The organism is Pseudomonas sp. NFPP02, from assembly GCF_900119355.1.
GTDB lineage: Bacteria > Pseudomonadota > Gammaproteobacteria > Pseudomonadales > Pseudomonadaceae > Aquipseudomonas > Aquipseudomonas paracarnis.
In genome coordinates this window covers 1-57,671 of the sequence record NZ_FPJI01000020.1, presented here as the reverse complement: position 1 = coordinate 57,671, position 57,671 = coordinate 1, and the positions used below count along the sequence as shown (strand labels likewise).

The following is a 57,671-nucleotide window of genomic DNA, read 5'->3' as shown; positions in this document are numbered from 1 at the left end:
CAAACCGGTACCAGCGATGTGGTCGGTTCCATGGGCAACAGCTATCGCCAGGCCCAGGGCAGCGTCGAACAGGTCGGCCAGGCCGTCACCGCCTTGCGCCAGATTGGCGATGCGGTCACGGTGATCAGCGACATGAACCTGCAAATCGCCAGCGCCGCGGAAGAGCAAAGCGCCGTGGCCGAAGAGATCAACAGCAACGTGGCGACCATTCGCGATGTGACCGAATCGTTGTCGGAGCAGGCCAATGAATCGGCGCGGGTCAGCCAGGCGTTGAACAGCCTGGCGAACCAGCAGCAGGGGTTGATGGATCAGTTTCGGGTCTGAATGTAGCTAGGCTTTTCTGTGGGGGTCGGGCTTGCCCCAATGCCAGTCCGTTAAGGGCTTTTTGTAGGAGCGAGCTTGCTCGCGAAAAACTCACAGGCGCGGCGTTCATTCAGGATGCCCGCGTTATCGTTGACGTTTTTCGCGAGCAAGCTCGCTCCTACAGTAGGCGATGCAAACACCTCGGTATTTCAGGTAAACCGAGTCGATGCTATCGCAGGCAAGCCAGCTCCCACATTTTGAGCAGCGGTGTGCCAGTGTCAGCGGCGTGGCAACTGGATCAATACCTTGAGCCCACCCAGCTCACTCTCCTGCAGTTGCAACACCCCACCCCACACCTCAACAATGTCGCGCACGATCCCCAAACCCAGGCCATGGCCAACCCTTTGCTCATCCAGGCGTGCGCCACGGCTAAACACTTGGTCGCGCTGAGCCTCAGGGATGCCGGGGCCGTCGTCTTCCACCGCCAGCCGATAGCCCTGGGGCGTCTTGCTGACGCTCAGGCGTACCTCGGCGTCCGCCCATTTACAGGCGTTGTCCAACAGATTGCCCAGCAGTTCCAGCAGGTCTTCACGGTCCCAGGGCAGTTGCAGGCCCGGCGCCACCTGATAGCTGAGGTCCAGGTGTTCGCCGTGGATCATGCGCAGGGTGGCCAGTAAACCGGGCAGCTCTTGTTCACAGTCAAACAACGCGCCCGGCAAGGCATCGCCCGCCAGGCGCGCACGGTTGAGTTCACGGTTGAGGCGCTGCTGCACCTGCTCCAATTGCTCGCGCAGCAACTGGCTCAGTTGCGGATGATCCTTGAGGGCGTCACTGGAGGCGGCGCTCAACAACACTGCCAGCGGGGTTTTCAGCGCATGCCCCAGGTTGCCAAGGGCGTTGCGGGAGCGCTTGAGGCTGTCTTCGGTGTGCGCCAACAGGTGGTTGATCTGCGCCACCAGGGGCTCCAGCTCAAGCGGCACTTGGGTGTCGAGTTGCGAGCGTTGGCCTTGTTGCAGTTGGGCGATCTGGTTGCGTGCGGTCTCCAGGGGGCGCAGGGCACGGCGCACGGTGACCCGTTGCAGGATCAGCACCAACAGCAGCGCCGCTAGCCCCATCACCAGGCCGACCTGGCGCATCAGGCGAAAGCTTTCGCGCACAGGCGTGTAGTCCTGGGCCACGCTGATGGAAATCGATTGGCCGAAGCGCTTGTAGTCCGAGCGCAGCACCAACAGTTGCTGGCCTTCGGGCCCCAGTTGCAGGTTGCCCTTGAGCCCCGCCACCGGGAGCCGGGGCAGTTCCTGGTCCCACAATGAACGGGAGCGCCAATGCACATCGGCAAAGTCGATACGAAAGTAATGCCCGGAAAACGGCCGCTGGTACGCCGGCGACAGGCGTTGCTCATCCAACTGCACGCCGTTGGGCCCACGCACCAGCGCCACCAGCAGATTTTCGCTGTCGTTGCGCAAGCCCGCTTCAAGGTAGCGTTGCAAACCCGCCTCGAACAACCACAGGCTGGTTTGCGCCAGCACCACGCCGACAATCACCATCACGCTGATCAACCCCAGGCTCAAGCGCCGCTGGATCGACCTCATGCCGGGGTGGCGCCGAAACGGTAGCCCTGGCCACGCCGGGTCTCGATCACGCTGCGGCCCAATTTGCGCCTTAGATGGTTGACGTGCACCTCCAGCACATTGGAGTCGCGCTCGGTCTCGCCGTCATACAAGTGTTCGGCCAGGTGGCTTTTGGACAGGATCTGTTCGGGATGCAGCATGAAATAGCGCAACAAACGAAACTCGGCAGCCGTCAGCTGGATCTCGGCGCCGTCACGTAGCACGCACTGGCGCCCTTCATCCAGATGCAGGCCGGCAGCTTGCAGGGTGGGCTGGTTCGTCTGGCCATGGGAGCGGCGCAGCAGCGACTGGATGCGCAGGTACAGCTCTTCGGGGTGAAAGGGTTTGCTCAGGTAATCATCGGCGCCGGCCTTGAGCCCTTCGATACGCTCGGCCCAGGAATCGCGGGCCGTGAGGATCAGCACTGGTATGGCCAACGAGGCGGCGCGCCATTGCGCCAGCACTTCAAGCCCGGGTAAACCGGGCAGGCCAAGGTCAAGGATGATCAAGTCATACGGCTCGCTGCGTCCTTGATACACGGCGTCGCGGCCATCGGCCAGCCAGTCGACCGCGTAGCCCTGGCGCTGCAGGCCGGCCATCAGTTCGTCGGCCAGGGGCACGTTGTCTTCCACCAGGAGCAGGCGCATCAGTCTTCCTCATCTTTGATCAGGTCGCCATTGGTGGCATCCAGCTTGATCTCGCGCACCACGCCCTCGGTGGTCACCAGTTCCACTTCATAGGCGTATTGCCCGTGTTTCTTTTCCAGTTCGGCTTCCAGCAGCCGTGAGCCGGGGTATCGCGCCATGGCCTGCTGCAACAGCTGTTCCAATGGCAGGATGACGCCTTGTTGGCGCAGGGCCAGGGCTTCGTCCTGATTGAGGTCGCGGGCCGCGAGGCTGGAACAAAACACCATGAGCACCAGCGCCACGCGACTGCCGACGCGTAAATTTACCTTCATTACGTATCCTGATGATTCTTGAGAACCTGCCCGGTGAGCGCGTTCAATTCAACATCCCATTCAATGCCGTCGGTATCTCGTAGCTCGACTTCATAGACGTACTTGCCGTATTCCTCATCCAGATCGGTGTCCAGCAGCGTCGAACCAGGGTGAAGGGCCAGGGCCGTGGCTTCCAACTGATCGAAAGCGACAATTGTAACAGTGGCCGGCACGATCAGTGGCTTGTCGGGGTCCACGGCGGCGGCCGGGGTCGCCGTAACGAGGATGATAGCGGCGGCGCCCAGGGCAGTGAGGCGCTTCATGATAAGTCTCCGTTACATGATGTTTTCCTACATCGGCCACCGTACGCCCTGCAACTTAACTGAAACTGAATTGCCACCATGGCAATTCCAGTCAAGCCATTTTTCCCACTGCCTGCGAGATTTCCTATACTGCCCCGCTCGCCTCAACAGAGACCGGTATGACAGCCATCCATATCAAGTTCCCGGCCTTGACCCTCAAGGCCGGTAAACGCGCCATCACCCGCATCCGCGAGCAGGGCCTTGCGCCTGCCGACGTCGGTATCCTCTCCGGCGCGGCTGGCGGCCCCAAGGCCCTGGGTATCCAAGGGCTCGACCTGGCGCTGTTCGGTGATTGGTTGCCCCGTGCGCCGCGCGAGCGTGCGCTGATCGGCGCGTCCATTGGCTCCTGGCGGTTTGCCAGCGCCTGCCTGCCCGACCCGGTGCAAGGTTTGCTCGACTTGGGCCGGCTGTACAACGAGCAGCGCTTTGCCAAAGGCGTGACCATGGCGCAAGTCAGCCAGAGCTGCCAACGCATGCTCGACGACCTGCTGGCCGGGCGCGATGCGCGGGTGCTGGACAACCCCGACTATCGGCTGAACATCATGGTGGTCAAGAGCCACGGTTTGCTCGCCGATGACCACCGTGGGCGGCTGGGGCTGGGCCTGTCATCGGTGATTGCCGATAACCTGCGGGGCCGCGCACGGCTGTCGCGGCATTTCGAGCGGCTGATCATCCACGACCCGCGTCAGGCGCCTCCGGTACACCCCCTGAAGGATTTCCCCTCGCGCTTTCTCACCCTGGACGTGGGCAACCTGCGCCAGGCGTTGCTCGCGTCCGGGTCGATCCCCATGGTCATGCAAGGCGTACGCGACCTGCCTGGGGCCGGGGCCGGCACCTACCGCGACGGCGGCCTGCTGGACTACCACCTCGACCTGCCCTACCACGGCGATGACATCGTGCTGTACCCGCATTTTACTGACCGGGTCATCCCCGGCTGGTTCGACAAGGGCCTGCCATGGCGGCGCAGCAACCAGCAGGGCTTGCAGGATGTGTTACTGCTGGCGCCGTCCAGGGACTACCTGGCCCGCCTGCCCCACGGCAAGCTGCCAGACCGCAGCGACTTCAAGCGTTTCATGGGCGATGATCCAGGCCGCAACAAATATTGGCAAACTGCCATGAGCGAGAGCCAACGACTGGGGGATGAGTTTTTGGCATTGGCGGATAACGGCAAGCTCGGCGACCGTTTGCTCGCCCTTTAAGTGTAGGAGCGAGCTTGCTCGCGAAGGTCGTCAACGATAACGCAGGGTGCCTGGATTAACGCGGCGCCCTTGGGTTTTTCGCGAGCAAGCTTGCTCCTACAACATGAGGGGCGGTATGCGCAGAGGTTGATCAAACTGTTAAACTCGCCGCCTGCCAGACACCTGACCGAGCTGAAAACACTGTGGAAATCTTCAAAGAGTTTACCTTCGAATCCGCCCATCGCCTGCCCCACGTACCGGAAGGCCACAAATGCGGGCGTCTGCACGGGCACTCGTTCAAGGTGGCCATCCACCTGAGCGGCGATCTGGATCCCCATACCGGCTGGATTCGCGACTTCTCGGAGATCAAGGCGATTTTCAAGCCGCTCTATGAACGCCTCGACCACAACTACCTCAATGACATTCCCGGCCTGGAAAACCCCACCAGCGAAGTGCTGGCCAAGTGGATCTGGAATGAACTGAAACTCTTGCTGCCGGAACTCAGTGCGATCCGTATCCACGAGACGTGCACCAGTGGGTGCATTTATCGCGGCGAGTAAGTGATCGAGTGTTGAAAAGACCACCTGCGGGGAATGTCACTGTGGCGAGGGAGCTTGCTCCCGCTGGGTCGCGAAGCGGCCCCAAAAGATGGGACTGCTACGCAGCCCAACGGGAGCAAGCTCCCTCGCCACAGGTCACTGTTTGTTCGCTCTAGCTCTTAATTGGCTGGCATTGCCAACTGTAGGTGTTTTTTTTCGAAGCGGCGGGCTGATCCATTAGGAAAACCCGCACAGACGCCGATCGACTGAGCCAGTTTGGCTCACCGCTGCACTGCTTTTGCTCTGATTGGGAGGAGGCGGCCTTATAAAGGGCTTACTCCGTCAGCGCATACCTGCCTGCACCTGCATTGGCACGCAGGATGCACACGACCTGGGTCACCACTCAGGGAGCAGCCCCCATGACGCAACAAGACCCCGGCAACGACTACCCTCTCAGCGAAGTCCCCTTGCACGCGCGCAAGGGTCTGGCCTCTACGGCCATGGTGTTGCTGGGGTTCACCTTTTTTACCGCGACCATGTTCGCCGGCGGCAAGCTGGGGGTGGCGTTCAGCTTCATCGACATGCTCGGCGTCGTGGCCCTGGGTAACCTGTTGTTGGGTATCTACGCCGCAGGCTTGGGTTACATCGCGTTCAAGAGCGGCTTGAACTCGGTGTTGATGGGGCGTTTCTGCTTTGGCGAAGTGGGCAGCAAGCTCAGTGACTTGATCCTCGGTTTTACCCAGATCGGCTGGTATGCCTGGGGCACGGCCACGGCTGCGGTGGTATTGGGCAAGTATTTCCAATTGAGCCAGGGCAGTGTGCTGGGGCTGATGGTGATATTTGGCTTACTGTTCTGCGCCACCGCCTATGTGGGGTATCGCGGCTTGGAAATCCTGTCCTACATCGCGGTGCCGGCCATGGGGCTCCTGTTGCTGCTGTCGATGTGGGTCGCCACCGTAAAGGTCGGCGGGCTGGAGGGGCTGCTGGCGGTGGTGCCCAGCGCTGAGCTGGACTTGTCCACCGCCATCACCCTGGTGTTCGGGACCTTTGTCAGCGGGGCAACCCAGGCCACCAACTGGACGAGGTTTTCGCGCTCGGCCAAGGTTGCGGTGCTGGCCAGCCTGATCGGTTTTTTTGTCGGCAATGGTTTGATGGTGCTGATCGGGGCCTATGGCGCCATCGTCTATCAGCAACCGGATGTAGTGGAAGTCTTGCTGCTGCAAGGTTTCGCCACGGCGGCGATGGCGATGTTGCTGCTCAATATCTGGAGCACCCAGGACAACACCATCTACAACTTCGCCGTCGCCGGTTGCAACCTGCTGCGTACCCAGCGTCGCAAGAGCGTGACCCTGGCCGGCGCGGTGATCGGCACCCTGCTCGCCTTGTTCGGCATGTACGACCTGTTGGTGCCGTACCTGATCCTGCTGGGCACGGTCATCCCGCCGATAGGAGGCGTGATCATGGCGGACTTCTTCTATCGCTATCGCGGCCAATATCCGCGCTTAGCAGAGGCTCACTTACCGGCATTCAATTGGCCAGGTCTGATCGCGTATGGGGTGGGTACCGTGGTCGCGTTCAACTCGCCGTGGGTCGCGCCGTTGGTGGGAATTTTTGCCGCATCGCTGACCTATGTGCTGCTCAGCGCCATACTACGCGCCATGACCGCCTGGACATCGGTATCGTCCTGAGGATCTGGCGGCTGTCTGCCTGATTTTTTAGCCAAGAGGAACTTGCCCATGCACATCATCAATGCCCGCCTGCGCAACCGTGAAGGCCTGCATGATCTGCACCTGGAAAATGGCCGGATCGCCAGCATCACTGCGCAAACCGGAGCGCCCACACTGATGGCCGGCGACTTGGACGCCGCCGGCAACCTGGTCATACCGCCCTTTGTCGAGCCCCACATCCACCTCGACGCCACCCTCACCGCCGGCGAGCCGCGCTGGAACATGAGCGGTACGCTGTTTGAAGGCATCGAGTGCTGGGGCGAACGCAAGGCCACCATTACTCTGGAAGACACCAAGGCCCGGGCCAAAAAAACCATTCAGGCGCTCGCCGCCCATGGCATCCAGCATGTGCGCACCCATGTCGACGTCACCGACCCGGACCTCACCGCACTCAAGGCCCTGCTGGAGGTACGTGAAGAGAGTACCCACCTGATCGACCTGCAAATCGTCGCCTTCCCCCAGGAAGGCATCGAGTCCTTCCGCAATGGTCGCGAGTTGATGGAAGAAGCCATTCGCCTGGGTGCCGATGTGATCGGTGGCATCCCCCACTTCGAATACACCCGCGACCAAGGCGTGAGTTCGGTGAAGTTCCTCATGGATCTGGCCGAGCGTACTGGCTGCCTGGTGGACGTGCACTGTGACGAAACCGATGACCCCCACTCACGCTTTCTCGAAGTCCTCGCGGAAGAAGCCCGCAGCCGCGACATGGGTGCCCGCGTGACCGCCAGCCATACCACCGCCATGGGTTCCTACGACAATGCTTACTGCGCCAAGCTGTTTCGCCTGCTAGGACACTCCGGCATCAGCTTTGTCTCGTGCCCCACCGAAAGCATCCACCTGCAGGGCCGCTTCGACAACTTCCCGAAACGCCGTGGTGTCACCCGTGTGAACGAACTGCTTGAGGCCGGCATGAACGTGTGTTTCGGCCAGGATTCCATCGTCGATCCCTGGTACCCGCTGGGTAACGGCAACATTCTGCGAGTACTGGAGGCCGGTCTGCACATCTGTCATATGCTCGGTTACCGCAATTTGCAAAACGCCCTGGACCTGGTCACCGACAACAGTGCCAAAGCCATGAGCCTGGGCGATCGTTATGGGTTGCAAGCAGGTCGCCCGGCCAACCTGCTGATACTGTCGGCCGACAGCGACTACGAAGTCATACGTAGCCAGGGCCTGCCGTTGTACTCGATTCGCAACGGCAAGGTACTGATGAAACGGCAACCGGCACAGGTAGAGTTTATGTAACCGCGTGGGTTAGACGACTGAGTCGATGTCCAACGTTTGCACCCGTACCTGTTCATCGTGGGAAGGCGGCGGAACGCTGGTGAATTGGGCCGGCTCACGATTCTCACGATGGCGGAACCAACGCTTGAGGCTCGCTTGCAGATGTGCAGAAGAGGCATGGCTGCCGTAGACATCGCGGGCTTGCAGGCGACGCCAGCGCAGGCTTGCCAAGCGCTCGCGGCTGGTGTGCAAACGGTCGATCTCTGCGTTCAAGGCATCGGTAGGTTCATGGCTACGATCATTGGCAGGGCGCCGCAGAGCAAGCTCACGCCGCTTGGCCCGTAGTTGCTCGCGCATGTCTTCAAAGGCCCGGTCGAGCAGCTCGAATTCCCTCTGGGTCACCAACGAGCCCTCACTCTCCAGGGTTTGTTGCCAGCGGCGCAATGTCGCCCACGCCGCGGGGATGTAGCTGGTGGTCATGAAGTGCTGGTCGGCTTGAAACAGCTGCCTCAGCACATTATCGCGGTCGGGCATGTCGCCCTGCAGTTGCAATGCGCGGTTGCAACCCGCTTCTTGGAGGGATTCACAGCCAGGTTTCCATAACACCGAAGAATGGCTGCCATCCGGGAGCGTGATCGGCATGAAATGATATTGCTCGCCATGATGCCGATAGGGGTTGCCGCCCACGCGCACCAGCCCTGCGGCGAACAACAGGCCACCGGGTACGGGATTGCTGAATAGCGTGATGGCCCCGGGAATCCAGAGCTTGGCGGTGGTATTCATCCAGGGCGCCGGGACGCTGGGGACAGGGTCGTTGTGGTTGACGATGCGGTGGTGGACCAGGGAAGAGGCACCGGCGGTAAATTCAGAGTCGGCGGCGCGGGGGGCGCCGTAGGTGTAGAGAAGGACGTTGTAATGGGCATCCTGGGCTCGGCGCAGCCCTTCGGCCAACAGCAATGCAATGGCGCCTCCAAGGCTGTGGCCGCAAATTACGATGCGCTGGCCCACATGAAACTGATCAAGGTATTGCAATACGAAATCACGCATAGCCCGGTAGGCCTGGTAAAAACCACCGTGCGCTTTTCCAACGCCGTCGTCGAAAGACACCTGATGGGCGTCGGCGTCGCGTAATACGTCGGCACGGCTGACCGTTCCTCGCACAGAAATCAGGATGATCTGATCGTGGTGAGTGATGAAGGCCTGGGTATCAGTGCCAAATTTTTCATCATCGAAAAAGTGCAGACGTGCGGGATGCTCCTGCTCTTCGTTTCGTTCCGGGCGATTTTGGGGATACAACACGGGATCGAACGGCAGGATTTCGAAGCGTTGGGAGTAAGGAATATCTTCGTAGATCGGGTAAAAACGGTGTGATTGCTTCGGATCAATTCGCCAGGCTTCGTGATACACCGAAAGCTGTTCAGCGAATAAATTTCCAACGCTCGGATCCAACGGAAACCGGACTTCGTCTAATGGTTTTTCGGCGGGGGCCTGTCCAAAATCGCAGTAACTCAACGCAGCAAACAATGCCAGTTGGTATAGGTTAAGGGCGCAGAAGCCGTCTTCGGTGGATAAGATGGGGCGTAAGGCCCGTAGTGGTCGCACTTCCAGAACGGTGTGCTTGTTGGGGAACAGTACGATACCCACCAATGAAGGCTGAGGCGGGCCGAAGCCCAGATCGGCCAACATTTTCAGTGCATGGCGCTTGGGAGAGTGGACTCGAGGCGTTGTCGGAGGCAAATGGGCAACATGACGAACTAAATCTCTAACTTCGACTTGATAAAATCTGTTGGGTTGATGTTGAGCGGGATTGGCTTCAATACGACGTCCATCGACCGAAGCAAATCTGGTTTGCTCAGCACGAACTTGAAGCTCGGTGATAGGTAGCTGATAAGTCGGCCGCATCATTAACCGACGATATGGCTGCTCGGTTCCTGAATACAGATCGTCAAAAACGAGGACTACGGGACCGCTGTAAATATCTTTTAGCTTGACGAATCCTTCCCCGTTCAATCTACCTTTGTACTCTCGTCCAGCGCTGTCGCGGACCGTATACGACAGGCCAGCGTACGTCGCCCCAACTCCAGTTTCATCGACCAAGCAAAAACTCACCCATTGCCCTCGCAATGAACAAGCTGGCGTGCTGTCACTGAAAAAGGGTCGCTTCCTTGCGTCCAAATACATGGCTTACTCCTTATTACTCACACGATGGATAAATATTACAAATGCGGCCATCCGGCATTTTTATCGGTTTAAAGTCGGTGGTATTGCCGTTGCAATAAGCGTCCCGATCGGCAAAGTTTTTACCCCTACATCGCTTCCATCCACCTGGAACATTTATCCAATTATCGCCAAAGGCAGGTCGTTCCTCATCAGTCAAATTCAACACAACCTTAAGCTTTCTTCCCGACAGTTGATCTCTTTGTACAACGCCCCCTACCCGCGACTCTTGCAAGTTTCCCATCGAATCCAATGAATTGCAGATCAGGAGTTTTCTAATCGCATGCAAAGGCCCTACCGTCCGAAAGTGCCACTTACATTGCCCAAGTATTTCCTGCACACCCGAGTCGGGCATACCAGGCAGGTCGGCCTCCAAACGGTCTCGAATGGAAATACTCCCGAAATTCCCGCCCACATCCGTACTCCGTGTCCCCCACTTCGCATAGAAGTCAAATTCCACACTGCGCAGGACCAACGGACATCCTTCTACCGTTTCAGTCAGTGGCAACTCATAACTCACACTGCTCGCCACAGGCTTGTAGTCTGTAAAAAAGACTTTCCGCTCAGGTCTTTTGCCTCGCCGCCGAGGCAAGGTGCAAGTCTCACCCGTTGCGGGCCGGTAGTTGGCAGCCGTTTTAAGTTCAAATTGCGCTGGCAAATCCACCTCCAATGTAAAACGCTCCACCGTCCTCCCCGTACACCCCGAAAGCCACGCAGCCGCAACAACCAGCAACACCCACCCTATCCACCTATTCACCTTTCCCTACCTCCCTGCGCCACTGCTCCACCACTCGTTCAAAATGCTCCCCTGGCGCCTCGCCGGCCCTCGGCTGCCAATGGATAACACTGCTTCGGGTCGCCTCTGCCAAACGACGCACCACCAGAAATTCGAGCTTCTCCGGCTCCCGCCATTGCCAAGCGCGCGCCTGCGCCAGTACCTGGGCCAGCCAAATCCTTGGGTCTTGGAATTCGACCAATGCCGCCAGGTCTTCACTGTGTTCCGCCAACAGGTAACGCAGGATATTGGCGTTCAGGATGGCTTCGGCCTGGGGATTGGGTGTATCGAGCCAAGGCGGGAGCCGAGGCGCTGGGTAATCGCCCGGTGCAGGGTTTTCGTGATGGCACCAATGGCCTTCGTGCCAATAGCACACACTGATCAGCGGCCCGAGGTAGACCGGCCAATGCTCTTTGGCCAGATAGGCCAGGGCGCGGGCCAAGGTGCGGTTGTCGTGAATGCGGTAAAGCGCCTGCTGGCCCTCCGGCCCTGTCAGGAGCCTTTCGCGCCAATGGCGCGCCACATCCGTCAAGTCGGTAGCCGACAAGCTCGCGAGCCACCCCCAGTTTGACTCGGGGTGTTGCAACAGATCAGCCAGGGCGGGTTCATTGATCTGCTCAAGCAAGAGGATGATCGGGCCAGAACTCGCCAGCTCCGCCGCGGCGGTATCGCTATAGAGATTGCAATAGTGCGACGGGGCGCAACCTGCCAATAGAGGCTGGCGAGCCTCGTGGCCACCTTCCACTATCAGGCACAATCGGTGCCCGTTCTGCAGCTGTTGGGCCATCCAACGACGGGGCAAGCTGTCCATCAAGCCGCCCTCTGCGTGATATCGCACAGGCCTTCGCGACAGCGCTCGCACAGGGGGCAAAAGTCCGCGTCAAGTTGCCTGGCCAAGTCCATGACGACGCTTTGCACTGCCGACAACTGCGCGCCAGCGAACAAAGCCGGGCTCCCCGAACTGTTTGCGCCCGACGAACCGGCCTGGGTAAGGGGCCTGCTGCTTGAGATACTGCCCGCTTGCATCACCAAGTGTTCCCCGCCAGCCATCAAGCTCAGTTGCGCACCGGCCTCAATGACCAGGCTGGCACCCGCCTTGAGGTGAACCCGCTGCCCAGCTTCGAACACCAGGCTCTGGCCAACGCGAGTCAGGCTATCGCCCTCTACCTCCAGGCGACTGTCATGACCCACCCGTTGTTCCAAGTCACGCTGGGCGTGCAGGTAGATGAGCTCTTCGCCGCGTCGATCTTCAACGTGCAGCTCGTTAGCCCCTCCGCCATCCGGTGAGCTGCGGCTACGCAGCACGCTGCGTGTCTTGTGCTGCGGCAAGGGATAGGCTGGCAGGTGTGATGCATTGGGTAGGCAGCCCGTGACGAGAGGGTGGTCCGGGTCGCCCTCCAGAAAGCTCACCAGCACTTCCATGCCTACCCGTGGAATCACCATGGCACCAAACCCGTCCCCCGCCCAACCGGACGCCACGCGCAGCCAGCAACTGCTCGCCCCCTCGCGGTTGTCCACACGATCCCAATGAAAGCGCACCCTCACCCGACCATAGGCATCGCAATGCACGTCTTCGCCCGCAGGCCCGGTTACCGTCGCGGTCTGGCTGCCACTGATCGTTGGCCTGGGATGCTTGAGCGCCGGTCGATGCACTGCACGCCAGGGTGTCGCGGTGAATCGGTTGCGATAGCCCTGGAATCCACTGGCTTCAACCATCGACTCCTCCAACACCTGCGGCTGGTAACCCTCATGACGCACCGAAGTCAGCAGCCATAAATCGTTGCAGAGTGGGTCGGGGTGATCACATAGCTCAAGGAAGTGACCACTGCGCAATGCCGGCTGATCGCTCTTGCCCAACACCCTGTGGCGATCACGCTGGTGACGCTCCAGGCCGCGTCGCGCCAGCTGCGCGCCGCGCGCATGCCCCTTAAAACCGGCAGGGTAGGCATAGTCTTCCAAAGCTTGCGCCTGCAGGGCACCGGCCTCTTTTTGCAGGCGAAATGAAGGGTGCTCGAAGTCATAGTCACGACGTACAGTGCGCCGGCTGCGCGTCTCCAATCGCAGGTCGAAGCGCTGTACAACACGGCTCTGGAGCACCGGATCAGGCGACGAGCAATACCGCTGCACCGGCAACCGTCGAAATACTGTCTGGTCATCACCGAACACCAGCAGATGATTGTCCACGCTGTGACGAAAGTGATAGTGGATGCCCTCCTCTTCACACAGCCGCTGGATAAAATGCAGGTCGGACTCCCTGTACTGCACGCAAAACGCGCGTGGCGGATACACCACAGGCCCGAGTTCAAAGGCATAGGCGTCAGAGAAGATGCCGTGGTGTTCGAGGACCGTCGCAATGATCTGCGGTACGCTGCGCTGCTGGAAAATCCGCTGGTCGCAACGATGGGCAAGGGATGCCAGACGTGGAGCCAGCGTGATGTGATAACGGGTGAGTCGCGCACCGGGATCGTCCCGACCGATGGCGTAGACGTGCCCATGCAGGCCCTGCCCTGCTTCCCCGAAGTCCAGATAGGCGGGTTTATGAAGCAATGCCTCCAGGTCAAGAGAAGGATCTTCGCTGACTAACTGCACCTGTATGAAGTAAGGTTGATCGAGGGCTTCGCTGCCTTTGAACGCTACTACCTGAAGATCTGTATTTATTTCTGAAAGGATCAATTTGAAACATGACGAAAGAAACTTGTTAACCATCCTTTGTTACCCGCCATCAACTTTTCGATTGAACGACTCTCTTTCGCCAACGCCAACTGGATTGGAAAAAAAGCACCTGAACATGCTCAAGCTTAGCGATTTCAGGCGATTTTCGGCCCGCACCGAATAAAAAAGAAGTTTCGTACAACGAGGATGGAAGTGTCTTTTTACAAAATATTAATACTTCCCATAACAAACAGAAAACGCGGACTGTTGCTTGTCTATTTACAACTAAGCTTTAAGGAAACGACTGACACTAATTCAAGGCACCTGCTGTTCCGAGATCTACATAATTAGTCGCGCCGTCCCGAAAAGACTCACACTCAGCACATTTCCAGACTCGGTCTGCAATCGCACTGGCGCCGTGCCACCCGGCATCACCACCGTTACGTCGTCACCCTCAATCCAACCCGCGCGCCATGCCGCGCATGCTACTGCGCTGGCGCTGGTCCCCGAAGACGCCGTAGGCCCCTCTCCTCGCTCAAATACGCGCGCGATGACTCGATTGCCAGCGTCTCGAGCAACCCATTGCAGGTTGACCCCGCCAACACAGAGTTGCCCGCACCCTGCCGGCGGTGCAAAAGCGATGGCCTTCAACCGATTGAAAAGTGCCAACTGGTGCATCGTGTCATTAACCGGCAACGCCGACACATGCTCAACCAGCGTCACACAATGAGGGTTGCCTATCCGGACAAATTGGCTGTTTCCCCATTGCGCATTGATCGACGCCAATGCCGCCACGCGGCTGAATTCATGATGTGCCGCGACCACAGGGCTCACACCGACCGCCCCCACCGCCAAGGGGCCAAACTCGGGCCTGCCCAACGCCAGCCAGAAGCCTGGCACCTGTTCATGCTTCGCCGGCTCGACATAGGTGATCACGGGCGATACCGCATCCGGCTTATCGTGATACACCCGCAACTCGCTACCGTGCACCATTAACCCCTGGTCGGTTAACGCCTGGGCAAAAATGGTCAGGCCATTACCACTGCGTTCGGCGAGAGAACTGTCGGTATTGATGATCAGCAGATCAAACGGTGGCCGTGCTTGAAATGGCCCGACTAACAAACCATCACAGCGATACGCCTTTGCACCGGTCGGTGGTGGTAATGCACCCCAGCCACATTCGGACGCAATGGCCGATGCGGCCCACATCTCGCGCGTGCTTGCAGCCAAGCGGGCGTTGTCGGGCACATCGATACCCAGACCGCGCAAATGGGCCGGGCTGACCACCCCATAGATATTTCCGCGTGCATCGTAGAACCGAGTCATGACCACGCCAGCCAGAGATTTTTCATCGGTTCGTCCGCTCACTTATCGACCATCGGGACAGCAGCGTATTACACAACGGTCGATCTGTGGGAGGTGGGCGCAAAGGCAGTAAGCCACTGCAAGAACCTGGGGTTCAGCCACTCCTGCAGGGAGTACACACCTTCCGGACCACCTCCTACAGGTTCGACCATTCCTACGTGGTTACCCCACGCCAAAGCGTTCCATTTTTTGTAAAAAAAATGCTCGCAATCTGCGCTTTTAATCCTGATAACAAAAGGAACCCAGCTCGCTCGAGAGGGCCTGATGTGCAAGGATGTCGCGCCGGACATCGTTCGTTGAACGCCAAACCAAGGATTTTTCATGACTGCCATTCCCACCCCTGCTCCCGTGGTTCCCGGGCGGCTGGAGCAGATGTCGACCCGCATCGCTTTTTTTATCGCAGGTTTCGGTATCGCCGCCTGGGCACCTTTGGTGCCGTACGCAAAGGCGCGTGCAAATCTGAATGAAGGCACCCTTGGCCTGCTGTTGTTGTGCCTGGGGGTGGGGTCGATCATCGCGATGCCCGCTGCGGGCGTGCTGGCATCTCGCTTTGGCTGCCGACGCGTGCTCACCGCAGGAACGCTGATGATCTGCCTGGCCCTGCCGATGCTGGCCACTGTTAGTTCGATCCCGCTGTTGATCGCGGGGTTATTCCTGTTTGGCGCGGGCCTGGGCACCGTGGACTCCACCGTCAACCTGCAAGCGGTGATCGTTGAGCGCGCCAGTGGCAAAACCATGATGTCGGGCTTTCACGGGTTGTTCAGCCTGGGGGGCATTGTCGGCGCAGCGGGGGTTGCGGGGTTGCTGGGGCTGGGCCTGTCGCCATTGCAGGCGACCCTGGTGGTCGTCGTTATCACGGTGGCGGCGCTGTTGAAAGCCGCACCGCATTTGTTGCCTTATGGCAGCAAAAGCTCGGGACCGGCATTTGCAGTGCCCCATGGCGTGGTGTTGTTTATCGGTTGCCTGTGTTTCATCGTATTCCTGGCTGAAGGTGCCGTGCTGGATTGGAGTGCTGTGTTCCTCAGCGCCGAGCGCGGCCTGGATGAGGCTTACGCCGGCCTGGGGTACGCGGCATTTGCCTTGACCATGACTGCTGGACGCCTGACCGGCGATGCCATTGTTCGACGCCTGGGGCCCACTCGCGTAATCGTGATCGGTGGCGCGCTGGCCTGTGCCGGCTTGCTCCTCGCGACCCTATTGCCAACGTGGGAAACGGCGCTGCTCGGCTACGCGCTGGTGGGTGCAGGGTGTTCGAATATCGTACCGGTACTGTATACCGCCGTGGGTAAGCAAACGGTGATGCCAGAGCATATCGCAGTGCCTGCCATCACCACATTGGGCTACGCCGGGATTCTCGCCGGCCCCGCCATGATTGGCTTTATCGCCCATGGCAGCAGCTTGAGTACTGCGTTCATCCTGATCGCGGTATTGCTGGCGGCAGTAGCCATCAGTGGAAAAATCCTCAAGGTATGAGTCCAAGCTTCAACGCGCTTTGCGAGCATCGTCCTGCTCCCGCCAACGTTCGAGGCTTTTGTTGCTGAGCCAACCGTCCTTGTGAGGCGGGCCAAACAGCCGTGTGCCATTGGCTCGCTGTAATGACGACAGCAAACCCGGACGGTCAAGAATATTCTTCGCTGTGTAGACACTGAGCTCGCTGTATTGGGACCTGGGCATGCCTGTAGACGTATCCAGCACAGGCGCGCCGTGTTGATCTACCTCATACGGGTCTTGCATAACCGACCGAAGCTTGGCTATTTCAACGTACTGATGCGTTTCAAAGAGATAGGTTCGATCCATGGTCTCGTCTCGCAGATGCGCAAACTGGCTTTGCAGCGCCTCCACCACCCGTGCATTGCTTTGGGCATGAAACGGATCCTGGCTGAAAACACTTGGAGAGCTGTTGCCCTGCAAGGTCTGGGCAGCCGCACTGAGGCTGTCACGTGTGATATCGCCATCACGGCTGAAGATAGCGTCGCTTAGCCGAGGGCGTTTGAGAATTTCTCTGACGACCTGGATCGCGTTGTCCAACACCTCGTTTTCACCCGTCGGTTGAGCAGCGATCCGCTTCAAGGACGTCCAAGTCAAGCGCCCGTCATTCAGAAACGGGTGCACCGCGCCGAAGGATTTTTCCAAGGCCTTTGCCAACTGGCTATCCTTTGTAGTTGCACTTGGCAGGGAACCACTGGCCCGCTCAACAGGGGAGTTCTGCAAGTCTCGATAGCGCAGAGCGGATAAGGTCCCACGCAAGAGAAAGGGTTTGTGCGAGCCTCCAGCCGAGGGCGCGGATGGGGCTTCATACCAGGTTTCAGATTGGCAGACCGGTGGTGGGGTGGTTGATTGTGCGGCCAGCCTGTCGGGAGGAAGCGGCCGGCCGGAAGGTACTGCACCCTTAATTGTCATGGGTTTTCTCCAACTCTTTTCAGATGCATATCCGCTGGGTGGTCTGTGCCGTGATGGGCAAAATCAACGAATAGACTCTCCTCAGGCAGGTACCTCATGTGTGGTTGGATGGGCTCGACAGTTCCGAGTAAAAGGCTAATACCAATGACAATATGTAAAACCGTGGTCAACCGCCCTCATCCAGCTTTCGCCTACGCCACCAGCCTGCCAGGCTGTTGATCAAGCCGGTGTCTTTCAATGAATCGCCACCGGCCCCCGGCGTCTGCAACTCCGCCAGCAGGCCCCGGGAAAAATCATCCGAAACGGGCGCCTGGAATTTGCGCTCGCCGGCATAAGCCTTCATGCGCCGCGCCTCGGCCTCATATTCGGTCGACTCAAAGGGAAGACTTTGCGACGCTGCGCACTCCTCTGGCATTGCCAGACTCGCTTGCTGGGTGTTGCGCAAAAGCTCGAGAGGGCCAGGTTTGGGGGAATTAAACGAGGTTGAAGTCATATGTTTTCCCTCATTCGAAAGCTGAAAAAACGGCATGCCAAATCACTACCGCAGGTACCACCTATGTGGCAACCGGGAATAATTCGTTCCTTGAAACATATAAAACTGGCGCCACCTCAAAAAGGTGGCGCCGCAAGAGCGGTCAGCGGGACAACGAGTACAGCCCTCTACGGCTGATCTTCCCATCGCCGTCTTTACTGAGGTGGTTATCCATTTTTTCGAGCACGTCACTGCGCGTGAGTATTTCCTGGGATAACTGAATCAGATGATCCTTGGCTGCATCGCCAGTGAGCGGCTTGCGCGCCCACTCTTTCAGTTCGCTGATTTTCAGGCTTGAGCCCCCGCTCCTTTTCTTCAACTCGTCGAAATGATCAAGCAGCTCACCGGCCAGTTCCTTGTCAGTCTTGTACTTGAAGTAGTTCTCTCCTTTGATCACCATATTCAGTTTTTGCCGGTCGATAAGACCATCCAGGGCGCCGGTGGAACTGTGCCTATCCATCGCTGCCATCAGTTCCGGACGTCGTAGCAGCTCATTGGCCAGGCGGATGTTCTCGTTCATGACGGGATTAGGCGACCACCCTCTTTTCGCCATCGCAAGAATGCTGTCAACGCTGACGTAGCCAGGCTTCTTCGGGTCTCTGAAGGCATTGAAGTTGTCGAGCAGTTGTTGGGCCAACTCTTCGCGGTTCTTCAACGCGTACTGCGGATCCGGCCTGCCGGGGGCGGGCGGATACGGTCGACCTGCGGTGGGGTCCGGTCGTGGTGGAGGATTGCTCTCAATAGGATTCGGTCTGGGGGGCGGGTTGCTGCAACCTGGGTTCGGCCTTGGCGGCCGATGTTCACAACCAGGATGCGTGGGCGGCCGATGTCCGCTGAAGCAATGACCGACCCACTGCTTGAATTGGCTCAGCAAACTCTGCGCCCCCTGCGGGCTGTGGTGACGCCCATGCGCGTCAGCCGCGGTGGTCGGCGCCTGAGGACTACCAAATACCGGCCCGTCCTTGTTCTCCCTGGATTGGAAATTAACATGGGCAGCATTCTGGCCATTGAAAGAGCGCGCAGCCGCAGCCTCGTTAGCGACTTTAATGTCGACCTTGGCCGGTGGAAGGTCAGACGTTGCTGAAGCAGAGACGGGTGTATCCAACATCGATACCGACATAAGTTTCTCCATGACAGTGGGCGATTTTCAGCTTGTCGCTCCAACGCAATGTCGAAGCCCACCAGCTTTCCCATGTGTGGTTTTGCGTCGGAATCAGTTCCTGATCCAGCAACAATATGTGATCAAGGTGTAGGAAACAGCTTGGACAGCGGCGATCTTCTCGCGATGAATGGGCGGTGCCCCTGGCCCGGGCCAAAAAAAAATCGCGACCTTTGAGATCGCGATTTTTCTTCATCGGCTAAAGCTCAAAACCCTACGCTTGCCTGTAGGAAGAACGTGCGAGGCTCACCCAGGTACAACCCTGCATTGTTGTCGCTAGAGCGTGTGTAATGCTGCTGGTCGAAGACATTCTTCACGCCCACGCCCAGTTTCAGGTTCGACAGTTGCGCGCCAAAGTCGTAGCCGCTGCGCAGGTTGACCGAGACATACCCGGGGATATCACCGTATTGGCCATCAGCAGAGCCTTGGGTGATATAGGTGGTGCCGGTGCCGGGCGCACGCTGGCCGGACTGGGCATAGACGTCCAGGTTGTGGGTCCAGTGGTTGACGTCGTAACGCAGGCCCAGGGTCGCCACTTGGCGGGAATACAGTGGCAGGTCACGGCCCTTGAACGGCACATCACCTTCGGAGGTGGCCTTGGTGTAGGTGAAGCCCGCGTTGGCGGTCAGGCCGTCGAGGCGCGGGTCGAGGTTGGACAGGTCGTAATGGGCGGATGCTTCGATGCCGCTGTGCTTGGTGGCGCCGAGGTTGGTCCAGCCCACGTCATTGCTGACGTATTGCAGTTCATCCGAGAAGTCGATGTAGAACAGCGTCACTTCGCCGCCCCAGACGCTGTCGTTGTAGCGCGTACCGACCTCGTAGGTCTTGGCCTTTTCCGGGTTCAGGCCGTTGGCCGTCTGGTCGCCGGTACCGCCCTGGCCGAGTTGGAAATACTGCAGGCTGCCGAAGGAGGTTTCGTAGTTGGCGAACAGTTTCCAGGCGTCAGACACGTGGTACATCACGCTCAGCGCCGGCAGCGGTTCGTTGTTGTGGACCTCGCGGCGTTTTTCCTCGGTACGCTTGCCGTTCAGGGCAACGACCGGGCGGTCATGCCATTCGGTACGGATATCTTCAAAGCGAATGCCCGGGGTGATGGTCCATTTGCCAATATCGATTTTGTTATCGATATAGAAGGCGTTGGCTTCAGTGCCCCCCGTGCGGTCCTGATACACGTGACCGTCGCTCTGCCCGCCCGGCGTCGGTACGTTGTTGACCAGGTTCAGGCTGGTGGCCTCCTCGTGCATGCCTTCTTTGAGGTAGCGATACCCCACACTGACTTCCTGGGTACTGGGCCCCAGGTCAAACACATGAGACACACGCGGCTCGATGCCGAAGGTGTAGTAGGTGCGCGGGTAGGAGCTGAGGGTCTTGAGATCGCGGTTGGCAATGTTGCTGCCACGGAAACTGTCGGAATAGTAAGTCAGCACTTCGGCCTGGGTGCGGTCGTCGATCTGGCGGATGTACTTGAACGACACGTCCTTGCGGCGCCCGCTGAAGTTGTCCCAGTCACGTACCGATTGGTACGGGTTGGCATCGAACTGCTTCTGGGTCAGGCCGCCGGGCATATCGGCGCTGGCATCGTAATAGTGGAAGTTCAGCGAGAAATCGTCTTGATCGGTCGGCGCCCAGTGGGTTTTGAAGATCACATCATCGATGTCGTTGCCGTTGTTGCTGTTGCGGTAACCGTTACCGTTGACCCCGGAGTACAGCAGCGCGGCGCCGATACCGTTGTCGGCCGTGCCACCGATAAAGGCATTCTCTACATGCTTCCAGCCACCGTGGGCAGACGTTTGCAGGGTGGTGCCGACTTCACCGGAGAAGTCTTGCGGGATCGCACGGGTCACGAAGTTGATCACGCCGCCGACGTTCTGTGGCCCATAACGCACCGAACCCGCACCGCGGACAACGTCGATACTTTCCAGGTTACCGGCAGAAATCGGCGCCATCGACAGCTGTGGCTGGCCGTAAGGAGCGAACGCAGCCGGTACGCCGTCAATCAGCACGGTGGAGCGCGGTGACAGGCGCGAGGTCAGGCCGCGTACGCCGACGTTGAGGGAAATATCACTGCCACCGGTGCCGTTGGATTCCTGCACTTGCACGCCAGGCACGCGGCGCAGGACGTCACCGATGTTCATCGCGCCCTGCTCTACCATGGCTTCGCGTCGAATGACGGTGCGTGCGCCGGGATGGTTCTGCACCACTTCGGCATCGGCGTCGGCAAGCCAGTCGCCCACCACCTTGATATCGGTGACCCCCAGTTCCAGCGGTGAGCCCGCTTCACCGGTGCCGCGGCTCACCGGACGCAAGGTCACGGAGCCGGCGTCAATCTGGTAATCCAGGCCACTGCCTTGCAGTAATTGCCGCAGGGCTTGTTCGGGCGAGAGATTGCCATCGACCGCAGGAGCTTGCTTGCCAGCAACCATATCGGGGCTGAAGAACACTTGCAGCGAGGTCTGCTGGCCCAATTGGCTCAAGGCTGCGCCGAGGGATTGCGCACGAATGTGGATACCCTCGGCAGCCTGTGCGGTACTGATGGCAACGGCCAGGGCCAAGGGCGCCCAGCGGGAAATTTTATTGTTGTGGGGGGCAAGTTTTTTCACGTCGAACCTAGTCCTGTGATCGCAAGCATGCGCGGCCGTTAATGCAAACCAGTTGCAGTTGCAGGAGAAGACGAAGAACTCGAAAAAAACCTGAATGTCAGCGCGAAATAATTTCCTGGCTACCGTCCGGCAGAGTGCGCAAGGCGACCGGCAGGATGTGGGGCAAGGCCTTGAGCAAGGCATCGGTATCGCTGGAGTTGAAGACACTGGTCAAGCGCAGATTGCCCACCGCTGCCGTACTGACACGCAGCGGTTGCTCGCGGTAGCGCGACACTTCCCCCGCCACGTCGACCAAGGTGGCGTTGTTGAACACCAGTTTACCGTTGCGCCACGCGGTCAGTTCTTCAGGGTTCACCGCGTAGGCCGCCGCCACTTGGCCTTGGGAATCGACATGGGTGCCACGCCCGGCGGTGAGCGTGACGATGTGATCGGATGCCCGGCCCTGCACCTTGACCGTGCCGGCTTCGACCGCCACGCGGGTCTGGTCCGCCTCCCGACGTACATCAAAGCGCGTGCCGGTGACAGTCACCTGCCCTGCGCCGGCTGCGACCACAAACGGGCGCCCGGCGTCATGCTGCACGCTGAACATCGCCTCGCCCTGCTTGAGCTCTACGCCCCGACGGCCCTTTTCGTAATGAACCGCGACCACGCTGCGGCTGTTGAGGTCCATCACGGAACCGTCAGGCAAGATCACCTGACGATGCTCGCCTAACCGCGTGCTGAATTCGGCATTGTAGGGCTTTGGCTGCCCCAGACCGCGGTACGCACCCAGGCCCACTGCAATGGCGACCACACTGGCGGCCACGGCATAACGCATCAGCGCACGCCGTCCAAGGCGCTCGGTCGGCGCATCGCCCAGCGCCTGCAAGCGGGCCTTGGGCAGCAAATCCGTCGCACTCCATAGCCCTTGCAGCACATCGATTTCGTACTGATGCGCGGGCTGCGACCTGCGCCAGGCATCGAAACGTTGGCGTTCCTGGGCGCTCAATGGGCCGTCTTGCAGGCGTACAAACCACTGCGCGGCCTCATCACGGACACGGTTATCCATCGTGGAAGATCCTGTTTCAAAGCCGGTCATGGCGCGCTCGCATCCAGACGATCACGCAGATGCCGCAGGGTGCGGATCATATACTTTTCCACCATGTTTTTAGACAGCCCCAGGCGTGTGGCGATTTCCTGCTGGGTGAGCCCTTCGATCTTTTGCCAGATGAAAATCCTGCGACAGTTGAGCGGCAACTCGGCCAGCGCCCGCTCGATGGCATCGGCCAACTGGATCGCGTGCATGTAATGCTCCGGGTCGCTACTGTGAGGCGTGCTGTGATCAGCCGCCTGCAGCGTCAACGCCTCGCGGCGGTCTTCGCGGCGGTAGGCATCCACCGCAATATTGCGCGCGGTTTGATGCAGGTAGGCGCGTGGCTGCGCCACCCCGCAGGCAGCGGACTCAAGCACCCGCACGAAGGTGTCGTGCGCCAGGTCTTCGGCTTGCTGACGGTTTCTCAGGCGGCGTGTCCAGGTGCCGATCAACTCTTCGTAGTGCTCGAAAAAGCCTGTTCTGCGGGGCGGCTGAGGAGTCATCGCGTGAGCACTGGGGAGGCGGGGCGTGAATAGTAATGCTTCCTATTAAGTGGGGCAATTGCTGCTCATCGCCGACCCACTATTTGTTTGAAATGACCTCACTCATGTATTGATGCAAATCGCGAAAGTCTTTAACGCTCCAGGCATGTGGCGCGATCTTTACGCCATTGTCTTGCAGCGTCTTGGGGATCAGGTTGCCATTGGGGCGAAGGATGACCGAGGAGACGATAACGCCCGGATAATCATGGAGTCGTTTCTTGAAGGTGGCAGTTGTCAGGTCGGGGGTTGGCGGATTACTTTTTTTTGCCAATGGCCCCGTGCCTTTGATATCGGGCCCGTGGCACACAGCACAGCGCTGTAGATACAGCGTTTTACCATTGCTGTTTTCCGCGACGCACAAGGCTGTCTGAGCCAGTGATAAAGCGGCCACTACGCCGCTGAGTAATAGTTTCATCCATCGGGTATCGGCCCACGCATGCATTCCATCGCTTCCTGTATTGCCCTTTGTTTTCAGCATCATACGATAAAGTCGCGCTTTGCCCGAGTTGGGCGTAAGCGCCAGGGGGTGAACTTCCGCTCGCCACCGCCAGTCAGCAAGAAGGACTCTCATAAAACGGTGGGTGGGCGATGCAGATTTCCTTGCAGCAACAAGTGGCCCTGGTCACCGGGGCCAGTTCCGGCATTGGCGCGGGCGCGGCCAAAGCCCTGGCCGCAGCAGGCGCGGCGGTGGTGCTTAACTACAACTCCCAGGCGGCACCGGCTGAGGCTCTCGCCGCGCAGATCAATGCCAACGGCGGCCGAGCGCTTGCGATTGGCGGCGATGTGTCCAAGGAGGCCGATGTCGAACGCCTGTTCGCGCAAACCCTCGACGCCTTCGGCCATCTGGATATTCTGGTGGCCAACTCCGGCCTGCAAAAAGACGCCAATCTGGTCGATATGAGCCTTGAGGATTGGAACACCGTGATTGGTGTCAACCTCACCGGGCAGTTCCTGTGCGCGCGGGCCGCGGTGCGCATCTTCAATCGCCAGGGTATTCGCGAAGGTGTGTCACGGGCCGCCGGCAAAATCATCCATATGAGTTCGGTGCATCAAGTCATCCCCTGGGCCGGGCATGTGAATTACGCCGCGTCCAAGGGCGGCGTGGAGATGCTGATGCGCACCCTCGCCCAGGAAGTCAGCGAACAGCGCATCCGTATCAATGGCATTGCGCCTGGGGCGATTCGCACGGCGATCAACCGCGCAGCCACTGAAGGTGCTGCAGAAAAAGAGCTGCTCAAATTGATTCCTTATGGTCGTGTCGGTGACGTCGAAGACGTGGCCAATGCGGTGGTGTGGCTGGCCAGCGATGCCTCTGATTATGTGGTTGGCAGCACCTTGTTCATCGATGGCGGTATGAGCCTCTACCCGGAGTTCCGTGGCAATGGTTGATTTCAAGAACGAACCTCAAAGCGCCATCGATGCCCACGGGATCATCGGCGACATGCGCAGCGCGGCACTGGTGAACGACCGCGGCAGCATCGACTTCTTCTGCTGGCCGGAATTCGACAGCCCTTCGGTGTTTTGCGCACTGCTCGACACGCCCGAGGCCGGCACGTTCCAGCTTACCCCGGACCTGCCCAACGCCCGCCGCGAGCAGATCTACCTGCCCGACACCAATGTGCTGCAGACTCGCTGGCTGAGCGATGAAGCGGTGGTGGAGATCACCGACCTGCTGACCGTCAGCGAAAACGTCGATGAACTGCCCTTGCTGATCAGGCGGGTACGGGTGGTCAGTGGCAAGGCGACTATCCACCTGAGCTGCGCCGTGCGCCACGACTATGCCCGGGCCCCCACCGAGGCTAAGGCCGAGGCTGCCAGCGTGGTGTTCACCGCCAGCGGCCAGCCCGGCCTGCGCCTGATTGGCAGTCAGCCGCTGACCCTCCAAGGCAACACCGCCATCGCCACCTTTACCCTCGCCCAGGATGAAGGCGCCGAATTTGTCCTCGGTGGCCAGGAGGATGCGCGCGTCACCAACGACTGTACCGACCTCTACCTGGAGCGCACCTTGAAGTTCTGGCGTGGTTGGATCAGCCAGTCCAACTATCGCGGGCGCTGGCGCGAGATGGTCAACCGCTCGGCCCTGGCGCTGAAACTCCTGACCTCGCGCAAACACGGCGCCATCATCGCCGCGGCCACGTTCGGGCTGCCGGAAACGCCCGGCGGCGAACGCAACTGGGACTACCGCTATACCTGGATCCGCGATGCCTCGTTCACCGTCTACGCGTTCATGCGCCTGGGTTTCGTCGAGGAAGCCAACGCCTATATGCGCTGGCTCAGGGGCCGGGTCAGCGACTGCTGCGGCCAGCCGACCAAGATCAACATCCTGTACGGCATCGACGGTCGCCAGGAACTGCCGGAAACCACCCTCGACCACTTGAGCGGCCACGGCGGCGCCCAACCGGTGCGGGTGGGCAACGAAGCGTTCGACCAGGTCCAGCTGGATATCTACGGCGAACTGATGGACGCGGTTTATCTGGTCAACAAGTACGGCGAAGCCATCTCCCACCAAGGCTGGAAACACACGGTGGAAGTGGTCGACCAAGTGTGTGAGATCTGGAACCACAAAGACGTGGGCATCTGGGAAATGCGCGGTGAGCAGCACCATTTCCTGCACTCACGCCTGATGTGCTGGGTGGCCCTGGACCGTGCCATTCGCCTGGCCTCCAAACGTTCGCTGCCGGCCCCGTTCGCACGCTGGGACCAGACGCGCCAGGCGATCTACGCCGACATCTGGACTAACTTCTGGAACGAAGAGCGCGGGCATTTTGTGCAGCATATCGGCAGCACCGCCCTCGACGGCTCGATGCTGTTGATGCCGCTGGTGCGCTTTGTCGCCGCCACGGACCCGCGCTGGCTCACGACACTGGAAGCGATCCAGAAAAGCCTGGTGCGCGACGGCATGGTCTACCGCTACCGCAATGACGATAGCCAGATCGATGGGCTGCAAGGCGTCGAAGGCGCGTTTGCCGCCTGTTCGTTCTGGTACGTCGAATGCCTGGCGCGCGCCGGGCAAGTTGAAAAGGCCCATCTGGAATTCGAACAGTTGCTGCGTTACGCCAACCCGCTGGGGTTGTACGCCGAAGAGTTCGACAGCCAGGCCCGGCACCTGGGCAACACGCCCCAGGCCTTGAGCCACTTGGCATTGATCAGCGCGGCAACGTTCCTGGACCGCAAGCTCAGCGGGGAGAAGACCGTATGGCAACCGTGACCACCCCACCCGCACTGTTGTATGTGCGCACCACCTTGCTTGATGTGGCTTACGAAACCCACGGCCCTGTCGATGGCGAACCGGTGATCCTGTTGCATGGCTTCCCCTACGACCCACGGGGGTACGACGACATCGCGCCGGTGCTGGCTGAACGTGGTTATCGGGTGTTGGTCCCGTATTTACGCGGTTATGGCCCGACGCGATTTATCAACACGCAAGTGATGCGCTCTGGCCAACAGGCAGCGCTGGCCAAGGACTTGCTCGACTTCATGGATGCATTGTCGATCCCGCAAGCCACACTCGCCGGCTTTGACTGGGGTGGGCGCGCCGCCTGTATTGTCGCGGCGCTATGGCCGCAGCGGGTGCGCGGTCTGGTGACCGGCGATGGCTACAACATCCAGGCCATCAGCCAGTCGCTCAAGCCCAGGCCACCTGAGACAGAGCACCGGCTCTGGTATCAGTATTACTTTCACACCCAGCGCGGGGTCGACGGGTTGACGGCCAATCGGCGTGAACTCTGCCAATTGCTCTGGACGCTGTGGTCACCGTCTTGGGCCGAAGGGCCAAGCCGCTACGGCCTGACCGCGCCGTCGTTTGATAACCCGGATTTTGTCGAGGTGGTGATTCACTCCTATCGCCATCGCTTTATGTATGCGCCGGGTGATCCCGCGCTGGAATACATCGAGCAGGCGCTGGTGCCGCAACCGCCGATATCAGTACCGAGCATTTCGCTGTGCGGGGCCGACGATGGCGTGGGCCCGCCGTCGCTGGAGGATGATGACGTGGAGCACTTCAGCGGTTTTTATCGCCGCCAGGTGTTGCCCGGCGTGGGTCATAACGTTTTCCAGGAAGCGCCCCAGGTCACGCTTCAAGCTTTGCTGGAACTACTGGAGCGGTGAAAAACGCTCTCGATAAGCCTGGGGCGTCACCGACAAAGCCCTTAGAAAGCTGCGGCGCAAAGTCTCTTCACAGCCAAAACCACATTGCATGGCGATACGCTTGATGGAGGTTGTGCTATCTGCCAGTTGCCGGCGTGCGTTTTCGACGCGAATCAGTTCCACGGCCCGCGCCGGGGTTTGGCCAGTCTCGGTGCGATAGTGGCGTACAAAGCTGCGCTCGCTCATGCCTGCCTGGGCCGCCAGGGTGGCGATGCTCAGATCCAACGTCAGGTTTTCGGCGATCCAGGCATGCAGCTCGGCAAAACGGCTGTCGCTCTTTTGCAGGGATAACGTCACGCTGAATTGCGACTGACCGCCAGGGCGCTTGAGGAACACCACCAAGTGGCGCGCCACCTCCAGGGCAATCGCACGCCCCAGGTCATCCTCTACCAGGGCCAGGCACAGGTCGATCCCGGCGGTCACACCAGCAGACGTCCACACCGCACCTTGCTGGATGAAAATCGGATTGGCCTCCACCGTGAGCGCAGGGAACTTGCGCGCCAGTTCTTCACAGCGCGTCCAGTGCGTGGCCACGCGGCAACCATCGAGCAAGCCACTGGCGGCCAGCAGAAAAGCCCCGGTGCAAACCGAAGCCATGCGCCGGGTGTGCAAGGATTTATCGCGCACCCATTGCACCAGCGCCGGGTCCTCGGCGGCGCCGTACACGCCCCAGCCACCGGCGATCACCAGGGTGTCGCAGGGCTGGTCAATGGCGGGCAGCGGTTCGGCCAGCAGCGCCAGGCCGGCAGACGTCCTCACCGGTTCTGCCTGAGCGGCGATCACGCTCACTGCGTAGGGCAACGGTAAACCCCGTTGGCGCAGCAGGTCATTAGCCGACGCAAACACTTGCAGAGGCCCGGTGACATCAAGCACCTGAGCATTTTCAAAAGCGAGTACATGAATAATCTTGGGCATGATTGGCGCGATTAGTGGGCTCTATGGCGTACCCGCCAAAGCGTAGGCTTCTACAGTGAGGACGTCCATTCCTTTTCGGAGCTTGAACCATGACCTTGCAGATCGGTTTTCTATTGTTCCCCGGCATCCAGCAACTAGACCTTACCGGCCCCTATGATGTCCTCGGTTCGCTGCCAGACGTGAAGCTGCACCTGGTGTGGAAAGACCTCGCGCCGATCACCTCCAGCACTGGCTTGGTGTTCACGCCAACCATGACCTACGCCGACTGCCCGAACCTGGATGTGCTTTGCGTACCCGGCGGCGCCGGTGTGGGCCCATTGATGGAAGACCCGCAAACCCTGGACTTCCTCAAGGCCCAGGCCCAGACAGTGCGCTACATGACCTCGGTGTGCACCGGCTCATTGGTACTGGGCGCGGCAGGGTTGCTGCGCGATCGCAAGGCCACCACCCATTGGGCCTACCACCACCTGCTCGCCCCGCTCGGTGCCATCCCCGTACAGGAACGTGTGGTGCGTGATGGCAACCTGTTTACCGGCGGCGGGATCACCGCCGGCATCGATTTTGCCCTGACTCTGGCCGCGGAGTTGTACAGCGAAGCGGCAGCGCAACTGGTGCAACTGCAGATCGAATACGCGCCGGCCCCACCGTTTGACTCCGGCCGCCCGGAGACGGCGCCCAGGCATGTGCTGGAGGAAGCCAACAAGCGCACGGAGGAGTCACGCAAAGTGCGCGGGGAGATCGTGGCGCGGGCGGCTGCGCGGTTGGGGTGAAGTTGGATTTCTCACGTCCGGTCGCTGAATTTGCAGCGACTGAAGGTCCGTGGGAATGAACCGGTTTCAACGCTTGAACGTGAGGTAAGTCCTAGTCCGCTGTACGAAACTCCTTTTGATTCTTTCGGTGCTCAACGGCTGTCCAGTCGTAGCCAGTCTTTCGACTGACCTGGTAGTCGCGGCAAAGCTGGCCAAAGGTATCTCTTTCAGTCAAATAGGTGGCCGTTACCGCAGGAATGAATATGTGCTCGGTCTGATACCCGGTGTCGGCTGGCAGGCCGCCATCGCAGGCAAGCCAGCTCCCACAGTTGGATTGCGGGGTGTCTGGTAGATGAGCATCGGCTGTCGGGCCGTTGCGGGAGCAAGCTCCCCCGCCACAAAGAAACTTGCTTGGCTTCCCGCGTGTGTTCAGGCAGGACGTGACATCACCGCCAAGCGCACGGCCAACGCCGTCAGCACCGCTGCCAAGCCCCACTTCTGCAGCCAAGCGCTTTTGGTGCGTTTGGCGAAGAAACGACTGAGCGCCCCGCCAAACAGTCCTAACAGCACATGAAACACGCTCGCGATCAACGCCAACACACCGCCCAGCACCATCAATTGCAAGGCGATGGGCCCCGCCTCGGGCCGCACAAACTGCGGCAGGAACACCATGAAAAACAACAACGCCTTGGGGTTGAGCAAACTGTTGAGCATGGCCTGCAGAAACACTCGGCCCAACGCCACGCGGCCGACGTGAGCGGTGTCCAGGCCGGGGCGTTTCTGCAAGGTTTTGAAGGCCAGCCACACCAGGTAAATCACGCCCGCATAACGGATCAGGTCGAATGCCGGCGGCCAGCTGGCGACCAACGCCGTCACCCCCATCGCGGTCAACGCTGTCAGCAACAGGTCGGCCACGCCAATGCCCAGGGCCGAAGCAACGCCGCCGCGCCAGCCATGGGTGACGCCCTGACTGATGACAAATGCCATGTTCGGCCCCGGTGACAGCAACAACAGCAACACAGCGCCGGAAAAAACACCGAGTGTGACAAGGCTGATCATGGTTGAACCGTCCGCTGGAAAAAAAACAGATTAATCGGCGCTTGCAGGCCCTACAAAAAATTGTGCTGGATACATTGCTCACGCAGCGAACCGAGTGATTGCTGAATGCCACGACCAACGTCTAGAATGCGAAACATTATCAATTAAGCCTGCTGCGCCAGGATGACCATGTCGAGCGATCACCCACTGGACCCTGCTGCCATCGGCCAGCTATACCAAGCCCACCATTCATGGCTGCGAGGCTGGTTGAGCCGGCGCACGGGCTGCCATGAGCGCGCCGCTGACCTCGCGCAGGACACCTTCGTGCGCCTGCTCAACGCGCGTCAGCAACAGACTTTGCAGCAGCCGCGCGCGTATCTGAGCAGCATCGCGCGCAGCTTGATGATCGACCAATACCGGCGCCGCGAACTGGAACGCGCCTACCTGGAAAGCCTGGCGCACTTCCCGCAAGTAGAGGTGCCGAGCGAAGAAACAAAGCGGCTGATCCTCGACAGCCTGGAGCGTATTGACCGTTTGCTCGACCAGCTCAAGCCGAGGGTGCGCGAGGCGTTCCTGTTGGCCCAATTGGACGGCCTGACCTGCCCGCAGATCGCCTTGCGCCTGGGCGTGTCCAAGGCCACGGTGGAACGCGACCTGTCCAAGGCGCTGCACGCCTGTTACCGGTTGCGCTATGCCGACTCCTGACTCGCACCTGGTCGACCAGGCCATCCAATGGATGATCAAGCTGCGCTACAACACCGCCGACGACGCCAGCACCGCGGCCTTTGACCAGTGGCTGCACACCAGCGAGGCGCATCAACAGGCCTGGCAACGGGTCGCCACCCTGAATGACGATTTCAACCACTTGCCGGCGCATGTCAGTCGCCATGCACTCGACGGCGCACGCCAGCACATCAGCCGTCGTGAAAGCCTGAAACTGCTCGGGCTGTTTGCCGGCGCCGCAGGTTTAGCCTGGCTGGGCCGCGACTACACGCCCCTGCCCGCCTTGATGGCGGACTACCGCACCGCCACTGGCGAGCGGCGCTGGGTAACATTGGAGGATGGCAGCAAAGTCCAGCTCAACAGCGCCAGTGCCGTCGACATTACCTCCAGCGCCGAACAACGGCTGGTGAACCTGCGCCAGGGTGAAATATTGATCAATACCGGCGCCGACCACCGCCCGCTGTGGGTGCATACCCGCGACGGTTACCTGCGCGCCGTCGGCACGCGCTTGCTGGTGCGCGAAGAACCCCAAGGTACCCTGCTGGCCGTGCAACAGGGTGCGGTAGCGGTGTTTGCCGATCGCCATGACGGCGCCGCACGCCAGGTGATCAAGCCAGGCGAACAGGTGATGTTCAACCGTAGCGGCATTCGCCCTTCCCCCAATAACGGCCTGGACCCCTGGGCCTGGAGTGACGGCGTGATCAGCGCCCACAACATGCGCCTGGACGACTTCCTGGCCGAACTGGGCCGCTATCGCAATGGGTTGGTGCGTTGCAGCGAAGCCGTGGCAGGGTTGCGAGTTTCGGGCACTTACCAACTGGAGGACACCGACCAGGTGCTCAAGTTGGTCACTCAATCGCTGGCGATCGATGTGACCTACCGCAGCCGCTACTGGGTAACCGTCTCCGCTCGGGTGTGACCGGCCGAAAATAAATGAGGTGAATTCTCATTGCCATTCGACCTGTAAGGAAGGGCCGATCAACAGGCCGGTTTGTCCACTTCCTTCAGGAGCATCCCGCGGTCATGCAAGCGTTCCCCTCCAAACGTTCTCTTCTCAAACACGCGGTGCAGGCCGCCCTCCTTGGCGCCTGCCTGGGCGGCGGCGTCTTGCCGCTCGCAGTGATGGCCGACTCCGCTAGCGCTGATACCCAGGTTCGCGCATGGGCGATCGCCCCCGGCTCCCTTACCTCGGCACTGGATCAATTTGCCCGTCAGGCCGGCATCAGCTTGTCCTACGATGCCACCAGCGTTGCCGGTAAAACCAGCACAGGCCTGAGCGGCAACTTCGATCGAGAACAGGCCTTGGGCCAGTTACTGCGCGGCCAGGGCCTGCAAGCCCAGCGCCAAGGCAAGGATATGTGGCTGCTGTTGCCACAAATGGCCGACACCGGTGCCCTGAACCTGAGCGCGACCACGGTGACCGGCCAACGCCTGGGGGCCCTGACCGAAGGCACCGGTTCGTACACTACCGGCGCGGTCACCATCGGCAAAGGCCAACACAGCCTGCGGGAAACGCCACAGTCAGTGAGTGTGATGACCCGCCAATTGATGGACGATCAGAATGTCACCACCATTGACGATGTGATGGAACGTACACCAGGGATCACCACCTACGAGTCGCCCATGGGCGGCAAGTATTTCTATTCCCGTGGATTCAAGATGCTCGGCCAGTACCAGTACGACGGCGTACCGCTGGACATGGGCAAGGACTATGTGCAGGCGGACAGTTTCAGCGCCAACATGGCGATCTATGATCGCGTGGAAGTACTTAAAGGCGCAGCCGGCATGCTCAAGGGGGCCGGCACGGCCAGCGGTGCGGTGAACTTCGTGCGCAAGCGGCCACAGGCCACCCCGACCTCAAGCCTGATGCTGTCCGCCGGCACCTGGGACAACTACCGCGCCGACGTCGATACCGGTGGCCCGCTCAATGACAGCGGCACCGTGCGCGGCCGCGCGGCGTTCAGCCAACAGGATCGCGGCTCCTACATGGACATTTCCAAGCGCCAGGACCAGGCCTTCTATACCGCACTGGACGTCGACCTGAGCCCCGACACAACCCTGGGCGTGGGAGCCAGCTACGAAGACGTCGACGCCAGCCCCTGTTGGGGTGGCTTGCCGCGCTATAGCGATGGCAAGAGCGCCAGGTTAAGCCGTTCCACCTGCCTGGGCCAATCCTGGAACGACTGGCAAAGCCGACGCACGACGTTCTTCGCTGATCTCACCCATCACTTCAATGACGACTGGCAAATCAAAGTCGCCGCTGTGCACAGCCGCAACCTGCAAGACACCAAGTACGCCGCCAGCGAAGGTACCATCGCCTATGGCGCCCCAACCCCCACCGCCAACTCCTACGCAGCATTGATGGACTATGAGCACAAGGACTTCGGCCTCGACGCTTACGTCGATGGCAAGTTCCAAGCCTTTGGCCTGGAACACGAACTGATCCTTGGGGCCAACGGCAGCCGAGGCACCCAGGATGACGTATTCGCGATCCAGAACCTGCCCACGCGCCAGAGCATTTATCAGCCCGACCACCACTTCCCCGAACCAGCCAATGACACCTTCTGGCCAAACATGTACCGCGGTGGCACGGTCAAGGAAACCGCTACCCAGTATGGTACTTACGCCACCTTGCGCCTGCGCCTGGCCGAGCCCTTGATGTTCATCGTGGGCAGCCGTGTGAGCTGGTACGAAAACCGTCGGCAGTCCAACACCCTGGGTTGGGGCGAGTGGAGTGTGCAAGATGCGCGCACCAAGGAATCCGGTGAAGTCACGCCGTTTGCCGCTCTGATCTACGACCTCGACGAACACCTTTCCCTGTACGCCAGCTACGCCGATATCTTCCAGCCGCAGAGCTCTTATGCCACCGCCGACGGCGCGGCACTCAAGCCCAAGATGGGGGACAACTACGAGCTGGGTATCAAGGGCGAATGGTTCGACGGGCGTCTCAACAGTTCCGTAGCGTTGTTCCGGGCCACAGAGAAAAACGGCGCCGAAACTGACTTCCTGAGTTTCTGCCCAACTTCGTCCGATGGCTACTGCTATACCGACACTGCCAAGGTCCGCGCCCAGGGCGTCGAAGCCGAAGTCAGCGGCCAGTTGCTCGAACGTCTGCAAGTCTCGGGGGGCTACACCTACACTCAGACCAAATCGCTGAAAAACATTGATACCGCTATCGAAGGAGGCGCGTCCAACACCTATGTACCCCGCCACATGTTGCGCATGTGGGGCGATTACCAGCTGGATGGCGCGCTGTCCAAATGGAGCGTGGGTACGGGGGTCAATGCCCAGAGCGGCAACTATCGCATGCAGCAGGGCCTCAAGCTCGAACAGGCCGGCTATACGGTTTGGGATGCACGATTGGCCTACCGCGTAGATGACACCTGGACCGTCGCCCTTAACGCCAAGAACCTCTTCGACAAAAACTATTACCAAACCGTGGGCACAGCCTCATGGGGCAATTTTTATGGCGAACCGCGTAATTTCACGGTCAGTCTGAAAGGCACCTTTTAACCCGCTCAACCCTCTTGAGGGCACGCGCCTGGTGCGTTGCGCCCTCTTTTCCCACGCCTCCCCGGGACCCGTCAAAAAAGTGTTTCCTGACAAACAGGAAAATTCACACTTTTGTTCCTACACTCAAAATCACACCCCGAGACCGGGTCCTCTTGCACAAGGAATGTCAACAAAATGACACAAGAAGGAACATTTAAAGTGTCTATGATATCATCGCTGAAACAAGGTCAAATTATTGACTGAAAGAGAAAAGGAAGTCCTCCTGTAGTAGCCACTGCCCTTGCAAAATTCTTTCATTTGGAGCGATCCATCCGAAGGAAGGGATGCGTTTTACCCAGCGTAGTCCGCTGCCGTCTGGTTCAGACGACCGAATAGAACGCCTGGTGTGCAATGAGGGATGTTTGTATGCGAGAGAAGTCGTCAGTTGTCAGCTTGTTTTTGACCCGAGCAGGGTTTGTCGAGTTTTTTGTGGTTTTCGTCAAGCTGGTCCACGGTCTGACGGCCATTTTCCCACCGCTGGTCCTGGCGCTTTTCCTCGACCCCATGGACCCTGAAATGCGTTCGCACTTTCTGGGCTTGCTGCTGTTTTTTGCGGTATTGACCATCATTCTGTTCCAGGCCCTGGGCATTTATTCCGAGGAACTGTTCAGTAATCGCTTGCGCCTGCGCACCAATATCGTGGCCTGGTCGTCCGCATTCTGCATCCTGTTGTTCATGTACCAGATCCTGCAGGTATTTCCGCAATTGAACCCGCGCAACCTGGTGGTGTGGTATATCGCCAGCTTGACGATGTTCTGTGCCGAACGCCTGGTGATGCTACGCCTGTACCGCAAACTCATGCGCAAGGGCAAATACCTGCAACGCACAGTGATCCTGGGTTTCACTGACACCGCCGTGCATGTCGCCGACCACTTGCAACGCAACGGCGACATTCGCTCCGGGCTTATCGGCTTTATCGACGACCGCACCGAGCGTATTCCCAAGGAGCTGAGCAGCCTGCCGCTGTTGGGCAATACCCGCGACCTGGAAAAACTGATCCGCGCCGAACAGGTCAACCAAGTGATGATCTGCCTGCCCTGGGCTGCCGAGCAACGCATTCACGGGCTGGTCAATCGCCTGCGGCAAATGTCGGTGAACGTGATGCTGGTGCCCGACATGGCTGCCCTGCGCTACGGCCATAGCCGGATCACAGACGTGGGCGGCATCCTGATGTTCAATACCTCGCAGTTGCCGCTGCGCGGTTGGTCGCCGTTTATCAAGCGTTGCGAAGACCTGCTCCTGGCGAGCATCACCCTGGTGCTGGTGTCACCGGTGATGCTGGTCACGGCCATTGCGATCAAGCTCGACTCCAAGGGCCCGGTGCTGTTTCGCCAGAACCGCTACGGCTATAACGACAACGAAATTCGCGTGTTCAAGTTCCGCTCGATGTACACCGACCAGAGCGACTTTACCGCTGAACGCCAGACCACTCGAGAAGACCCGCGCATTACCCGGGTTGGCCGCATCATCCGCAAGACCAGCATCGATGAGCTGCCGCAGTTGTTCAACGTGCTGCAGGGCAACATGTCGATGGTCGGCCCGCGCCCTCATGCCACCGCCACCAAAGCCGCCGGTATTCCGTTCGAAGTGGCTGTGAGCGAATACAGCTCGCGCCACCGGGTCAAGCCCGGCATCACCGGTTGGGCGCAGATCAACGGCTACCGGGGTGAAACCGACACCCTGTTCAAAATCCAGAAACGCGTCGAATACGACCTGGAGTACATCTCCAAATGGTCCGTCTGGTTCGATTTGTACATCGTTTTCATGACGGTCCCAGCCGTCCTTTCCACCAAGGAAGTCTATTGATGAATACACTCAACGGATTAATCCCCTGCATTATTTCCGGTGGGTCAGGCACGCGGCTGTGGCCGGTGTCCCGGCAGAACATGCCCAAGCCATTCATGCGTATGCGTGACGGCCAGAGCCTGCTGCAGAAAACCTTTCAACGTGCCGCACGCCTGCCCGGCGTGGAAAGTGTGCTGACCGTCACTAATCGCGACTTGCTGTTTCGCACCCTGGATGACTACCGCGGAGTCAACCAGGCCAGGCTGCCTCTGGACCTGTTGCTGGAGCCGTTCGGTCGCAATACCGCAGCGGCCATTGCGGTGGCGGCACTGCACGTGCAGGAGCATTTCGGTGGCGACGCCCAGTTGTTGGTGATGCCAGCCGACCATCTGGTGCTGAATGAAACCGCGTTCGCCGACGCCGTGACCCAGGCACGCGAGTTGGCCGAAGCCGGCTACCTGGTGACCTTCGGGATTCAACCCGATCACCCGGAAACAGGCTTCGGCTATATCGAAAAAGGTGACGCCCTGAGCCTGGGTAACCGGGTCAAGCGTTTCGTCGAAAAACCCGACCTGGCCACGGCCCAAGCCTACCTCGACGGCGGCAAGCACTTGTGGAATGCCGGCATGTTCTGCTTCAAGGCCGGTACTCTGGTGGACGAGCTGGCGACCCATGCTCCCGACGTACTGGGGGCCGCTCGTGCAGCCCTCGAGCAGAGCCAGCACCTGCAAAACAGCACCTCGCGCCAGCGTGAACTGGGCAGCGAGGCCTTCGGCACCGCGCCAGACCTTTCCATCGACGTGGCGTTGATGGAGAAGTCCACGCAAGTGGCCGTGGTGCCGTGCGACATCGGCTGGAGCGACATCGGTTCCTGGGAAGCCCTGCGCCAGCTCACGCCCAGCGATGCCCAGGGCAACCAGGTCAATGGCGAAGCCATCTTGCATGACGTGCACAACTGCTATATCGACTCGCCCAAACGCGTACTCGGTGCCGTCGGCGTGCGAGACCTGATCATCGTCGATACCCCCGATGCCCTGCTGATCGCCGACGCCAACCGCAGCCAGGACGTGCGCTACATCGTCGCCGAACTCAAGCGCCAGAACCATCCGGCGTTCAGCCTGCACCGCACCGTCACACGGCCGTGGGGAACCTACACCGTGCTGGAGGAAAGCAGCCGGTTCAAGATCAAGCGCATCGTGGTCAAGCCCCAGGCATCGCTGTCGCTGCAAATGCATCACCACCGCAGCGAACACTGGGTAGTGGTCAGCGGTGCCGCGCAGATCACCAATGGCGAGCGCGAATTTTTGATCAACGCCAACGAATCGACCTACATCCCGGCTGGGCACAAGCACCGCTTGACCAACCCCGGCATCATCGACCTGGTGATGATCGAAGTGCAGAGCGGTGAATACCTGGGCGAGGACGACATCGTACGCTTCGATGACATCTATGGGCGCGCGCCCGCAGAGAAGAAATGACATGCGCACCTCGCTGATCATTCCAACCCGCAACGCGTCCAGTCATTTGACGCGACTGCTGCCCGCGCTGCAGATGCAGACCCGGCAACCGGACGAGATGCTGGTAGTCGACAGCGCGTCCAGCGATGACACCGTGGCGCGCTTTCGCGAATTTGGCGCGCGGGTCGAGGTTATCGACGCACGCGACTTCAACCACGGTGGCACACGGCGCTGGGCCAGTGAACACACGAGCGGTGACGCACTGATCGTGATGACTCAGGACGCAATCCCGGCCGACCCCGAGACCTTCGCCAACCTGCTCGAAGAATTGCAACAAGACCCACTCAACGGCGTGGCCTACGGCCGGCAATTGCCGCACCCTGGCGCTGGCGTGCTGGGAGCGCAGTCACGCCACTTCAATTACCCCGCCCAGAGCCGCACCAAGAGCCTTGCCGACGCTGCGCAGTTGGGGATTAAAACCTGCTTCAGCTCCGACTCGTTTTCAGTCTACCGGCGCAGCGCCCTGCAGGCCGTGGGTGGCTTCCCCGCCGATGTGATCGGCAGCGAGGATGCCTACGTCGCGGCGCGCATGCTGCTTGATGGCTACAAGGTGCGCTACGCCGCCACGGCGCGGGTGTACCACTCCCACGATTACCGACTCATGGATGAGTTTCACCGCTACTTCGACATTGGCGTGTTCTACGGTCGCGAACCGTGGATTCGCCAAGCCTTTGGCGATGCCGGCGGTGAAGGTAAACGCTATGTACAGGCTGAACTCGCAGCGTTGCGCGCAGCCGGTGCATTGCACCGCGTACCCGAAGTACTGGTGCGCAGCGCGTTCAAATTGCTCGGCTATCGGCTGGGCCATCTGGAACGCCGCCTACCCCTCGCCCTAAAGCGGCGCATCAGCATGTTTCCCGGTTATTGGAGGTGAGCATCATGACCTACAGGAAGTCCCCCTTGATGAAAAGAACTATGCTCGTCCTGGCCATGATGGCACTGGCCGCCTGCAATACCCCTGCACGTATCGTCCCCCCCGACGGCAAGACGGTCGAGGACGGCAAGCGCGCCCTCGACCAGCTTGCGCAGCTGCCGCCGGCGGTAGAGCGTATCCGCATCGGCGATCAGTTGCGCATTGTGCGCGATGCCGGTGAGATGCCAACGCTGTCGGCGTTCAACGTCAGCACCATCTATGAGCTGACGCTGTACACCGTGCAAACCGATGGCAAGATCAACTACCCGTTCTTGGGCCCGATCCAGGTAGCCCGTCGCACGCCAGCCGAGGTGGCGAACGAGCTGAGCAACAAGCTTGCGCCGGTGTATCGCGAGCCACGGGTGACGGTGAACATCAACCAGGCACCGGGCAACTCGATCATCGTCGGCGGTGCGGTAAACAACCCGACCACGGTGCCGATCGCCTCGGCCAACACCCTGGAACAAGCCATCGTCGGCGCCGGCGGGGTGAACCCGGCGGGCAACGCCAGCATGGTCGCACTGTTGCGCGAAGATACCCAAGGCACCTACCGCGCTTACTTCCTGGACTTCAGCCAATACCTCAAGACCGGCCCCAACGGGCGTAAACAAGTGCCGCTGCAGCGGGGAGATGTGGTGTTCGTGCCCAAATCCAACGTGGGCGAGCGCATCCAGGGCGTAGATACCTACTTGAACCAGTTGATCCCATTCACCAAGTCGATCGGGGTTGGCTACAACTACACCCGAACCAGCGGCGGCAGTAACTAAAGGAGCGACATCCCATGATCGAGATCCGTTCTTTTCGCGATCTTCTGCGCTTGTTCTTCATCTTCCGGCACGAGTTCAAGCTGGCGGCCATCGCGGCGCTGGTGATCATTCTGCTGGGGGCCTTTTTACTACCAGCCAAATACGAGTCCACCGCACGCTTGCTGGTCAAGCCGGGGCGCGATTCGACGCTGCCCATTGAGATCAGCAACCGCCAGGCGCTGGTCATGCCGAGCACTCAACGCGACCCGATTGTCGATGAGGAACGCCTGCTGACCGGTCGCCCTATCGTGCGGGCGGTGGCCGAGCATTACCTGGAAGTCATCGACAAAATGCCGCCACCGGAAGGCCTCTGGAAGCGCACCAAGTACTACGTCAAAAGTGGTATCGGCGCAGTGTTCGACGGTGTGCGCGTGGTGCTGGAAACCGTGGGCATCATTGAACAGACCACACCCGTGGAGCGCCTGGCCGCCAGCCTGGAGAAAAACTTCGACGTCAGCCACGCGGCCGGTTCCACCGTCATGGACATCAGCTTCAAGTGGAGCGACCCGGAAATCGCCCAGGCGGTGGTCAAAAGCTGGGTCGAGACCTACATCAACGAACGCACCCAGGCCCTGGGACGCAAGAGCCTGTATGCCTTCTATGAAGGCCAGGTAGCCAACAGCGCTACCGAAATCAAGAGCTACAAGGAGCAGATTCTTGCCCACTTGAACCAGATCGGCGCGGCAAGCATCACCGATCGCCTGGAGGATTTGTCCGAGCGCATCAACGTGCTGCGTGGCGAAACCTTCAATACCACGCGCTTGATTGCCTCGTCCGACAGCGCCCTGGAGAGCACCCGCACTCAGCTCAAGACCCAACCCAAGGAAGTGACCACGGTACGCCAGATTGCGCTGAACCCGCAGCAGCAGGACTTGCGTCGCCTGCTCAACCAGAAGTTGCTGGAAAAGGCCGACATGATGCGCACCTACACCGACAATGCGCCGCCGGTCAAAGCCCTGGATGCGTCGATCCGCGCCATGCAGGCCCAGGTCGCGAATGAAAGCAACACCGTGCAAAGCTCGGAAAACCGTGCGCCGAACACCCTGGAGATCCACTTGCAGCGCGTGCTGCTCGATGAGTCCAGCAACAACTCGGCACTGCGTACACAACTGGTGCAACAGCAGAAACAACTGGTGAACCTCGAGGCGCAACGCAAGGAAGCCCTGGAGATTGAACCGGAGCTGGCGCGCCTGTCCCGTGAACTGAGTGCCACCGAGCGTAACTATGCGCTGTATGTCGATAACCTGGAAAAATCGCGCATCGACCGTGAGCTGGATAACAGCCAGATCAGCAATATCGCGGTGATCGAGGAGGCCACCCTGAACCCTGGCCGAATCTTCCCTAAAACCCTGTTGATGCTGTTGTTGGCGATCCCGTTTTCCATCGTGGTCGGCTTGCTGGTGATCTACCTGTGCTACCTGCTCGACCAGCGCATCCATGACGGTGGCTTGGTGGAACGCAAGTTCGGCCTGCCGCTGTGGACCACCCTGCCAGAACTGGATACCAGTACCGCACAAGGCACCAACGCATTCAACGCGAGCATCTACCGGCTCTACGGTCTGCTGCAGTTGGACCGTATCACTGAACGCGGCCTGACCCTCGGGTTGACCTCCGCGCGCCATGGTGAAGGGGTGACGTTCGTAGTGGAACAGTTGCGCCAGTTGCTTCAGGAAAACGGCATTACTGTGCGTGTCGGCGGTGCGGCCCCGGCGGCGCCGGGCGAAGTGGTACTGCTGGATGCCTCGGCGCTGCTGGACAACCGCGATGCCTTCGTCAATCTGCGTCGCGCCGACCTGATCGCCCTGGTGGTGGAGGCGCAGAAAAGCACGGTCCCGGTGGTGGAGCATGCGCTGTCGATCCTCAATACCGCATTCGGCAAAGTGGACGGCATCATCATCAACCGGCGTAAATTCGAAGTGCCGGCCAAGGTGCTGCAGACCATCGCCAAATATCGGGGGGCGTTCTGATGCGCATCGCCCTGCTCGCGCCTTTGCCGCCGGAAAAAAATGGGATCGCCGACTACGCGAACCATTTCAAGACGGCACTGGAGCAGCTGGGCGTGACGGTGGCGACACCGTTGAGCGGCGTCGAGGGCACCAGCATCGCGATCAAGCAGGCCATCGGTGCATTCGACTGGCAGAGCGTGGACCTGGTCCACGCCGAGCTGGGCGGCGGCCGGCTGGGGGAGTTCCTGGCGTTGCGCGAGTTGCGCAAGGCCTATCCCAACCTGCCGCTGACGGCCACCGTGCATGACCCCGAGCGCATGGTATGGCGGCGCGAGCAACTGCCCTTCCCGCTCAATCTGTTGGAGCGCTTGCCCAGCCCGTTGCCGCAAGCGGCGGTGGTGCTGGCAGACCCGCTGACCCTGCGTGAAGAGCGGCAGGTGGCCCGCGGCCTCACAAGACTGATCACCCTCACCCGCCTGGGCGCCGATTGCCTCAGCCAACGCATGCAATTGCCCGCAGGTAAAGTGGCGGTGATCAACCATGCCAACCTGGCGATTGCGGCGGTGGCGCTGCCGCCCCTGGATACGCTGCACCTGCTGTATTTCGGCTTTATCTACCGGGGCAAAGGCATTGAAGACCTGTTACAGGCCCTGGCCGCAGTTTTCCAGCAAGCCCCCCAATTGCGTGACCGTGTGCGCCTGACCCTGGCCGGTGGCACTGCCGCCGAAATGGCGTTTGGGGCGGGCGGCAATTACCTTGAACAATTGAACCGCCAGATAGCCGACCTTGGCCTGTCTGGCTCCATCGACTGGCGGCTGAACCTGCCGGCCAGCGAGATTGCGCAGACGATACAGGCGCACCACGTGATGGTGCTGCCGTATCGCGAATCGAAAAAACTCGGCCTGCTGGGTCGCCAGCGCGGCACCAGCGGCGCGTTGTCCTGGGCCGCCGCGTGCGGGCGCGGGGCGATTACTTCGGATGCACGGGCATTTGCCGAAGAGGTTGCCAGCGGAAACGGCGCAATCTATCCCCAAGGCGACGTCGCCGCGTTGAGCGCGCAACTACTGCGCCTGGCGCAGACCCCGACGCTGGCCAGGGACTGGGCCGAACGCGCCGCGCACATTGGCGGCCAACGCCTGTGGCCACTGACCGCACGGCAGTTCAAGCAGCTTTTTGAGCAAGCGATTGCGGGGGCCCCTTATGGTGCGTAAACGTACGTACTTGGCCACGCTTGCACTGGTGGCGGTCATGGGCGTTACCGTCTTTATCTGGGGGCGCCCGGCCGATGCCGAGAGCCATGTGCTCAAGGGCAACAAGGTGCTGGTGTGGAAGGATTTCCTGGGAGTGAACGCGCAGTTCCTGTGGTTCAGCCCCCAGCGTTACCAGATGCAGATCGACCGTCTCAAGGACCTGGGCTTGCAGTGGGTACGCCTGGACCTGCATTGGGATCGGTTGGAGCCGGTGGCTGATCAGTACCAGGTGGCCACGCTGGACGAACTGGTGGCCAAGTTGCAGGACAACCAGCTCAAGTCGGTCTTCTACCTGGTGGGTTCGGCGCCCTTCATCACCACAGCGCCCGTGGGTGCGCCGTATCAGGACCAGTACCCGCCCAAGGACCCGAATGTGTTCGCGATCCGCATGGCGCTGTTGGCCCAACGTTATCCCAGCGTTGATGCCTGGCAGGTTTGGAATGAACCGAATCTGCTCGGCTTCTGGCGCCCCGTGGCCGACCCGGCCGGCTACGCCGCCCTGCTGAAAAGCAGCGCCGCGGCCCTGCGTGCGGTCAACCCGAATAAACCAGTGGTGGCGGCTGGCCTGGCGTTTTTCAGCGAGATGCCCAACGGCCAGACCATGCTCGACGCCTTCGATGCCCTCGGCGTGCCCAGCCTGAACACCGTGATGTCCTATCACCCTTACACCCAGTTGCCCGAAGGAAACGACCCCGCCAACCTGGACTTCGTCGCCAAGACAACTGCGCTCAACCAGAAACTGCGCAGCAATGGCGTCAAGACGCTGTGGAGCACCGAATGGGGCTGGTCAGCGTACACGGGGCCCAAGGAAGTCCAGGACATCATTACCCTGCAAGGCCAGGCCGACTATGTGCTCCGCCGCCTGGCCCTGATGAGCGCGATGGATTTCGACAAGATCTTCCTGTTTACCTTGAGCGACCTCGACCAGCGCGCCAGCGTGCGCGACCGTGCCTACGGCTTGCTCGACCTCGATGCCAAGCCAAAACCGGTCTATACCGCACTGAAGCATTTTCTCGACGTCAGCGGACCGCAATTGACGCCTGGCGACCCACCCGCCGCCGATCAACTGCCCGAGGGCCTGTTCAGCATCGGATGGACCCGCGCCGATGGTCGCAAGCTGTGGTTCTTCTGGTCGGCAAAAGGCGGTAATGCGCACCTGCCGGACCTCGCCAACGCCACCCTGTATGACCCGCTGCGCGGCACGCAAACCCCAGTGAGCGGCACCAACGGCTTGACCGTTGCGGTCATGCCGAACCTGCAAATTCTGTTATGGGATTGAAACCCGTCATGCGCATTTTATGGATCCTGCCCTACTCACCCTGGCCCGCCACCAGCGGCGGCAAGACGCGTCAGTTCCACCTGCTGCGCAGCCTGGCGGCCCGGGGGCATCGGATCACCTTGCTCCTGCATGACAAACACCCGGTATCGCTGACCGATCGCCAGGTACTGGAAGCCTTTCTCGAGCAATTGATCATCTTGCCCCGCCGCCCACTGCGCAGCGTGAAGACCCTGGTGGCCGGACTCTTTGCACCCTACCCCTTGCTGGCCAGCGTGAATGGGCTGTCGGGGGCGTTGCAGGACCGATTCAACCAACTGCTCAATGAGCACTGGGATGTGGTGCAAATAGAACACAGCTACAGCTTCCAGCCGTATGAAGACGCCCTGGTGCGCAAGTCCCAGCCCTTCGTGCTCACCGAACACAACGTGGAATCGGCCCTGGGCGCGGCCACCTATGACCGCCTGCCGAGCTGGGCGCTGCCGTTCATTCGCTACGATCAATGGCGCTATATGCGCTGGGAACGCCGGGTAATGCGCCAGGCTACCCAGGTGGTAGCAGTAACCGACAGCGATGCACAGGTGATGCAAGGCATCGCCGGCAAACCGGTGCCGGTGGTGGTCAATGGCGTGGACTGCGACCACTTTGCCGCTGCACACCCAGATCCATCGACACGCCGTGTACTGTTTCTCGGGAACTATGAGTACGCGCCCAATGTGGACGCGATCGAGTGGGCCCTGGATGAAATCCTGCCCAAAGTCTGGGAGCGCTGCCCGGATGCGCGCATGAGCGTGTGCGGTTTCGGCATGCCCGGCAGCTGGAGCGAGCGGTGGCAGGACCCCCGCATCGAGTGGCAAGGCTTCGTGCCGAACCTGCTGAGCCTGCAATCGAGTTGTTCAGTGTTCCTGGCACCGTTGCGCCATGGCGGCGGCTCCAAGCTCAAAGTGCTGGAAGCGCTGGCGGCCGGCCTGCCCCTGGCCAGCACCGAGCAGGGCGTGTCGGGCCTGGACCTGGTCGACGGCTTGGACTACCTCGCAGGGCAAACCGCCGCTGACCTGGCGAATGCTGTAGTACGCCTGCTGCAATTCCCCGCGGCCGCAGCGCCCATGGGCGAAGCCGGGCGCGCCTATGTGCGGCGCGCCCATGACTGGAGCGTGGCCGCCAGCCAATTGGAGCAGGTGTACGCCAGCCTGTCGCCGCTCACTCAAAAGGAGCCTGTATGCGTGTAGGCCTGGATTACCGCACCGTCGGCACCTCGCCGCAATCGGGTATCAGCCGCCAGGTGTATGCCCTGGAAAGCGCCTTGCGTGCCTTGCCGGGTATCGAATTGGAACGGTTTACCGTGGCCCCGCTGGGCGACCAGACACGCTTGCAGGCCCACTGCCCGACCTGGGGTTGCGCGAAGACGGCGATGCATCAGCCACAGAATCGCCTGCGTTTCGAAGCCGGCTTTTTACCCCGGGCCCTGCGCGAACAACAGATTGACCTGTACATCAGCACCTTCAATATGGGCTTGCCATTACCACCCAAGCCCAAGGGGCTGCGCACTGTGGTACTGCTGCACGACCTGTTCCAGATCACTTTGGACAACTACCACGCCAATCGCCTCAAGGCCCTGGTCTACAAGACCAGCGACCGGCTGTCGATTGCCTATGCGGTGCGCAGCGCCGATCGCGTGTGGACACCCTCGCAATACAGTGCCGATGAAACCGTACGCCTGTTTCCCCAGGCGGCGGGCAGGGTGCGTGTGCTGCCCAATCAGGTGGATGGGTTCAATGAGCCGGCAGCAGACCTGTCCGATCTCCACTTACCCGAAGCCTTCTGGCTACTGGTGGGTACTCGCGAGTTGCGCAAGAACGTACCCTTTCTGGTGAAGGCCTGGCAGCAGGCGCGGCAGCAATCACCCGCTGTACCGGAATTGATGCTGGTGGGCAGCCTTGAGCATTTGCCCGAAGCACTGCGCGGGCTACCGGGAATTCGCGCACTCAGTGGTGTCACCGATGCCCAACTGCAGGCGTTGTACCGCCAGGCGTCCCGTGTGTGGCAGCCCTCCTACGCGGAAGGGTTTGGTTTACCGGTGATTGAAGCGCTGAGCGTCGGCACACCTGTGGCCGTGGCCAGCGGTACCTCGCTGGATGAAATCACCCCGCCGTCGGCGCCGCGGTTTTCCCCGACCGATGGCCCGGCGTTGGTGCAACTGATGCTGAGCCTGGGCGAGCGCAGCGACGAGTCTTCTGCAGAACAACGCAAGCAATGGGCCGAACGCTACAACCCAAACGCCTATCGTCGGCGCCTGGCCGAACTGATCGAGGAACTGAAATGAGACTCTCCCTGGCAAGCCTCGTCGCCATCCTCTTCGGCGTGCTGTTTGGTGCAGCCGCCCTGGCGCTGTCACCGGCCAAGGCCTTTCTTGCTGTAATGGGTGTTGCGGCAGCCGTGACCATCCTGCGCTTTCCCTTCTGGGGCTTGTTGCTGTTTGCCCTGGTCGCGACCTTCATGCCCTACTCCACCCTCAACCTGGGCATCCGCAGCACGGTAAGCGAAGCCATCCTGGCGCTGACCTGGGGCGCCGTGCTGTGGCACAGCTTCCTGTCGCGCCTGCCCGATGCACCGCGCCTGGCACGCCGGCCCACCGACCAGATGCTGCTGTGGTTGATGCTGTTCAGTGTGTTCCCGTTTATCGTTGGCCAGGTGAGCATCCACGCCGAAAGCAGCGGCGTAGCCAACTGGCTGCGCTGGTTGTTGAACCTGTCGGGGGTGTTCCTGGCCGCCAAGCTGCTGGTGGACTATAAACGCCGCGAAAGCCTGGTGATCGCCTTGCTGCTGGGCACTCTGGCGATGCTGGTGATGTCGATCGCCGTGTTCGTGCGCACGCGCTCCGGGGCAGGGATTGCGCCGATTCTCGCCCTTCTCAACTACGGCAACTTCGACATGTTGAAATTCGGCCTGGAAGCCATGTCGTCGCGCATGGGTTCACCGTGGATGCACCCGAACGCCATCGGCGGGATCATGGCGCTGTTGCTGCCCCTGGCGTTCTGTTACGGCATGACCGAACAAGGTTTCAAACGTGCGCTGGGCCTTGGCGTGGCGTGCCTGGGAGCGGCGGCGTTGCTGTTGGCCAGCAGCCGTGGCGCGATGGTCAGCCTGGCGCTGGTACTGATGTGGATGGCCACCCGCCGCGTGCCTTACACCGGACGCTTGTTGATGATCGGCGCGGCGTTGACCGTGGCCTTGGTAATGGCCTATCCACCGCTGCAGGAACGCTTGGCGACGATCTTTTCGTCGAGCAACGCCAGCACCGAAGTTCGTTTTGATGAATACCGCATGTTCCCCCAGGCCATGGTGGCGTATCCGTTCGGCATTGGCTTCAAGGTTGACCCTCCGGTACCGGGCACACACTTGCTGGGGATCTCCAACCTGTGGCTGAACTTTATCTACAAGACCGGCATCGTCGGCATGCTGCTCTTTATAGCCGTTACGGTGCGTTGGTGGCGTGAAGCCAGGCCGGAAAAAGGCCCGATCCGCCTGACCAAGGACAATGCCCTGTGGCTGGGCAGCACGGCAGGAATTCTGTCGGCGCTGGTCAGTGGGTTATTTGACCACTACTTCAGTTTTGCCGTCGTGATGGTCGCGCTGTTCTGGCTGATGGTGGGGATCAATGTGCTGGAAGCACGGCGCTTGTTCCCAGCGCGCCTGCCACAGGTCAAGACTGTGGTTTTTCGCAAGCCGCTGCTTGATGGCGCGCGCCCCTGATGCTCGGTTCTGCCGTATGGCTGACCCTGGCGACCCTGCTCGGCCTGTGCCTGGGGTTCGCACGCGAATGGTTACTTGTGGCGGCCTGGGGCGCGGGGGAGCGCAGTGATGCGTTCTTGATCGCACTGTTCTTGCCCGAGGCGCTGCGAATGTCACTGGCCGGTGGCGTGTTGAGCGCCGCCGCGTTGCCGCTCTACTTGCAGCGCAAGGACAGCGAGCGCCTCGATTGGCTGGCCGTGTTGTTCCCGGCATTGCTGTTGGTTGCCCTGCTGGTCAGTCTGCTGCTGATGCTGTCAGCCCCCTGGCTGGTGCAGGTACTGGGCCCAGGGCTGGCGACCAGTGCCACCGCCCTCGCCGCCAGCAATTTGCAGGTCGTGGCCTGGTGCGTGCCAGGCTTGATGCTGCATGCACTGTTCAGTATTCCCTTGCAGGCCAGCGAGCGTTTTGTGCTGGCAGGGCTCGGCTCGTTGTTGTTCAACCTGCCGCCGGTGGCCTATCTCGCGTTGGCCGGCACGGCCAGTCAACCCCATGGCCTCGCCTTGGCCTGTCTCGCCGGTAGCCTGTTGATGCCTTTGGCGTTGCTGCCGTCGATTTGGCGTCAGGGCTGGCGGCCGTGGCGCATGCAGCTGGCGGTTGCCCCCCTGCGGGAGTTGGGCCAGCGTATAGGCCCGCTGTTACTGAGCAACGGCGCCAGCCAGGGCTTGGCTTTGATCGAACGCCTGGTGGCGTCGCTGCTGGGGGAAGGCGCGGTGACCTGGGTCAACCTGGCCCGCAAGCTGATGAACCTGCCACTGATTGCGCTGATGAGCCTCAACCAGGTGCTGCTGGGCATGATGAGCCGCCGCCAGGGCGATGAACGCCTGGCCCTGCTCAAGCGCGGCCTGGAAACCGCCAGTGTGCTGACGCTGCCGGCCGGCGTCGGCCTGGTGGCGGCGGCGCCCAGTCTGGTGGCGTTGCTGCTGCCCAAGCAATCGGTTGATTCGCCTCTGCCACTGCTGCTGGCATGGTTTGCCGTGCCCTTGGTGTTTGGCGCGTGGAACGCCCTGCTGGCGCGCTATGCGTATGCCGCGGGCGATACGCGCCAGCCGCTGCGCTGTGAATTATTGGGCAGCCTGGTCAACGTGCTGTTGCTCTGCGTACTGCCGTTTGCATTTGGCCTGGCCGGTATTCCGTTGGCGGCGTTGGCTGGGGTGATCTGCACCGCGCTGCTGCTGATGCAGCGCCAGGGGCTGCTCACGGCACTGCCTTGGGCGCGGCACTGGCTGCTAGACACGTTGATGCTGGGGCTGGCGGCGCTGGTGTTGTTCGGGTTGCAAGATGTATGGCTGCAGTTGGGGTTGAGTACCCTGGCAGGTGCTTTGGTGTTGCTGGGCATGGGGCTGTGGCTTAGGCCGTGGCGCAAGGCGTGAATGATCGTTCGGGAAGACTTAGATGAAACATCGTTGGATTCAAATGGATATCGCCAAGGGCATTGGTATCCTGATTATTGTGTATGGCCACAGCTGGTTCGTCGCCACCTCGCTGGACTTGATGTACCCGATCCTGGCGTCGTTCGTGCTGCCGTTGTTCTTTTTCCTGTCAGGGGTGTTCTTCAAGCCCGAGCAACCGTTCGTGGAGATGGCGGTGCGCAAGGCCGATGGCCTGCTCAAGCCGTTTTTTTTCACCATGCTGCTGTACGTGATCGTACGTGACGTACTGCGGGGGCAACCGCTGCTGCCGGATATAGGCGGCGTGCTGTATGCCTCGGTGGACACTATCCCATGGCAAGCGCTGTGGTTCTTGCCGCACTTCTGGGTGGCGATTCTATTCAGTTGGCTGATGCTGCGGCTGATCCAGCGCTTGAAGCTGCCCCTGGTGGTCGCCTGCATGCTGATCGGTGTGCAACTGTTGCTAGGCATCTGGACGCTGCAATGGTTCTGGCAGATACCGGTGAGCGTCGGTGACCACACCTGGACGTTGCCCGGCCTGCCCTTCAGCCTCGACGTCACGCTGATCAGCAGCACCTACTTCATCTATGGCTACCTGCTGCGCGATTGGCTGCGCCGGCATGAAGGTTCGTTGCTGACCCTGTTGATCTCGGTGGTGCTGTTCGCCGCCGTGTTCATTTACAGCCACGACACCATGGACTTGGCCCAGCGACGCTACGACCACTGGCTGTGGACCAGCCTGCTGGCAGTGATCGGCGTGTATATTTGCTGGGCGCTGGCGCGGGTGTTGATGGTGTCGGCGCTGCTCACCCGAGTGATGACCTATATCGGCCAGTCCACCCTGATTCTGTTGATCTTCCATGGCGAAATCCAGCACAAGACGTTTGACCTGATGGAGCGCCTGGGCCTGCATCCGTTCATGGCGGCATGTGTAGGTTTGGTGGTGGCACTGTTGGTGCCGTTGCTGATCGGGGAAGTGATCAAGCGGGTGGCGTTCTTGCGGTTTTTCTATTTTCCGTTTCCAGTGCGCAAAGCGCCTAAACCGTAAAAGCACTACAGGACTAATGGGGAAGCGGGCTTGCTTGCCACAACAAGCCAGCTCCCACATGGGTCATGTAGTTAATCATCAAGTTGCTGAGGCGCCGACTTGCTGACGGGTTTGCCAGGTTTGGCCCCCTTGGCCGGCGCAGCAGGTGCGGCAGGCTCAGGTTCTGCCACGGCAGCTGCTTCTTTTTCTGCCATCGGCATCTGGTCGATGGCGCTGAAGAATTCCTTCAGGTCGAGGCTGTCCGGCGGCACGGTTTTCTCGAGTTTTTTCTCGCCGTCCTTGCCGACCAGAATCACTTTGGTGCCGCTGCCGACGCCGAGCTTGAGGGCACGGATCAGTGCGTTGGTTTCAGGCGGCGTGAGCTTTTTGCTGTCTTTGGGATCCTTGGCGAACTTCTCCCCTTCGGCACCAATGCTGCCGAACTTCACGGTGTAGAACACCATGCTGCGCTCTTCGAAGGCCTGCTTGGTGGCAGCCTCTTCCAGTTGTTTCTTCAGCGTTGCCAGTGTCGGGTTTCCAGCATCAAGCTCCACGACCACCAGGGGGCGCGTCTTGCCCAATTCCTGCTTGAGCGGATTATCATCAGCGGCCAACAAAGGCCCCGTAAAAGCCATCAAGGTAGCCAGGGTCAGCGACCGGATGAGCATGCGCACCTCCTTTGAATTCCATGCAGGGTTCTTGAGTTTCATGTCTGCGACAGCCAAATTCAAGGATGATTCCTACACCACTTTGAGAAGCGTAGGTCAGGAAGCCCGCTACGCAAGGGCTTGGACAGTGGCCTGGTCATTGTTTCTTCCGGTTACGAGACCTTCCACTGCGGCCAATGCCGGGCAAAAACGGGGGCCACGACAGGGTCAGCGTCTACCCGCTCCAGGCTCTGCGCAAAGCCCGGCGCCAGGTTGCCGAGCACCTCGCGCGCGTCGTCCCAACGCGACACCGCTGCCGCCATGATGCCCAGTGCATTCGGCGCGTTGCTCGGGGTAAACAGCTGGCCGGCAAACTGATCGGCAAACACGACCCAAGCCTGGTGCAGGTAGCGCCGTGTGCCGCTGACCAGTTGCGCTTGCTGCGCCTCATCGGCATTGCCCAACCAGCGTTGCGGGTAATCGATGATACCGATCGCCGAATAGCAGTTGGCGGCGATATACAGCAAGCCACGCAGGATCTGCGCACGATCGCCAGCCAGCAACTCGGCCTTGGGATACTCCAGGCCCAGGTGGATCAGGATCGCGGCGCTTTCGGTCAGTACCTGGCCATTTGGAGTGACCAGGGTGGGGATCTGCTTGAGTGGATTGATACGTGCAAGCGCGTCGCTACCCTCGCCGTCCTGCCAGGAACTGGCCTGCACGCGATGCCACGGCACTGCGCAGCGCTGCAGGGCGATTTCGATCATGCAGGATCCGGATTCGTCGGTGCCATAAAGGGTGTACATGGGCGTTTCCTCCTGAGCGATGGGCAATATCGAGCCTGTGGTCGATTACCTAGAATAGCCCCATCTGCCCGCCTACCAGGGTACCGAAATCGTCATTCACGAACGGCAGGATTGCGTCAGCCACGGGCTGCAATTGGCGCGTGACGTAGTGGTCGTAATCGATGGGTGCCCGCCGCACTTCCAGCGGTTCCGGGCCGTTGACACTGATCACGTAGCTGATCCAGCCACCCCGCTGGTACTGGCGCGGGCGGCCCAGGCGGTCGTTGTACTCGTCTGCCAGGCGCGCGGCGCGTACGTGGGGCGGGACGTTGCGTTCGTAGTCGTGCAAGGGCCGGCGCAGGCGTTTGCGGTAGATCAACAACTCATCGAATTCGCCGCTCAAGGTACGCCGCACGTAATCGCGTATGTAGTCTTGATGGGGTTGTCGATGGAAGATGCGTTGGTAGAGTTCCTGCTGGAATTGCCGGGCCAGGGGCGACCAGTCGCTGCGCACGGTTTCCAGGCCTTTGTAGACCATTTCTTCGCTGCCATCTTCGCGCACGACCAGGCCGGCATAGCGCTTTTTGCTGCCCTCCTCGGCGCCACGAATGGTCGGCATCAGGAAGCGACTGAAGTGGGTTTCGTATTGCAGTTCCAGGGCGCTTTGCAGGCCGTACTCGTTGCTCAGGTGCGCGCGCCACCAGTCGTTGACGTGCTGCACCAGCGCCAGGCCGATGCGATTGGCGTCCTGCGCAGAGTGCGCGCTGCCCAGCCAGACGAAGGTGGAGTCGGTGTCGCCGTAAATCACCTCGTACCCTTGGGCCTCGACCAGTGCGCGGGTCTGGCGCATGATCTGATGCCCACGCAGGGTAATCGAGGACGCCAGCCGGGTGTCGAAGAACCGGCAGCCGCTGGAGCCGAGCACACCGTAAAAGGCGTTCATGATGATCTTCAGTGCCTGGGACAACGGCGCATTGCGCTCGCGCTTGGCCTCTTCGCGGCCTTCGGACACCCGCGTGACGATGGACGGCAGGCAATGCCGGGTGCGGGAGAAGCGCGCTCCGCGAAAGCCTTCCACCGAATCGCTGTCGTCGGGATGCTTGAGGCCTTCGATCAAGCCCACCGGGTCGATGAGGAAGCTGCGGATGATCGACGGGTAAAGGCTTTTGTAGTCCAGCACCAGCACCGACTCATAGAGGCCTGGGCGCGAGTCCATGACAAAACCGCCGGGGCTGGCTTGGGGCGGTTTGTCGCCCAGGTTCGGTGCTACAAAACCCTGGCGGTGCATCAACGGCATGTACAGGTGGGTGAAGGCGGCCACGGAGCCGCCGTTACGGTCGGCCGGCAACCCGGTGACGCTGGCACGTTCCAGCAGGAACTTGAGCAGCTCGGTCTTCTCGAAAATCCGCGTGACCAGTTCGCAGTCCTTGAGGTTGTAGCGCGCCAGAGCAGGCTTGTCCTCGGCAAACATGCGGTTGATTTCGTCCATGCGCTGGTACGGCGTGGAGATGTCCTTGCCTTCGCCGAGCAGGGTTTGTGCAACGTTTTCCAGGCTGAAGGATTCAAAACTCCAAGTGGCCGAACGCAGCGCTTCGATACCGTCGATGATCAGTCTTCCTGCCGCCGCCGCAAAGTAGTGATTGCGGCTGCCGTGTTCGCGCCAGGCCATTGATTCCCCGCCACGTCCCAGCAACAGCGGCACGTTCAGGCGTTGGGCGTGTTCGTGGAGTACGCGCAGGTCGAACTGCACCACGTTCCAGCCGATGATCGCGTCGGGGTCAAAAGTGGCCAGCCATTGGTTGAGGTGTTCGATCAGTTGAGCGCGGGTGTCGCAATAGTCGAGCTTGAAATCCACGGCGTCGGTTTTGTTCGGCGGGCCGAGCATGTACACCTGGCGTTCGCCACAGCCTTCAAGAGCGATGGAGTAGAGATCGCCCTGGGCGGTGGTCTCGATGTCCAGGGACACCAGCTTCAAGGGAGGACGGTAGTCGGGGGCGGGCTTCATTTGCGCGTCGAGCAAGGTGCCGCTTGCATCAGCGGTGCCACCGAACCAGACAGGAGCGGTGATAAAACGCTCCATCATGTAGCGCTCCGGAGGGCGCACGTCACCTTCGTAGACATCGACCCCGGCAGCGCGCAGGCGCTTCTCGATGTCCATCAACTGGCGGTGCTGGCAGGCGTAGAGGCCCAGAACCGGGCGGTGATGAAAGTCGCATAGCTGCAAGGGGCGCAACTCGAGATCGCGCTCCCCCTTGAGCAGCCAATCGAGTGGCTTGCGATAGGCCTCTGGGATGAAAACCACCGAGGTCTGCACGGGTAGGCGAATGCACCGTGGCCCTTGATCGGTGGCCAGCCAGAAGCTGACCTCGGTGCCCGCCGGGGTATCGCGCCAATGCCGGGTCAGGACAAAACCCTGCTGTAAATCCACCGTACCGCACCTCAGGAATCGCTTTCAGGGCGTGATTCTACTCGGCATCCGTGCAAACGCCACCACCGACCGCTACGTGCATGAAGCCCAGCAAATCAAGAAAAGGCATCGAGCTGAACGTGATTTGTGAGCCCGTCAGCGGCCTGCCTGCCTAGGGGAGTGAAGACTGCCCTCCGGTGTGCGCCATCACCTTGTTGGGGGCTTGCTCAGATAATTTTCGATATTGCCCATTTGCTCATCCCAGCCACGGGAGTTCATCTTGAAGGCTTTCTGACGACGCGCTTCGGGCACCTTGTCAAAACCGGACTCAACGACCCGCAACAGAATGCCTGGAGCGCGATCTTCAATCGTGAACTCCACCAGCGTCGGCGCCTCTTTGTCGTAGTCGACGCCCTCTTCCACTGCGAAAGGATGCCACCAGAAGGAAAACAGCGTTTGGGGCAGGATACGTTCGATCCTGGCCTTCCATACGACATGTTCATAACCTGGATAGGTAATCGGCGCTTCGATGGTTTCCCCAGCCACAAAAGTTTTACCCTTAAGCGCGATACCGAACCAGTGTCCAAATTGCTCGGCCTGCGTGAGAGCCTCCCAGACCTGTTTACGTGACGCATTGAGCAGGACTTTACGTTCGATGCGATCTAATACGTGCATAAGTCACCTCCTTCATTGAACAGTAGGCGACATCAATCAATGCGCAACCTTGCGTTGTGCGCGATGATGATGACCCCCTCCTTGCCTGGCCATAGGTTATGACTGACCCACTGAATGGAAGTTGCTTGTGCAAAGGCGTGCGCTACCAAGTGGACAGCCTGGACATGCCCATCAGCCACTGCCACTGCGAAAGCTGCCGCAAGGCACACGCGGCAGCATTTGTTGCCACGGCCGGGGTGATGCGTGAGCATTTTCGCTGGACGCAGGGTGAAGAGCTGCTGTCGTCATTTGAATCTTCACCGGGCAAATTCAGACATTTCTGCTCGCGCTGCGGCTCACATCTGATCGCTGAACGTGGGCATCAGCCTCACGTGATCGTGCGGGTGGCGACGCTGGATGATGATCCGGGCGTCAGGCCCACCTCGCATATCTGGACGGCCCATGAAGTACCGTGGCTGGCCTATGACGGCGTAGCACGCTGGGATGAGTGGGAGGTTTGAGTCAAACCCTTGGATCGCCGGGCGCCTTGGCCGGCGCTGCATATTGCGGCTTGAGATGGCCTTCCTGGTCGAGCAGCCAGGCATCCATGATCTGTCGCACCACAGGCCCGGCTACACGGCCGCCGGCCTCACCGTTTTCGATCATGACTGAAATCACGATTTTCGGATGTTCGGCCGGCGCGAAACCGACGAACAAGGCGTTATCGCGATGCCGCTCCAACGTCTTGTTACGGTTGTAGCGCTCACCCTGCTTGATCGCCACCACCTGGGCGGTACCACTCTTGCCGGCGATGCGGTATTGCGCGCCTTGCGCTGCCGCTCGGGCGATACCGCGGGGATCGTGCATCACCAATTGCATGCCATGGTTGACCTGTTCCCAGTCACGCGGGTCCTTGAGGATCACGTTGGGCATTGGGTGCTCATCCACCGGTGGCACACCATTGATTGTCTTGGCCAGGTGCGGTCGGTTCCATACGCCTTTGTTGGCGATCAATGCAGTGGCCTGGGCCAATTGCAGAGGTGTTACTTGCATGTAGCCTTGACCAATGCCGAGGATCACGGTTTCGCCTGGGAACCACGGCTGGCGTCGGGTTGCACGCTTCCAGGCCTGGGATGGCATTAAGCCGGCAGACTCTTCGAACATATCCAGGGACACTTTCTGACCCAGGCCGAACTCGGCCAGATAGTCGTGCAGGCGATCGATCCCGAGTTTATGGGCCAGATCGTAGAAGTAAGTGTCGTTGGAACGCATGATGGCCGCATCCATGTCCACCCAGCCGTCACCACTGTGGTTCCAGTTTCGGTATTTATGGTCAAAGTCTGGCAACTGATAGTAACCCGGGTCGAACACTCGGGTTTGTGGAGTAACAACGCCACTGTCGAGACCGGCGATGGCCACTTCCGGCTTGATGGTTGAGCCCGGCGCATAAAGCCCGCGTAACACGCGGTTGAACAGCGGTCGGTCAATGGAGTCGTGTAGCGCAGCGTACTCCTTGAAGCTAATGCCTGTGACAAACAGGTTCGGATCGAAACTCGGTTTACTGACCATAGCCAGTACTTCACCGGTCTGCGGGTCCAGGGCGACCACCGAACCACGACGGTCACCCAAGGCCTCTTCGGCAGCTTCCTGTAGCTTGACGTCAAGGCTCAGGACGATGTTTTTGCCAGGGATCGGATCGGTATGCTTGAGCACGCGCAGCACACGGCCCTGTGCGTTGGTCTCTACCTCTTCATAACCGACATGGCCATGCAGTTCAGACTCGTAAAAACGCTCGATTCCGGTTTTGCCGATAGATTGGGTACCGCGGTACTCCACCGAATCAAGGGTCTTGGATTCCTTTTCGTTAATACGACCGACGTAGCCAATGGAATGGGCAAAGTGCGCGCCCAGGGGGTAGTGGCGAACGAATTGTGGTTCCACGTCCACCCCAGGTAGACGGAACTCGTTGACGGCCAAAACGGCGATCTGCTCTTCGGTCAACTCGTAGAACAACGTGACGGGAACAAACGGGTGGCGGGCCTGCTTGAGCGCCTTATCAAACACCGCACGGTCTTCGGCTGGCAGATGCAGCAGATTGACGATTTCGTCCAGTTCACCCTTGAGGTCGGCTGTGCGCTCACGGGTGATGGTCAAGTTGTAACTCGGGCGGTTGTCGGCCAGGACTACACCATTACGGTCATAGATCAAGCCGCGAGTCGGTGTGATGGGCAGTACGTGGACCCGGTTGTTTTCCGAAATTGTTGAGTGGTAGTCGTACTGCACGACTTGCAAAAAATACATACGCCCCCCCAAGGCGCACGTGATCCCAATTACCAGCAATGCGCAGGCAAACAAACGTTTGTTGACCAAACGGTTTTCTTTTTCGTGATCTTTGATAGGTATTGGTTCAGGCATTTCTACAGCATCTCGTTGGAAAAGGTCGACGCCGCATCCTGCGGATAAAGATCAATCCTTGTGAAAATGTGCTGCACCATAGCAAAAATGCAGAAACACTTTGTATCGAATTCCCTCAACGGCAGCTTATTTAATGTTGCTGAAAGCGCCGGAATTTTCGAGCGCCCAAAACAAAACCCCAACTGCTTTCGCAATTGGGGTTTCGGAATTTAATCTTGACGATGACCTACTCTCACATGGGGAAACCCCACACTACCATCGGCGATGCATCGTTTCACTGCTGAGTTCGGGATGGGATCAGGTGGTTCCAATGCTCTATGGTCGTCAAGAAATTCGGGTACTGAGTCGTGACCAAGTGGCCTCGCTTCAGCAAATTGGGTATGTGATAGAGCTTGGTGTTTTGTGAGCGTCGAACTTTCGGTTCATTTTCGTCTTCACACACCGCAATCTGGCCTTTCGACTCAAATTGCTTGGGTGTTATATGGTCAAGCCTCACGGGCAATTAGTATTGGTTAGCTCAACGCCTCACAGCGCTTACACACCCAACCTATCAACGTCGTAGTCTTCGACGGCCCTTCAGGGAACTCAAGGTTCCAGTGAGATCTCATCTTGAGGCTAGTTTCCCGCTTAGATGCTTTCAGCGGTTATCTATTCCGAACATAGCTACCCGGCAATGCCACTGGCGTGACAACCGGAACACCAGAGGTTCGTCCACTCCGGTCCTCTCGTACTAGGAGCAGCCCCTC

General features: G+C 60.1%; 49 protein-coding genes and 2 rRNA genes (1 of these 51 running past the window's edge). 26 read left to right on the top strand and 25 right to left on the bottom strand.

Annotated features, from left to right (window positions below; all coding sequences use genetic code 11):
• Positions 1-324: the 3' end of a methyl-accepting chemotaxis protein gene (locus BT204_RS25660; protein ID WP_034125806.1), read on the top strand. 1,824 nt of this gene lie to the left of the window's left edge; the window shows 324 of its 2,148 coding nt (coding positions 1,825-2,148); the start codon falls outside the window, past its left edge; its stop codon occupies positions 322-324.
• 257 nt (positions 325-581) lie between these two features.
• Here the strand turns inward: BT204_RS25660 and BT204_RS25655 are convergent, their stop codons facing one another.
• From BT204_RS25655 to BT204_RS25640, 4 genes are read right to left on the bottom strand one after another with little or no spacing between them, the layout of a single operon-like run.
• Complete coding sequence (locus BT204_RS25655; protein WP_072448709.1) at positions 582-1,895, bottom strand: sensor histidine kinase; 1,314 nt, start codon at positions 1,893-1,895, stop codon at positions 582-584.
• Positions 1,892-2,560 (bottom strand): response regulator transcription factor, encoded by a 669-nt coding sequence (locus tag BT204_RS25650; RefSeq protein WP_034125807.1) that lies wholly within the window; start codon positions 2,558-2,560, stop codon positions 1,892-1,894. Before BT204_RS25650 ends, BT204_RS25655 begins: the two co-directional genes overlap by 4 nt.
• Positions 2,560-2,871: a PepSY domain-containing protein gene (locus tag BT204_RS25645; RefSeq protein ID WP_003190266.1), complete on the bottom strand. Its 312-nt coding sequence runs from the start codon at positions 2,869-2,871 to the stop codon at positions 2,560-2,562. Before BT204_RS25645 ends, BT204_RS25650 begins: the two co-directional genes overlap by 1 nt.
• A complete protein-coding gene (locus tag BT204_RS25640; RefSeq protein ID WP_054898803.1) occupies positions 2,871-3,173 on the bottom strand; it encodes a PepSY domain-containing protein in 303 nt (100 codons plus the stop codon). The genes BT204_RS25645 and BT204_RS25640 overlap by 1 nt, the downstream gene beginning before the upstream one ends.
• Before the next feature lie 158 nt (positions 3,174-3,331).
• Here BT204_RS25640 and BT204_RS25635 point away from each other — a divergent pair, with 158 nt between their 5' ends.
• The 4 genes from BT204_RS25635 to codA all read left to right on the top strand — a co-directional run bounded on the left by BT204_RS25635 (position 3,332) and on the right by codA (position 7,901).
• A complete protein-coding gene (locus BT204_RS25635; RefSeq protein ID WP_072448707.1) occupies positions 3,332-4,411 on the top strand; it encodes a patatin-like phospholipase domain-containing protein in 1,080 nt (359 codons plus the stop codon).
• Between the two features lie 182 nt (positions 4,412-4,593).
• On the top strand, positions 4,594-4,950 hold the full coding sequence (queD, locus tag BT204_RS25630; protein WP_057976622.1) for a 6-carboxytetrahydropterin synthase QueD: 357 nt from the start codon (positions 4,594-4,596) through the stop codon (positions 4,948-4,950).
• Positions 4,951-5,348: 398 nt separating this feature from the next.
• On the top strand, positions 5,349-6,617 hold the full coding sequence (codB, locus tag BT204_RS25625) for a cytosine permease (protein ID WP_057976620.1): 1,269 nt from the start codon (positions 5,349-5,351) through the stop codon (positions 6,615-6,617).
• A gap of 48 nt (positions 6,618-6,665) precedes the next feature.
• A complete protein-coding gene (gene codA / locus BT204_RS25620; RefSeq protein WP_057976618.1) occupies positions 6,666-7,901 on the top strand; it encodes a cytosine deaminase in 1,236 nt (411 codons plus the stop codon).
• A gap of 9 nt (positions 7,902-7,910) precedes the next feature.
• Here the strand turns inward: codA and BT204_RS25615 are convergent, their stop codons facing one another.
• The 5 genes from BT204_RS25615 to BT204_RS25595 all read right to left on the bottom strand — a co-directional run bounded on the left by BT204_RS25615 (position 7,911) and on the right by BT204_RS25595 (position 14,850).
• Positions 7,911-10,061 (bottom strand): lipase family protein, encoded by a 2,151-nt coding sequence (locus BT204_RS25615; protein WP_057976616.1) that lies wholly within the window; start codon positions 10,059-10,061, stop codon positions 7,911-7,913.
• A gap of 13 nt (positions 10,062-10,074) precedes the next feature.
• Positions 10,075-10,833 carry a hypothetical protein gene (locus tag BT204_RS25610; protein ID WP_072448724.1) on the bottom strand — a complete coding sequence of 253 codons (759 nt, stop codon included), beginning with the start codon at positions 10,831-10,833 and terminating at the stop codon, positions 10,075-10,077.
• A 13-nt stretch (positions 10,834-10,846) separates the two neighbouring features.
• On the bottom strand, positions 10,847-11,683 hold the full coding sequence (locus tag BT204_RS25605) for a DUF4123 domain-containing protein (protein WP_054898234.1): 837 nt from the start codon (positions 11,681-11,683) through the stop codon (positions 10,847-10,849).
• Positions 11,683-13,578, bottom strand: a complete 1,896-nt coding sequence (gene tssI, locus BT204_RS25600; RefSeq protein ID WP_072448705.1) for a type VI secretion system tip protein TssI/VgrG — start codon at positions 13,576-13,578, stop codon at positions 11,683-11,685. The genes BT204_RS25605 and tssI overlap by 1 nt, the downstream gene beginning before the upstream one ends.
• Before the next feature lie 285 nt (positions 13,579-13,863).
• Positions 13,864-14,850 carry a diaminopimelate epimerase gene (locus BT204_RS25595; protein WP_072448703.1) on the bottom strand — a complete coding sequence of 329 codons (987 nt, stop codon included), beginning with the start codon at positions 14,848-14,850 and terminating at the stop codon, positions 13,864-13,866.
• Between the two features lie 360 nt (positions 14,851-15,210).
• On the opposite strand from BT204_RS25595, the gene BT204_RS25590 reads away from it, so the two are divergent.
• On the top strand, positions 15,211-16,362 hold the full coding sequence (locus BT204_RS25590; RefSeq protein ID WP_034125817.1) for an MFS transporter: 1,152 nt from the start codon (positions 15,211-15,213) through the stop codon (positions 16,360-16,362).
• 9 nt (positions 16,363-16,371) lie between these two features.
• On the opposite strand, the gene BT204_RS27975 is transcribed toward BT204_RS25590, so the two are convergent.
• From BT204_RS27975 to BT204_RS25550, 7 genes are all read right to left on the bottom strand, one after another.
• The gene (locus tag BT204_RS27975) at positions 16,372-17,034 is read right to left on the bottom strand and encodes a type III secretion effector protein (RefSeq protein ID WP_230960040.1); all 663 of its coding nucleotides are present in this window, start codon (positions 17,032-17,034) and stop codon (positions 16,372-16,374) included.
• Positions 17,035-17,455: 421 nt separating this feature from the next.
• Positions 17,456-17,632, bottom strand: a complete 177-nt coding sequence (locus BT204_RS27005) for a type III secretion effector protein (protein WP_080757665.1) — start codon at positions 17,630-17,632, stop codon at positions 17,456-17,458.
• Between the two features lie 292 nt (positions 17,633-17,924).
• On the bottom strand, positions 17,925-18,941 hold the full coding sequence (locus tag BT204_RS27970) for a type III secretion effector protein (RefSeq protein WP_169918900.1): 1,017 nt from the start codon (positions 18,939-18,941) through the stop codon (positions 17,925-17,927).
• Between the two features lie 245 nt (positions 18,942-19,186).
• Positions 19,187-21,580 (bottom strand): TonB-dependent siderophore receptor, encoded by a 2,394-nt coding sequence (locus tag BT204_RS25565; protein WP_034125820.1) that lies wholly within the window; start codon positions 21,578-21,580, stop codon positions 19,187-19,189.
• Positions 21,581-21,677: 97 nt separating this feature from the next.
• On the bottom strand, positions 21,678-22,628 hold the full coding sequence (locus BT204_RS25560; protein WP_072448701.1) for a FecR family protein: 951 nt from the start codon (positions 22,626-22,628) through the stop codon (positions 21,678-21,680).
• 26 nt (positions 22,629-22,654) lie between these two features.
• Positions 22,655-23,155 (bottom strand): sigma-70 family RNA polymerase sigma factor, encoded by a 501-nt coding sequence (locus BT204_RS25555; RefSeq protein WP_034125822.1) that lies wholly within the window; start codon positions 23,153-23,155, stop codon positions 22,655-22,657.
• 79 nt (positions 23,156-23,234) lie between these two features.
• On the bottom strand, positions 23,235-23,636 hold the full coding sequence (locus BT204_RS25550) for a cytochrome c (protein WP_080757661.1): 402 nt from the start codon (positions 23,634-23,636) through the stop codon (positions 23,235-23,237).
• A gap of 146 nt (positions 23,637-23,782) precedes the next feature.
• On the opposite strand from BT204_RS25550, the gene BT204_RS25545 reads away from it, so the two are divergent.
• From BT204_RS25545 to BT204_RS25535, 3 genes are read left to right on the top strand one after another with little or no spacing between them, the layout of a single operon-like run.
• Positions 23,783-24,583 carry a glucose 1-dehydrogenase gene (locus BT204_RS25545; RefSeq protein WP_072448699.1) on the top strand — a complete coding sequence of 267 codons (801 nt, stop codon included), beginning with the start codon at positions 23,783-23,785 and terminating at the stop codon, positions 24,581-24,583.
• The gene (locus tag BT204_RS25540) at positions 24,576-26,402 is read left to right on the top strand and encodes a glycoside hydrolase family 15 protein (protein WP_054898225.1); all 1,827 of its coding nucleotides are present in this window, start codon (positions 24,576-24,578) and stop codon (positions 26,400-26,402) included. Before BT204_RS25545 ends, BT204_RS25540 begins: the two co-directional genes overlap by 8 nt.
• Positions 26,390-27,301 carry an alpha/beta fold hydrolase gene (locus BT204_RS25535; RefSeq protein ID WP_072448697.1) on the top strand — a complete coding sequence of 304 codons (912 nt, stop codon included), beginning with the start codon at positions 26,390-26,392 and terminating at the stop codon, positions 27,299-27,301. The genes BT204_RS25540 and BT204_RS25535 overlap by 13 nt, the downstream gene beginning before the upstream one ends.
• Here BT204_RS25535 and BT204_RS25530 read toward each other — a convergent pair.
• Complete coding sequence (locus tag BT204_RS25530) at positions 27,287-28,255, bottom strand: GlxA family transcriptional regulator (RefSeq protein WP_072448695.1); 969 nt, start codon at positions 28,253-28,255, stop codon at positions 27,287-27,289. The genes BT204_RS25535 and BT204_RS25530 overlap by 15 nt on opposite strands.
• Before the next feature lie 89 nt (positions 28,256-28,344).
• Between BT204_RS25530 and inhA the strand changes: the two genes are divergently transcribed.
• The gene (gene inhA, locus BT204_RS25525; protein ID WP_072448693.1) at positions 28,345-29,025 is read left to right on the top strand and encodes an isonitrile hydratase; all 681 of its coding nucleotides are present in this window, start codon (positions 28,345-28,347) and stop codon (positions 29,023-29,025) included.
• Positions 29,026-29,433: 408 nt separating this feature from the next.
• On the opposite strand, the gene BT204_RS25520 is transcribed toward inhA, so the two are convergent.
• Positions 29,434-30,063, bottom strand: a complete 630-nt coding sequence (locus tag BT204_RS25520; RefSeq protein WP_072448691.1) for a LysE family translocator — start codon at positions 30,061-30,063, stop codon at positions 29,434-29,436.
• Between the two features lie 168 nt (positions 30,064-30,231).
• On the opposite strand from BT204_RS25520, the gene BT204_RS25515 reads away from it, so the two are divergent.
• The 15 genes from BT204_RS25515 to BT204_RS25445 all read left to right on the top strand — a co-directional run bounded on the left by BT204_RS25515 (position 30,232) and on the right by BT204_RS25445 (position 50,038).
• Positions 30,232-30,747, top strand: coding sequence for a sigma-70 family RNA polymerase sigma factor (locus tag BT204_RS25515; RefSeq protein ID WP_034125829.1), 516 nt, complete (start codon positions 30,232-30,234; stop codon positions 30,745-30,747).
• The gene (locus tag BT204_RS25510; RefSeq protein ID WP_054922239.1) at positions 30,734-31,684 is read left to right on the top strand and encodes a FecR domain-containing protein; all 951 of its coding nucleotides are present in this window, start codon (positions 30,734-30,736) and stop codon (positions 31,682-31,684) included. Before BT204_RS25515 ends, BT204_RS25510 begins: the two co-directional genes overlap by 14 nt.
• A gap of 104 nt (positions 31,685-31,788) precedes the next feature.
• Positions 31,789-34,278: a TonB-dependent siderophore receptor gene (locus BT204_RS25505; protein WP_072448690.1), complete on the top strand. Its 2,490-nt coding sequence runs from the start codon at positions 31,789-31,791 to the stop codon at positions 34,276-34,278.
• A 405-nt stretch (positions 34,279-34,683) separates the two neighbouring features.
• Positions 34,684-36,123, top strand: a complete 1,440-nt coding sequence (locus BT204_RS25500; protein ID WP_034125832.1) for an undecaprenyl-phosphate glucose phosphotransferase — start codon at positions 34,684-34,686, stop codon at positions 36,121-36,123.
• Positions 36,123-37,580, top strand: a complete 1,458-nt coding sequence (locus BT204_RS25495; protein WP_034125833.1) for a mannose-1-phosphate guanylyltransferase/mannose-6-phosphate isomerase — start codon at positions 36,123-36,125, stop codon at positions 37,578-37,580. The genes BT204_RS25500 and BT204_RS25495 overlap by 1 nt, the downstream gene beginning before the upstream one ends.
• Before the next feature lies 1 nt (position 37,581).
• Complete coding sequence (locus BT204_RS25490; RefSeq protein ID WP_060764306.1) at positions 37,582-38,493, top strand: glycosyltransferase family 2 protein; 912 nt, start codon at positions 37,582-37,584, stop codon at positions 38,491-38,493.
• Between the two features lie 29 nt (positions 38,494-38,522).
• Positions 38,523-39,299: a polysaccharide biosynthesis/export family protein gene (locus tag BT204_RS25485; protein WP_034125835.1), complete on the top strand. Its 777-nt coding sequence runs from the start codon at positions 38,523-38,525 to the stop codon at positions 39,297-39,299.
• A gap of 14 nt (positions 39,300-39,313) precedes the next feature.
• Complete coding sequence (locus BT204_RS25480; protein ID WP_034125836.1) at positions 39,314-41,305, top strand: GumC family protein; 1,992 nt, start codon at positions 39,314-39,316, stop codon at positions 41,303-41,305.
• Positions 41,305-42,495 (top strand): glycosyltransferase, encoded by a 1,191-nt coding sequence (locus BT204_RS25475; RefSeq protein WP_054898214.1) that lies wholly within the window; start codon positions 41,305-41,307, stop codon positions 42,493-42,495. Before BT204_RS25480 ends, BT204_RS25475 begins: the two co-directional genes overlap by 1 nt.
• Entirely contained in the window at positions 42,485-43,813 is a 1,329-nt protein-coding gene (locus BT204_RS25470; RefSeq protein WP_072448689.1) for a cellulase family glycosylhydrolase, read from the top strand. Before BT204_RS25475 ends, BT204_RS25470 begins: the two co-directional genes overlap by 11 nt.
• A gap of 8 nt (positions 43,814-43,821) precedes the next feature.
• Positions 43,822-45,039 (top strand): glycosyltransferase family 4 protein, encoded by a 1,218-nt coding sequence (locus BT204_RS25465; protein WP_072448687.1) that lies wholly within the window; start codon positions 43,822-43,824, stop codon positions 45,037-45,039.
• On the top strand, positions 45,030-46,133 hold the full coding sequence (locus BT204_RS25460; protein ID WP_072448684.1) for a glycosyltransferase family 4 protein: 1,104 nt from the start codon (positions 45,030-45,032) through the stop codon (positions 46,131-46,133). The genes BT204_RS25465 and BT204_RS25460 overlap by 10 nt, the downstream gene beginning before the upstream one ends.
• A complete protein-coding gene (locus BT204_RS25455) occupies positions 46,130-47,563 on the top strand; it encodes an O-antigen ligase family protein (protein WP_054898211.1) in 1,434 nt (477 codons plus the stop codon). The genes BT204_RS25460 and BT204_RS25455 overlap by 4 nt, the downstream gene beginning before the upstream one ends.
• A complete protein-coding gene (locus BT204_RS25450; protein WP_072448682.1) occupies positions 47,563-48,972 on the top strand; it encodes a lipid II flippase MurJ in 1,410 nt (469 codons plus the stop codon). Before BT204_RS25455 ends, BT204_RS25450 begins: the two co-directional genes overlap by 1 nt.
• Positions 48,973-48,994: 22 nt before the next feature.
• Entirely contained in the window at positions 48,995-50,038 is a 1,044-nt protein-coding gene (locus BT204_RS25445) for an acyltransferase family protein (RefSeq protein ID WP_034125843.1), read from the top strand.
• Positions 50,039-50,109: 71 nt separating this feature from the next.
• On the opposite strand, the gene BT204_RS25440 is transcribed toward BT204_RS25445, so the two are convergent.
• From BT204_RS25440 to BT204_RS25425, 4 genes are all read right to left on the bottom strand, one after another.
• The gene (locus BT204_RS25440) at positions 50,110-50,685 is read right to left on the bottom strand and encodes a DUF4174 domain-containing protein (protein WP_034125844.1); all 576 of its coding nucleotides are present in this window, start codon (positions 50,683-50,685) and stop codon (positions 50,110-50,112) included.
• Between the two features lie 152 nt (positions 50,686-50,837).
• Complete coding sequence (locus BT204_RS25435; protein WP_054898208.1) at positions 50,838-51,470, bottom strand: glutathione S-transferase family protein; 633 nt, start codon at positions 51,468-51,470, stop codon at positions 50,838-50,840.
• 49 nt (positions 51,471-51,519) lie between these two features.
• Entirely contained in the window at positions 51,520-53,877 is a 2,358-nt protein-coding gene (locus BT204_RS25430; protein WP_072448680.1) for a DNA polymerase II, read from the bottom strand.
• Between the two features lie 186 nt (positions 53,878-54,063).
• Positions 54,064-54,531, bottom strand: coding sequence for an SRPBCC family protein (locus BT204_RS25425; RefSeq protein ID WP_072448678.1), 468 nt, complete (start codon positions 54,529-54,531; stop codon positions 54,064-54,066).
• Positions 54,532-54,629: 98 nt separating this feature from the next.
• Between BT204_RS25425 and BT204_RS25420 the strand changes: the two genes are divergently transcribed.
• The gene (locus tag BT204_RS25420; protein ID WP_054898206.1) at positions 54,630-55,031 is read left to right on the top strand and encodes a GFA family protein; all 402 of its coding nucleotides are present in this window, start codon (positions 54,630-54,632) and stop codon (positions 55,029-55,031) included.
• 1 nt (position 55,032) lies between these two features.
• On the opposite strand, the gene mrdA is transcribed toward BT204_RS25420, so the two are convergent.
• The 3 genes from mrdA to BT204_RS25405 all read right to left on the bottom strand — a co-directional run.
• Positions 55,033-56,925, bottom strand: coding sequence for a penicillin-binding protein 2 (gene mrdA / locus BT204_RS25415; protein ID WP_072448676.1), 1,893 nt, complete (start codon positions 56,923-56,925; stop codon positions 55,033-55,035).
• Between the two features lie 213 nt (positions 56,926-57,138).
• A 5S ribosomal RNA gene (rrf, locus tag BT204_RS25410) occupies positions 57,139-57,254 on the bottom strand.
• A 152-nt stretch (positions 57,255-57,406) separates the two neighbouring features.
• Positions 57,407-57,671: ribosomal RNA gene (locus BT204_RS25405) — 23S ribosomal RNA — on the bottom strand; the annotation flags it as partial.

Excerpts from the sequence above, each read along its gene's own strand:
- BT204_RS25530 (WP_072448695.1), bottom strand. The coding sequence starts at position 28,255 with ATGCCCAAGATTATTCATGTACTCGCTTTTGAAAATGCTCAGGTGCTT.
- BT204_RS25540 (WP_054898225.1), top strand. The coding sequence starts at position 24,576 with ATGGTTGATTTCAAGAACGAACCTCAAAGCGCCATCGATGCCCACGGG.
- BT204_RS25490 (WP_060764306.1), top strand. The coding sequence starts at position 37,582 with ATGCGCACCTCGCTGATCATTCCAACCCGCAACGCGTCCAGTCATTTG.
- BT204_RS25535 (WP_072448697.1), top strand. The coding sequence starts at position 26,390 with ATGGCAACCGTGACCACCCCACCCGCACTGTTGTATGTGCGCACCACC.
- BT204_RS25475 (WP_054898214.1), top strand. The coding sequence starts at position 41,305 with ATGCGCATCGCCCTGCTCGCGCCTTTGCCGCCGGAAAAAAATGGGATC.
- BT204_RS25515 (WP_034125829.1), top strand. The coding sequence starts at position 30,232 with ATGTCGAGCGATCACCCACTGGACCCTGCTGCCATCGGCCAGCTATAC.
- tssI (WP_072448705.1), bottom strand. The coding sequence starts at position 13,578 with ATGGTTAACAAGTTTCTTTCGTCATGTTTCAAATTGATCCTTTCAGAA.
- BT204_RS25635 (WP_072448707.1), top strand. The coding sequence starts at position 3,332 with ATGACAGCCATCCATATCAAGTTCCCGGCCTTGACCCTCAAGGCCGGT.
- BT204_RS25650 (WP_034125807.1), bottom strand. The coding sequence starts at position 2,560 with ATGCGCCTGCTCCTGGTGGAAGACAACGTGCCCCTGGCCGACGAACTG.
- inhA (WP_072448693.1), top strand. The coding sequence starts at position 28,345 with ATGACCTTGCAGATCGGTTTTCTATTGTTCCCCGGCATCCAGCAACTA.
- BT204_RS25420 (WP_054898206.1), top strand. The coding sequence starts at position 54,630 with ATGACTGACCCACTGAATGGAAGTTGCTTGTGCAAAGGCGTGCGCTAC.
- BT204_RS25550 (WP_080757661.1), bottom strand. The coding sequence starts at position 23,636 with ATGCATGCGTGGGCCGATACCCGATGGATGAAACTATTACTCAGCGGC.
- BT204_RS25655 (WP_072448709.1), bottom strand. The coding sequence starts at position 1,895 with ATGAGGTCGATCCAGCGGCGCTTGAGCCTGGGGTTGATCAGCGTGATG.
- codA (WP_057976618.1), top strand. The coding sequence starts at position 6,666 with ATGCACATCATCAATGCCCGCCTGCGCAACCGTGAAGGCCTGCATGAT.
- BT204_RS25560 (WP_072448701.1), bottom strand. The coding sequence starts at position 22,628 with ATGGATAACCGTGTCCGTGATGAGGCCGCGCAGTGGTTTGTACGCCTG.
- BT204_RS25470 (WP_072448689.1), top strand. The coding sequence starts at position 42,485 with ATGGTGCGTAAACGTACGTACTTGGCCACGCTTGCACTGGTGGCGGTC.
- BT204_RS25460 (WP_072448684.1), top strand. The coding sequence starts at position 45,030 with ATGCGTGTAGGCCTGGATTACCGCACCGTCGGCACCTCGCCGCAATCG.
- BT204_RS25640 (WP_054898803.1), bottom strand. The coding sequence starts at position 3,173 with ATGAAGCGCCTCACTGCCCTGGGCGCCGCCGCTATCATCCTCGTTACG.
- BT204_RS25480 (WP_034125836.1), top strand. The coding sequence starts at position 39,314 with ATGATCGAGATCCGTTCTTTTCGCGATCTTCTGCGCTTGTTCTTCATC.
- BT204_RS25605 (WP_054898234.1), bottom strand. The coding sequence starts at position 11,683 with ATGGACAGCTTGCCCCGTCGTTGGATGGCCCAACAGCTGCAGAACGGG.
- BT204_RS25450 (WP_072448682.1), top strand. The coding sequence starts at position 47,563 with ATGCTCGGTTCTGCCGTATGGCTGACCCTGGCGACCCTGCTCGGCCTG.
- BT204_RS25455 (WP_054898211.1), top strand. The coding sequence starts at position 46,130 with ATGAGACTCTCCCTGGCAAGCCTCGTCGCCATCCTCTTCGGCGTGCTG.
- BT204_RS27970 (WP_169918900.1), bottom strand. The coding sequence starts at position 18,941 with ATGTCGGTATCGATGTTGGATACACCCGTCTCTGCTTCAGCAACGTCT.
- BT204_RS25435 (WP_054898208.1), bottom strand. The coding sequence starts at position 51,470 with ATGTACACCCTTTATGGCACCGACGAATCCGGATCCTGCATGATCGAA.
- BT204_RS25555 (WP_034125822.1), bottom strand. The coding sequence starts at position 23,155 with ATGACTCCTCAGCCGCCCCGCAGAACAGGCTTTTTCGAGCACTACGAA.
- BT204_RS25520 (WP_072448691.1), bottom strand. The coding sequence starts at position 30,063 with ATGATCAGCCTTGTCACACTCGGTGTTTTTTCCGGCGCTGTGTTGCTG.
- BT204_RS25545 (WP_072448699.1), top strand. The coding sequence starts at position 23,783 with ATGCAGATTTCCTTGCAGCAACAAGTGGCCCTGGTCACCGGGGCCAGT.
- BT204_RS25425 (WP_072448678.1), bottom strand. The coding sequence starts at position 54,531 with ATGCACGTATTAGATCGCATCGAACGTAAAGTCCTGCTCAATGCGTCA.
- BT204_RS25645 (WP_003190266.1), bottom strand. The coding sequence starts at position 2,871 with ATGAAGGTAAATTTACGCGTCGGCAGTCGCGTGGCGCTGGTGCTCATG.
- BT204_RS25615 (WP_057976616.1), bottom strand. The coding sequence starts at position 10,061 with ATGTATTTGGACGCAAGGAAGCGACCCTTTTTCAGTGACAGCACGCCA.
- BT204_RS25440 (WP_034125844.1), bottom strand. The coding sequence starts at position 50,685 with ATGCTCATCCGGTCGCTGACCCTGGCTACCTTGATGGCTTTTACGGGG.
- BT204_RS25590 (WP_034125817.1), top strand. The coding sequence starts at position 15,211 with ATGACTGCCATTCCCACCCCTGCTCCCGTGGTTCCCGGGCGGCTGGAG.
- BT204_RS25485 (WP_034125835.1), top strand. The coding sequence starts at position 38,523 with ATGAAAAGAACTATGCTCGTCCTGGCCATGATGGCACTGGCCGCCTGC.
- BT204_RS25500 (WP_034125832.1), top strand. The coding sequence starts at position 34,684 with ATGCGAGAGAAGTCGTCAGTTGTCAGCTTGTTTTTGACCCGAGCAGGG.
- BT204_RS25465 (WP_072448687.1), top strand. The coding sequence starts at position 43,822 with ATGCGCATTTTATGGATCCTGCCCTACTCACCCTGGCCCGCCACCAGC.
- BT204_RS25495 (WP_034125833.1), top strand. The coding sequence starts at position 36,123 with ATGAATACACTCAACGGATTAATCCCCTGCATTATTTCCGGTGGGTCA.
- codB (WP_057976620.1), top strand. The coding sequence starts at position 5,349 with ATGACGCAACAAGACCCCGGCAACGACTACCCTCTCAGCGAAGTCCCC.
- BT204_RS25505 (WP_072448690.1), top strand. The coding sequence starts at position 31,789 with ATGCAAGCGTTCCCCTCCAAACGTTCTCTTCTCAAACACGCGGTGCAG.
- BT204_RS27005 (WP_080757665.1), bottom strand. The coding sequence starts at position 17,632 with ATGAAGGCTTATGCCGGCGAGCGCAAATTCCAGGCGCCCGTTTCGGAT.
- BT204_RS25595 (WP_072448703.1), bottom strand. The coding sequence starts at position 14,850 with ATGACTCGGTTCTACGATGCACGCGGAAATATCTATGGGGTGGTCAGC.
- BT204_RS25510 (WP_054922239.1), top strand. The coding sequence starts at position 30,734 with ATGCCGACTCCTGACTCGCACCTGGTCGACCAGGCCATCCAATGGATG.
- mrdA (WP_072448676.1), bottom strand. The coding sequence starts at position 56,925 with ATGCCTGAACCAATACCTATCAAAGATCACGAAAAAGAAAACCGTTTG.
- BT204_RS25445 (WP_034125843.1), top strand. The coding sequence starts at position 48,995 with ATGAAACATCGTTGGATTCAAATGGATATCGCCAAGGGCATTGGTATC.